The 43,611-nt window shown below is 62.8% G+C and carries 33 protein-coding genes; 21 read left to right on the top strand and 12 right to left on the bottom strand.

Annotated elements, in window-relative coordinates; translation table 11 throughout:
• The first annotated feature begins 149 nt into the window (after positions 1 to 149).
• Together NKI20_RS26915 and gnd are read left to right on the top strand one after the other, a co-directional pair.
• Positions 150 to 1,787, top strand: coding sequence for a copper resistance CopC/CopD family protein (locus NKI20_RS26915; protein ID WP_352836074.1), 1,638 nt, complete (start codon positions 150 to 152; stop codon positions 1,785 to 1,787).
• A 142-nt stretch (positions 1,788 to 1,929) separates the two neighbouring features.
• Entirely contained in the window at positions 1,930 to 3,357 is a 1,428-nt protein-coding gene (gene gnd / locus NKI20_RS26910; RefSeq protein WP_352836071.1) for an NADP-dependent phosphogluconate dehydrogenase, read from the top strand.
• A gap of 9 nt (positions 3,358 to 3,366) precedes the next feature.
• On the opposite strand, the gene NKI20_RS26905 is transcribed toward gnd, so the two are convergent.
• Positions 3,367 to 4,425, bottom strand: a complete 1,059-nt coding sequence (locus tag NKI20_RS26905) for a LacI family transcriptional regulator (RefSeq protein ID WP_352836068.1) — start codon at positions 4,423 to 4,425, stop codon at positions 3,367 to 3,369.
• Between the two features lie 394 nt (positions 4,426 to 4,819).
• Here NKI20_RS26905 and NKI20_RS26900 point away from each other — a divergent pair, with 394 nt between their 5' ends.
• The 7 genes from NKI20_RS26900 (at position 4,820) to mgrA (ending at position 12,172) form a co-directional block, all read left to right on the top strand.
• The gene (locus NKI20_RS26900) at positions 4,820 to 6,058 is read left to right on the top strand and encodes an ABC transporter substrate-binding protein (protein ID WP_352836065.1); all 1,239 of its coding nucleotides are present in this window, start codon (positions 4,820 to 4,822) and stop codon (positions 6,056 to 6,058) included.
• A gap of 76 nt (positions 6,059 to 6,134) precedes the next feature.
• Positions 6,135 to 7,022, top strand: a complete 888-nt coding sequence (locus NKI20_RS26895; RefSeq protein ID WP_023760791.1) for a carbohydrate ABC transporter permease — start codon at positions 6,135 to 6,137, stop codon at positions 7,020 to 7,022.
• Positions 7,019 to 7,957, top strand: a complete 939-nt coding sequence (locus NKI20_RS26890; RefSeq protein WP_031260681.1) for a carbohydrate ABC transporter permease — start codon at positions 7,019 to 7,021, stop codon at positions 7,955 to 7,957. Before NKI20_RS26895 ends, NKI20_RS26890 begins: the two co-directional genes overlap by 4 nt.
• 5 nt (positions 7,958 to 7,962) lie before the next feature.
• Entirely contained in the window at positions 7,963 to 9,060 is a 1,098-nt protein-coding gene (locus tag NKI20_RS26885) for an ABC transporter ATP-binding protein (protein ID WP_352836062.1), read from the top strand.
• Positions 9,061 to 9,111: 51 nt separating this feature from the next.
• On the top strand, positions 9,112 to 9,858 hold the full coding sequence (locus NKI20_RS26880; protein WP_352836059.1) for a sugar phosphate isomerase/epimerase family protein: 747 nt from the start codon (positions 9,112 to 9,114) through the stop codon (positions 9,856 to 9,858).
• An 11-nt stretch (positions 9,859 to 9,869) separates the two neighbouring features.
• On the top strand, positions 9,870 to 11,012 hold the full coding sequence (locus tag NKI20_RS26875; protein ID WP_023760787.1) for a Gfo/Idh/MocA family protein: 1,143 nt from the start codon (positions 9,870 to 9,872) through the stop codon (positions 11,010 to 11,012).
• A gap of 113 nt (positions 11,013 to 11,125) precedes the next feature.
• Positions 11,126 to 12,172, top strand: coding sequence for an L-glyceraldehyde 3-phosphate reductase (mgrA, locus tag NKI20_RS26870; RefSeq protein WP_352836055.1), 1,047 nt, complete (start codon positions 11,126 to 11,128; stop codon positions 12,170 to 12,172).
• Positions 12,173 to 12,244: 72 nt separating this feature from the next.
• Here the strand turns inward: mgrA and NKI20_RS26865 are convergent, their stop codons facing one another.
• Positions 12,245 to 13,342: a S1 family serine peptidase gene (locus NKI20_RS26865; RefSeq protein ID WP_352836052.1), complete on the bottom strand. Its 1,098-nt coding sequence runs from the start codon at positions 13,340 to 13,342 to the stop codon at positions 12,245 to 12,247.
• Between the two features lie 349 nt (positions 13,343 to 13,691).
• Between NKI20_RS26865 and NKI20_RS26860 the strand changes: the two genes are divergently transcribed.
• Complete coding sequence (locus tag NKI20_RS26860) at positions 13,692 to 14,786, top strand: trypsin-like serine peptidase (protein WP_023760785.1); 1,095 nt, start codon at positions 13,692 to 13,694, stop codon at positions 14,784 to 14,786.
• Positions 14,787 to 14,940: 154 nt separating this feature from the next.
• Positions 14,941 to 16,764: an MORN repeat-containing protein gene (locus tag NKI20_RS26855; protein WP_502898166.1), complete on the top strand. Its 1,824-nt coding sequence runs from the start codon at positions 14,941 to 14,943 to the stop codon at positions 16,762 to 16,764.
• Between the two features lie 150 nt (positions 16,765 to 16,914).
• Here NKI20_RS26855 and amrB read toward each other — a convergent pair whose 3' ends face one another.
• From amrB to NKI20_RS26830, 5 genes are all read right to left on the bottom strand, one after another.
• Entirely contained in the window at positions 16,915 to 18,627 is a 1,713-nt protein-coding gene (gene amrB, locus NKI20_RS26850) for an AmmeMemoRadiSam system protein B (protein ID WP_352836046.1), read from the bottom strand.
• Positions 18,628 to 18,782: 155 nt separating this feature from the next.
• Positions 18,783 to 21,809, bottom strand: coding sequence for a hypothetical protein (locus NKI20_RS26845; RefSeq protein ID WP_352836043.1), 3,027 nt, complete (start codon positions 21,807 to 21,809; stop codon positions 18,783 to 18,785).
• Positions 21,810 to 21,811: 2 nt separating this feature from the next.
• Positions 21,812 to 22,513 (bottom strand): DUF4760 domain-containing protein, encoded by a 702-nt coding sequence (locus NKI20_RS26840; protein ID WP_352836040.1) that lies wholly within the window; start codon positions 22,511 to 22,513, stop codon positions 21,812 to 21,814.
• Entirely contained in the window at positions 22,510 to 22,890 is a 381-nt protein-coding gene (locus tag NKI20_RS26835; RefSeq protein ID WP_352836037.1) for a hypothetical protein, read from the bottom strand. The genes NKI20_RS26840 and NKI20_RS26835 overlap by 4 nt, the downstream gene beginning before the upstream one ends.
• Positions 22,891 to 22,997: 107 nt before the next feature.
• Positions 22,998 to 25,202, bottom strand: coding sequence for a caspase family protein (locus tag NKI20_RS26830; protein WP_352836034.1), 2,205 nt, complete (start codon positions 25,200 to 25,202; stop codon positions 22,998 to 23,000).
• A 264-nt stretch (positions 25,203 to 25,466) separates the two neighbouring features.
• On the opposite strand from NKI20_RS26830, the gene NKI20_RS26825 reads away from it, so the two are divergent.
• Positions 25,467 to 25,871: a Fur family transcriptional regulator gene (locus NKI20_RS26825; protein ID WP_023760778.1), complete on the top strand. Its 405-nt coding sequence runs from the start codon at positions 25,467 to 25,469 to the stop codon at positions 25,869 to 25,871.
• Between the two features lie 122 nt (positions 25,872 to 25,993).
• On the opposite strand, the gene polA is transcribed toward NKI20_RS26825, so the two are convergent.
• Positions 25,994 to 28,951 carry a DNA polymerase I gene (polA, locus tag NKI20_RS26820; RefSeq protein ID WP_352836077.1) on the bottom strand — a complete coding sequence of 986 codons (2,958 nt, stop codon included), beginning with the start codon at positions 28,949 to 28,951 and terminating at the stop codon, positions 25,994 to 25,996.
• A gap of 416 nt (positions 28,952 to 29,367) precedes the next feature.
• Between polA and NKI20_RS26815 the strand changes: the two genes are divergently transcribed.
• The 3 genes from NKI20_RS26815 to NKI20_RS26805 all read left to right on the top strand — a co-directional run bounded on the left by NKI20_RS26815 (position 29,368) and on the right by NKI20_RS26805 (position 31,818).
• A complete protein-coding gene (locus tag NKI20_RS26815) occupies positions 29,368 to 30,753 on the top strand; it encodes a M20/M25/M40 family metallo-hydrolase (protein ID WP_352836031.1) in 1,386 nt (461 codons plus the stop codon).
• A gap of 147 nt (positions 30,754 to 30,900) precedes the next feature.
• Positions 30,901 to 31,521 carry a ribonuclease D gene (locus tag NKI20_RS26810; protein WP_352599398.1) on the top strand — a complete coding sequence of 207 codons (621 nt, stop codon included), beginning with the start codon at positions 30,901 to 30,903 and terminating at the stop codon, positions 31,519 to 31,521.
• A 96-nt stretch (positions 31,522 to 31,617) separates the two neighbouring features.
• Positions 31,618 to 31,818: a hypothetical protein gene (locus NKI20_RS26805; protein ID WP_023760775.1), complete on the top strand. Its 201-nt coding sequence runs from the start codon at positions 31,618 to 31,620 to the stop codon at positions 31,816 to 31,818.
• Positions 31,819 to 31,879: 61 nt separating this feature from the next.
• Here NKI20_RS26805 and NKI20_RS26800 read toward each other — a convergent pair whose 3' ends face one another.
• Positions 31,880 to 32,083, bottom strand: a complete 204-nt coding sequence (locus NKI20_RS26800; RefSeq protein WP_352836027.1) for a hypothetical protein — start codon at positions 32,081 to 32,083, stop codon at positions 31,880 to 31,882.
• A gap of 106 nt (positions 32,084 to 32,189) precedes the next feature.
• On the opposite strand from NKI20_RS26800, the gene NKI20_RS26795 reads away from it, so the two are divergent.
• Together NKI20_RS26795 and NKI20_RS26790 are read left to right on the top strand one after the other, a co-directional pair.
• Positions 32,190 to 34,466, top strand: a complete 2,277-nt coding sequence (locus NKI20_RS26795; protein ID WP_352836024.1) for a transglycosylase domain-containing protein — start codon at positions 32,190 to 32,192, stop codon at positions 34,464 to 34,466.
• Positions 34,467 to 34,517: 51 nt separating this feature from the next.
• Positions 34,518 to 35,270, top strand: coding sequence for an SDR family NAD(P)-dependent oxidoreductase (locus NKI20_RS26790; RefSeq protein ID WP_352725066.1), 753 nt, complete (start codon positions 34,518 to 34,520; stop codon positions 35,268 to 35,270).
• A 13-nt stretch (positions 35,271 to 35,283) separates the two neighbouring features.
• Here NKI20_RS26790 and NKI20_RS26785 read toward each other — a convergent pair whose 3' ends face one another.
• On the bottom strand, positions 35,284 to 36,204 hold the full coding sequence (locus NKI20_RS26785) for a zinc-binding dehydrogenase (RefSeq protein WP_352836020.1): 921 nt from the start codon (positions 36,202 to 36,204) through the stop codon (positions 35,284 to 35,286).
• A gap of 117 nt (positions 36,205 to 36,321) precedes the next feature.
• On the opposite strand from NKI20_RS26785, the gene NKI20_RS26780 reads away from it, so the two are divergent.
• Positions 36,322 to 37,122: an AraC family transcriptional regulator gene (locus tag NKI20_RS26780; RefSeq protein WP_352836017.1), complete on the top strand. Its 801-nt coding sequence runs from the start codon at positions 36,322 to 36,324 to the stop codon at positions 37,120 to 37,122.
• Here NKI20_RS26780 and NKI20_RS26775 read toward each other — a convergent pair.
• Both NKI20_RS26775 and NKI20_RS26770 read right to left on the bottom strand, forming a co-directional pair.
• Positions 37,119 to 38,903, bottom strand: a complete 1,785-nt coding sequence (locus tag NKI20_RS26775) for a cation:proton antiporter domain-containing protein (RefSeq protein ID WP_352836014.1) — start codon at positions 38,901 to 38,903, stop codon at positions 37,119 to 37,121. The two genes, NKI20_RS26780 and NKI20_RS26775, sit on opposite strands and share 4 nt — an antisense overlap.
• 224 nt (positions 38,904 to 39,127) lie before the next feature.
• Entirely contained in the window at positions 39,128 to 39,577 is a 450-nt protein-coding gene (locus NKI20_RS26770) for a baeRF12 domain-containing protein (RefSeq protein WP_023760768.1), read from the bottom strand.
• A gap of 415 nt (positions 39,578 to 39,992) precedes the next feature.
• Between NKI20_RS26770 and cysG the strand changes: the two genes are divergently transcribed.
• Genes cysG through NKI20_RS26755 form a run of 3 tightly spaced genes read left to right on the top strand, consistent with a single transcriptional unit; the run spans position 39,993 to position 43,459 of the window.
• Positions 39,993 to 41,444: a siroheme synthase CysG gene (gene cysG, locus NKI20_RS26765; RefSeq protein WP_352836011.1), complete on the top strand. Its 1,452-nt coding sequence runs from the start codon at positions 39,993 to 39,995 to the stop codon at positions 41,442 to 41,444.
• Positions 41,441 to 41,746: a DUF2849 domain-containing protein gene (locus tag NKI20_RS26760; RefSeq protein WP_352836008.1), complete on the top strand. Its 306-nt coding sequence runs from the start codon at positions 41,441 to 41,443 to the stop codon at positions 41,744 to 41,746. The genes cysG and NKI20_RS26760 overlap by 4 nt, the downstream gene beginning before the upstream one ends.
• 42 nt (positions 41,747 to 41,788) lie before the next feature.
• Positions 41,789 to 43,459 (top strand): nitrite/sulfite reductase, encoded by a 1,671-nt coding sequence (locus NKI20_RS26755; RefSeq protein ID WP_352836005.1) that lies wholly within the window; start codon positions 41,789 to 41,791, stop codon positions 43,457 to 43,459.
• The last annotated feature ends 152 nt before the right edge of the window (positions 43,460 to 43,611 follow it).

The following is a 43,611-nucleotide window of genomic DNA, read 5'->3' as shown; positions in this document are numbered from 1 at the left end:
CGGTGGGTGGGGGGGGGGCCTTCGTTACCCTCCCATGGTTCTCCCCCCCCCACCCACCCCCCGCGGCGCTCCTCCCCGCGCGCCCCAATTATCGCCCCCCCGGGGGGCGCCCCCCCCCCCCCCCCGCCGCTATCTCTTGTGGCGGTGACATGAGCACGACATCCATTCTGCAGACGGCTTCCATGGCCGGCCACCGCGCCGGCCGGCTTGTCGTCGGCTTGTTGTCGCTGATCGTGTTTCTTGCCGTCATGGCAGGGCCGGATCAGGCCCTCGCCCATGCCGCGCTGATCAAGACCGATCCGGCCGACGGCGCAGTGCTGGAACAGGGGCCGGCACAGTTCTCGCTCACCTTCAGCGAGCCCGTCTCGCCCCTGGTGCTGACCCTTGTGCGGCCCGATGGCACGCCAGTTCCGCTGACTGCCTTCCGTCTCAACGACCAGACGGTCGAAATCGACAACCCGCAGGGGCTCGCACCCGGCACGCATGTCTTGAGCTGGCGCGTCATTTCCGCCGACGGCCATCCGGTCGGCGGCTCCCTGCTGTTTTCCATCGGCGCGCCAAGTGCGCCGCCGGCGGTGTCCGAAGCTGTTGACTGGTCGCTGCGATCGGCGATCTGGGTCGGCAAGGTCTTTCTCTACATCGGGCTCTTGCTCGGCGTCGGCGGCGCCTTTGCCCTCGCCTGGCTGGCCCGGGATGCCCACGCGGGACAGCGCTTCATCGCGGCTGCAATCTTGGGCGGGTTGATCGCGGCACCGCTGTCGCTCGGCTTGCAGGGGCTTGATGCGCTTGGGGCACCACTCTCCCGCCTGGCGCAACCGCTCATCTGGCGGATCGGGCTGGGCACCAGCTTCGGCTGGACAGTGCTGGTCGCACTGATCGCCCTGGGGCTTGGCCTGCTGTCGCTGGCCGGACCGCGCGTGGCATCCAGGCCATTTGCCATGGCCGGGTTGGCCGGGGTGGGTGTCGCGCTTGCTGCCAGCGGCCATGCCAGTGCCGCCGAGCCGCAATGGCTGACGCGGCCAATGGTGTTCCTGCACGGCGTTGGCATTGCCTTCTGGGCCGGCGCGCTGGTGCCACTCGGATTGGCGCTAAACGGGCAATCGGCGGAGGCCGCGCCATTCCTGCGCCGGTTTTCTAGGCTGATCGTGCCGGTAGTGGCCGTGCTAGCCGCTGCCGGTGTCGTACTTGCCGTCATCCAGGTGCAAACGCCCTCGGCGCTGGTCAACACCGCCTATGGCTGGCTGCTGTTGGTCAAGCTCGGGCTGCTGGTCTTTCTCTTCACGCTCGCCGCCCTCAATCGCTGGAAACTCACTGCGGCGGCCGAGGCCGGATCGACGCAGGTGCAACGCAGGCTCTCTCACTCGATCGGCGTCGAACTGCTGATCGTGCTGGCTATCTTCGGCGTGGCCGCGGGCTGGCGTTTCACGCCGCCGCCACGGGCACTGGCGATCGCCGCGGCGCAACCGGCCTCGGTTCACATCCATGCGCTGCAAGCGATGGCCGATCTCAGCATCACGCCCGGCCATGCCGGACCAGTTGTCGCGTCGATGATCATCATGACCGGCGATTTCGGACCGCTCGACGCCAAGGAGGTGACGCTGGTGCTGTCGAAGCCCGATTCCGGCATCGAACCGCTCAAACGCGCGGCGACCAAGCCCGGCGACGGCAGCTGGCGCGTCGACAATCTCGTCATCCCGGTGCCCGGCCGATGGACGGTGCGCGTCGACATCCTGGTCTCGGACTTCGAGGTGGTGAAGATCGAGGCGCCAATCGACATCAGGCCCTGAACGCCAGACGCTCTCAAGGCCAAACTCATCATGGTCTGCTGCAACACAATTCTGCAAGGCGGTTGACGCGACCCAAAAGGCCCGTCAATCATCCCGACAAAATTGCGGGCTGCAATCAACAAACCCGAAGGGTAGGAAAACGATGGAAAAAGCCGAAATCGGCCTGATCGGCCTTGGCACGATGGGCTCCAACCTGGCGCTCAACATCGCCGAGCACGGGCATCGCATCGCCGTCTTCAACCGCACCAGGGCGCGCACCGACGCTTTCGTCGAGAATGCCGGCGCGCTCAGGAGTAGGGTGGTGCCCTGCTACAGCCTGGAAGAGCTTGCCGCCGCCATCCGTCCACCGCGCCCGATCATCATCATGGTGCTGGCCGGCAAGCCGGTCGACGAACAGATCGCCGCCTTGCGCGGCGTGCTGTCGGCCAACGACATCGTCATTGATGCCGGCAATGCCAATTTCCGCGATACGATGCGGCGCTTCGCCGAGCTTTCCGGCTCGGACCTCACCTTTATCGGCATGGGCGTGTCCGGCGGCGAGGAGGGCGCGCGCCACGGACCGTCGATCATGGTTGGCGGCACGGAGGACTCCTGGAAGCGTGTCGAGAAGGTGCTGACCGCGATCTCAGCCAAGTTCAAGGACGAACCGTGCGCGGCATGGCTTGGTACGGACGGCGCCGGACATTTCGTAAAAACCATCCACAATGGCATCGAATATGCGGACATGCAGATGATCGCCGAGATCTACGGCATTCTGCGCGACGGGCTTGGCATGGGACCGAAGGACATCGGCACGGTGTTTTCCAACTGGAACAAGGGCCGGCTCAATTCCTACCTGATCGAGATCACCGCCAAGGTGCTGGCCGCCGACGATCCGAAGACCGGCAGGCCGGTGGTCGACATCATCCTCGACCGAGCCGGCCAGAAGGGCACCGGCAAATGGTCCGTCATCGAGGCACAGCAGCTCGGAATTCCGGCGACCGCGATCGAGGCGGCGGTGGCAGCACGCGTGCTGTCGTCGATCAAGGATGAGCGGCTGGCGGCGGAAAGGGCCTATGGCAATATCGGCGTGACCAAGATTTCCGGTGACAGGGATGCCTTGTTGAAAGACCTCGAGCTGGCGTTGTTCGCCGGCAAGATATCAGCCTATGCGCAAGGTTTCGCGGTGATGAGCGGCGCCTCCAAGGAATTCAACTGGAACCTGCCGATGCCGACCATCGCCAAGATCTGGCGCGCCGGCTGCATCATCCGCTCGCAGATGCTCGACACCATGGCGGAAGCCTTCAGCAAGGACGGTGCCTCGACCAATCTTCTGATGGCGCCGGCCTTTATCTCATTGATGCGGGAGGCGCATCCCTCGCTGCGTCGGGTCGTGGCGAGGGCATCGGAGGCCGGTTCGCCGGTGCCGGCGCTGTCTTCGGCACTTGCCTATTTCGACAGTTACCGACAGGGCCGCGGCACCTCCAACCTGATCCAGGCTCAGCGCGACTTCTTCGGCGCGCATGGTTTTGAACGCATCGACGATGCGGGCGCGTTCCACGGGCCGTGGGGCAGCGGAGCGGCTGGCTAGCATCGCGGATTAAGCGGGCACTGGCGAGGAGCTGAACGCCTGGACGTCGCCGGCGACGACAAGGCTCTGCAAAGAGCCTGGTGCGGCGCCGCCAATCAAGCCGAGCACCGAGCGGGCAAGGTCGGAGCCAGCCAACCGGAAATTCTCGTTGACGACCAGCAATTCCCTTCGGAACAGGTGCAGCAGGTCCGACGACTGCTTCGATACGACATCGACATCGCGGCCGAGCTTGAGACCGGCATCCTCGATGCCGGCGACGATGGCCAGCGTCGCCGCGGCGGCGCTGCTGACGAAGCCGTCCGGCCTGACATCACGGCGCATTACCTGAGCCGTCCTCATCCTGATCTGCTCGATCGTGTGATCGATGGAAACGGTGTTGAACGGAATTTCGCTGGCGCCGACCTCGCTCAGCGCATCGGCAAAGCCGTTCAACGTATGGCCATAGTAGGTCAGTCCGGGCGGTGGCGACAGAAGTGCCAGCCTGCGCCGACCAATGCTCGCCAACCGGCGCACGGCCGCACTCGCGAACGCATGGTTGTCGAAGTCATGATAGGGGTGGACGAGGCCCATGTCGGTGCGGCCATGCGTGGCAAAGGGCATGCCGTGCTCCAGCATGTAGCGGGCGCGTGGATCGTTCGGTTGGGTGCGCGAGATGATAACGCCGTCGGCCGAGCCGGTCTCGACAAGATAGCGGATCGGCTCCATCGGATCCTGCGAGCGCGAATAGGGCGTGACGATCAGGTGGTAGGGCGTTTCAGCGAGCACTTCCGATACGCCATAGATGATATCCGAGACGAAGCTCATGATCTCGCGATCGGTGTTGAGCACCAGGCTGATGACATTGGTCCGGCCGGTGCGCAGGCGCACGCCAGCGCGGTTCGGCCGATAGCCGATCTGCTTGGCGACGAGTTGGACGCGGCGCCTGGTTTCGGCGCCGATTTCCGGGGCATCCTTCAGGGCGCGCGACACGGTGGTGACGCCGAGCCCGGTCATGAACGCAAGCGTTTTCAGCGTCGGTCGCCCCTGCGCCGACGCTTCCTCGTTCTTTTCCGTACGCCGTCTGTCCATTCGTCCCGCCCGTCAGGCGCATAGCAGCCGTAGGCCGGGCCGGCAATCGTCGTCATTGCGATGCGGTATGCGTTCCAGCCCGGCGGGGCTTCAATATACTGAAACGTTACAGATTGCCAATGTCGAGATGCCGGCCACTCGTGGCGAGGTAGACGCTCGCTTTGCGAAACTCTTGGGAATCCAGAAGAAATCGCCCTCGCCATCGTTTTTTGCCGGCTCTTACGCACCATTTTGGCATTTTGCACCGCAGCAAGCCATGTTGCAGCGCACAAACTCATGCGAATTTGTTCGCCACTCGAAAAAATGTGGAACTCGCTTGGCTCATGGGGTTGCGCAGACCGCGCAATTCCCGTATCGAAAATCTGTAACGTTTCAGATTCTGGGAGGAACCGAAATGCGCTATAAACTTTTGACCGCTGCACTGGCGGCGACAGCCGCACTGCAGTTCGCTGGTCCGGCCGTCGCAACCGATCTGGAGGTCACTCATTGGTGGACTTCAGGCGGTGAGGCCGCGGCTGTCGCCGAGCTCGCCAAGGCTTTCGACGCCACCGGCAATCACTGGGTCGACGGCGCCATCGCCGGCTCCGGCGGCACGGCGCGGCCGATCATGATCAGCCGCATCACCGGTGGCGATCCGATGGGGGCCACCCAGTTCAATCATGGCCGGCAGGCTGAAGAGCTGGTTCAGGCCGGCCTGATGCGCGACCTCACCGATGTGGCAACCAAGGGCAAGTGGACGGAAGTCGTGCGGCCGAAGAGCCTGCTCGACAGCTGCACCATCGACGGCAAGATTTATTGCGTGCCGGTCAACATCCATTCCTGGCAGTGGCTGTGGCTGTCGAACGAGGCCTTCGAGAAGGCCGGCGTGCCATTGCCGAAGGACTGGAATGAATTCGTTGCTGCGGCGCCCGCGCTGGAGAAGGCGGGCATCATCCCGCTCGCCGTCGGCGGACAGGCCTGGCAATCCTCTGGCGCCTTCGACGTGCTTCTGGCAGCGGTCGGTGGCACAGACACCTTCCTCAAGGTCTACAAGGACAAGGACGCGACTTTTGCCGCCGGGCCAGAAGTAGCCAAGGTCTTCAAGGCTGCGGACGATGCCCGCAAGATGGCGAAGAACACCAATGTGCAGGACTGGAACCAGGCGACCAACCTCGTCATCACCGGCAAGGCCGGCGGCCAGATCATGGGCGACTGGGCACAGGGTGAGTTCCAGGTTGCCGGCAAGACCGCAGGCAAGGACTATACGTGTCTGCCAGGACTGGGGCTGAATGAAGTCATCGCCACAGGCGGCGACGCGTTCTACTTCCCGCTGCTGAAGGATGCCGACAAGTCCAAGGCGCAGGAGGTGCTGGCCGAAACGCTGCTCGATCCCAAGACGCAGGTTGCCTTCAATCTCAAGAAGGGTTCGCTGCCGGTACGCGGCGACGTCGATCTCAACGCCGCGAACGACTGCATGAAGAAAGGTCTTGCGATCCTCGCCAAGGGCGCCGTTATACCATGGACTGACCAGCTGCTTTCACAAGACACCCAGAAGCAGAAGGAAGATCTCTTCGCCGAATTTTTTGCCAAGCCGGACTTGACCGTGGAAGAGGCGCAGAAGCGCTTCGCCGCCCTCATCGCTTCGGCGGACTGACGTTGAAGTCTACTCACCTTGCTCCCGGCCGTAACAGGGCCGGGAGCAGACCGTCCTTACCCAGCCGGCTGACGACATGAGCAAGAGCGAACGCCCCAACCCGCTGTTCCGCAACCTCAATGCGAAGGTCGCCTCGATCCCGATGATCCTAACCGCGATGGCGGTTTTCGTCGGCGGTACCGTTTGGACGGTGCTCTACTCCTTCACCAATTCGAAGCTCTTGCCGCGGCTGAATTTTGTCGGGCTTGACCAATATTACCGGCTGTGGGCGACGCCACGCTGGCTGATCTCGATCGAGAACCTGCTAATCTACGGCGCGATCTCACTGGTGTTCTCACTGGTCGTCGGCTTCCTCCTTGCCGCGCTGCTCGACCAGAAGATACGCTTCGAGGACACGTTCCGGACCATCTTCCTCTATCCCTTTGCGCTCTCGTTCATCGTCACCGGCCTTGTCTGGCAGTGGCTGCTCAACCCGGACTTCGGCATTCAGCATGTGGTGCGGGGGTTGGGCTGGGAGAGCTTCAGCTTCGACCCGCTCTACAATTCCAGCATCGTCATCTACGGCATATCAATCGCGGCACTCTGGCAAGGCACCGGGCTCATCATGTGCCTGATGCTGGCGGGATTGCGTGGCATTGATGAGGACATCTGGAAAGCCGCGCGGGTGGATGGGATACCGATGTGGAAAACCTATCTGTTCATCGTCATCCCGATGATGCGGCCGGTCTTCATCACCACGCTCGTCATCATCGCGTCCGGCATAGTGAAGGTCTATGACCTCGTCGTGGCCCAGACCAGCGGCGGCCCGGGCATCGCCTCCGAAGTGCCCGCCAAATACGTCTATGACTATATGTTCTTCGCCCAGAACCTCGGCCAGGGTTTTGCCGCATCGACCATGATGCTGCTTTCGGTGGTGATCGTCATCGTGCCTTGGGCCTATCTCGAATTCGGGCGGCGCAAATGAACATTGCAAACACCACCGCTGAGACAAGCGTTGCCGCCGGCGCGCGCCAGGACATCATCGGCCCCTACGGCCCGAAGCCGCGCCGCATGATTTCGCGCCGCAACATCTTTCTCTACGGCACATTGTTTGTCATGGCGGCCTACTACCTGTTGCCGCTCTATGTGATGGTCGTCACCTCGCTCAAGGGCATGCCGGAGATCCGGCTCGGCAACATCTTTTCGCCGCCACTCGAGATCACCTTCGAGCCCTGGGTCAAGGCGTGGTCGACCGCCTGCACCGGCCTCAACTGCGACGGGCTTTCGCGAGGCTTCTGGAATTCGGTGCGCATAACCGTGCCGTCGGTGCTGCTGTCGATCGCTATAGCCTCGGTGAACGGTTACGCGCTGGCCAACTGGCGCTTCAAGGGCGCCGACACATTTTTCGTCATCCTGATTGTCGGCGCCTTCATCCCTTATCAGGTGATGATCTATCCGATCGTCATCATCCTGCGCGAGATCGGCCTCTATGGGAGTCTCAGCGGGCTGGTGATCGTCCATTCCATTTTCGGCATGCCGATCCTGACGCTGCTTTTCCGCAATTATTTTGCCTCGATGCCGGAAGAGCTGTTCAGGGCGGCGCGCGTCGATGGCGCAGGCTTCTGGGGCATCTTCCTGCGGATCATGCTGCCGATGTCGCTGCCGATCTTCGTCGTGGCCATCATCCTGCAGGTGACCGGCATCTGGAACGACTTCCTGTTCGGCGTCGTCTACACCCGCCCCGATACCTATCCGATGACGGTGCAGCTCAACAACATCGTCAACTCGGTACAAGGCGTGAAGGAGTACAATGTCAACATGGCCGCCACCATCCTCACTGGGCTCGTGCCACTCGTCGTCTACTTCATTTCCGGCAAGCTTTTCGTGCGGGGCATCGCCGCCGGCGCGGTGAAGGGATGACGGCGATGACGGCAGCCAACGGCACCAGCGTTTCTATCCAGGACCTGTCGCTGAATTTCGGTGTGGTGACTGTCCTGGAGACGCTCAATCTCGACGTCGCCGAGGGCGAGTTCATCGTGCTGCTCGGGCCTTCCGGCTGCGGCAAGTCGACCTTGCTCAACTGCATAGCCGGCCTGCTCGACGTTTCCGAAGGCCGCATCTTCATCAAGGGCAAGAATGTCACCTGGGAAGAGCCCAAGGACCGCGGCATCGGCATGGTCTTCCAGTCCTACGCGCTCTACCCGCAAATGACGGTAGAGAAGAACCTGTCCTTCGGCCTGCGTGTCGCCGGCACGCCGAAAGACGAGATCGCCAAGCGCATCGCACGGGCCGCCGAAATCCTGCAGATCGAGCCGCTGCTGCAGCGCAAACCGGCGGCGCTCTCCGGCGGCCAGCGCCAGCGCGTGGCGATCGGACGGGCGCTGGTGCGCGATGTCGATGTTTTCCTGTTCGACGAGCCGCTCTCCAATCTCGATGCCAAGCTGCGCGCCGAGTTGCGCGTCGAGATCAAGCTGCTGCATCGCAAGTTGCAGAACACCATGATCTATGTCACCCACGACCAGATCGAGGCGATGACGCTGGCCGACCGTATCGCGGTGATGAAGGGCGGCGTCATCCAGCAGCTTGATGCGCCGCAGACCATCTATAACAGGCCGGTCAACCGCTTCGTCGCCGGCTTCCTCGGCTCGCCGGCGATGAACTTCATCAACGGCCGTCTTGAAGACGCCGACGGCGGTTGGCGGTTCGTGGCCGACTCTCTCGAGATACCACTCCGCACTTATGACTTTGCCGGTCCTCCAGCCGCCGGCCCCGCCGTATTCGGTATCAGGCCCGAGCATGTCAGCCTGAACAGCGGCACGGGCTGGCCGTTCTCGACCGCCGCCAATGTCGAGGTGGTCGAACCGATGGGCTCCGACACGCTGGTCTGGCTGAAGCTTGCCCAGCAGAATTTCAGCGTCCGGGTGACGTCGGAACGCACGCCCAACAATGATGAGGCGGTGACGGTCGGCTTCGATCCGATGCGGGCCTCGCTTTTCGACGCCGCAACCGGCAACCGCATCTAGCTCTCGACAACCATCCTCCACCGACAATCCCAAGCAAAACGGACAGAGACGATGAACTGGTCATTCCAACTCTACAGCGCCCGCAATTTCCAGCCCTGGGAAGGTGTGCTCGCCACGCTCGGCAAGCTCGGCTACACCCAGGTCGAAGGCTTTGGCGGCGTCTATGATGATCCCAGGGCCTTTCGCGCTGAACTCGACAAGAACGGGCTCGCCATGCCGACGGGACATTTCTCGATCGACGCGCTCGAGAACGATTTCGACGGCGTGCGCAAGATTGCAGACGCGCTTGGCATCACGCTGCTCATCTGCCCTTTCCTGATGCCCGACCAACGACCATCCGGTGCGGCCGGCTGGCGCGGCTTCGGTGGGCGGCTGGCCAAGGTCGGCGACGCTGCGAAGAGGGCCGGCTACGGCTTTGCCTGGCACAACCATGATTTCGAGTTCAAGAAGCTCGCCGACGGGTCGGTGCCGCAGGATCTAATCCTCACGGCGGCGCCCGACATAAGCTGGGAGATGGACGTCGCCTGGGTGGTCCGCGGCGGCGATGATCCGTTGCCCTGGATCGAGAAGTACGGCAAGCGCATCAGCGCCGTCCATGTCAAGGACATGGCCAAGCCGGGCGAGGGGCTGGATGAGGATGGCTGGTCGGATGTCGGCCATGGCACCATCGACTGGGCCGGCCTGATAAAGGTGCTGCGCGCCAAAAGTGCTGCCCAATACTACGTCATGGAACAGGACAACCCCAACGACATCGAGCGCTTCGCCCGCCGCTCCATCGCAGCCGTCAAGACCTATTAGGAGCAATCAGCATGGCAAAGAAACTTGGGATCGGCGTCATCGGCTGCGGCAACATCTCGAAGGCATATTTTTCACTGGCGCCGCTGTTTCGCGGCATTGAGATGCGCGCTTGCGCCGACATCAACATGGATGCGGCGAAGGCGCGGGCGAAGGAGTTCAAGCTGCGCGCCGAGACCGTCGACGGGCTGCTGAAGGCCGATGACATCGACATCATCGTCAACCTGACCATCCCGGCGGTGCACTACGAGGTGTCGAAGCAGATCCTCGACGCCGGTAAGCACGTCTATTCGGAAAAGCCGTTCGTGCTGTCGGTCGAGGAAGGACTCGACCTGAAGAAACGCGCCGAGGCGAAAGGCCTTCGCATCGGCTCGGCTCCCGACACATTCCTGGGCGGCGCGCATCAACTGGTCCGCGACTTGATCGACACCGGCAAGCTCGGCAAGATTACCAGCGGCACCTGTCACGTCATGGGCCACGGCATGGAGCACTGGCACCCCAATCCCGATTTCTTCTTCCAGCCCGGCGCAGGTCCGGTGCTCGACATCGGACCGTACTACATCACCAATCTGATCCAGCTGATCGGACCGGTGAAGCAGGTCGCTGCCTTCGCAACGACGCCGGCCAAGGAACGCACGATCAGTTCAAAGCCGCGCGCGGGTGAAAGGATTCCGGTCAACACGCCGACGACCATCCATGGCCTGCTGGAGTTCGAAAACGGTGCCGTGGTGACGCTCAACACCAGCTGGGACGTTTGGGCTCACGGCCATGCGCCGATGGAACTCTACGGTGAAGGGGGTACGGTGTTCGTGCCTGATCCAAACTTCTTCGGTGGCGACGTGCGCTTCACTAACTCGGCCAAGCCGGTCAAGAAGGCGCCGAAATGGTCGCATCCGTTCGGCGTTCCCAACGAAATGCATTCGCAAGGCATGATGGCCAATTACCGCACATCAGGCCTCGCCGACATGGCGGTGGCGATCGCGGAAGGCCGGCCGCACCGCTGCTCGATGGAACTGGCGCTGCATGCCGTCGACGTGATGACCGGCCTGTTGCGCTCCGGCGAAACCGGCAAGTTCGTCGCCATGCAGACCACCTGCGAACGGCCGGCCGCACTTGGCGTCAAGGAAGCGAAAGAGCTCTTGGCAAAGAAGAAGTAGGCAGCGCACCTCAACCCTCTCCCCGTTCCGACGGGGAGAGGGTAAGGGTGAGAGCGAAGCCTGCTCGCTGCGTTGTCGCGATGCCTGGCTTCCTTCCATTTGAGGATTTTCCGATGCCCTACATGCCCGCCGACACCCGCTACGAGAAAATGATCTACAATCGCTGCGGCCGCTCCGGCCTGAAGCTGCCGGCGATCTCGCTGGGGTTGTGGCACAATTTCGGCAACGATACGCCGCACAAGACGAAGCAGGCGATCGCGCGCAAGGCCTTCGATCTCGGCATCACGCATTTCGACCTCGCCAACAATTACGGTCCGCCGCCCGGCTCGGCGGAGACCGCTTTCGGCGAGATACTGCGCACCGACTTCGCCGGCTACCGCGACGAGCTGATCATCTCGACCAAGGCCGGCTACGAGATGTGGGCCGGGCCTTACGGCGAATGGGGCGGGCGCAAATACATGCTGGCCAGCCTCGACCAGAGCCTCAAGCGGATGGGGCTCGACTATGTCGATATCTTCTATTCGCATCGCTTCGATCCCGACACGCCGCTGGAAGAAACGATGGGCGCGCTCGACCATGCCGTGCGCTCGGGCAAGGCACTCTATGCCGGCATCTCGTCCTACAATTCGCAGCGCACGCGCGAGGCCGCCGATATTTTGAAGCAGCTTGGCACGCCTTGCATCATCCACCAGCCGAGCTATTCCATGCTGAACCGCTGGGTGGAGGACGACGGCCTGCTCGATACGCTCGAAGGGCTCGGCGTCGGCTCCATCGTGTTCTCGCCGCTGGCGCAAGGCATGCTCACCAACAAATATCTTGGCGGTATTCCTGATGGCAGCCGCGCCTCTCAGGGAAAGTCGCTGAAGACAGCTTTCATCAACGACAAGACCATCGCCAGCATCAAGGCGCTCGACGCCATCGCCGGCAAGCGCGGGCAGACGCTGGCGCAGATGGCGCTGGCCTGGGTGCTGCGAAAGGGCAAGGTGACCTCGGCGCTGATCGGCGCCAGCCGGCCGGAGCAGGTCGAGGACTGTGTAGGCGCGCTCAAGGTGCTCGACTTCAGCGACGCCGAACTCGCCGAGATCGATACCTATGCGCGCGAATCCGACATCAATCTGTGGGCGGCTTCGGCCGAGCGCAAAGGTCCGCCGAGGAAATAGGCGCGCTCGATAAGCCGGCAAAAAAACGGCGGAACTCCCGCCGTTCTCTGGTGTGAAGGCAAGTGCCCTGGTTCAGGGCGTCTTCGGCTTCTGCGCCGTGCCAAGCCCCGCCTTGGGTTTTGCAGGCGCCGGAGCAGAAGTTTTCATTTTGGCCTCGATCCAGCCGGTGTAATTGGCCAGCCGGGTGTAGATGCCATAAGCGTCCTTGTGGCCGCAAGCAGCACTACCGTCCGCAGGGCCTTCGCCCCAGCTGACGACGCCGACCTGGACCGGGCCGCCGGTGCCGGTCATGAACAGCGGGCCGCCGCTGTCGCCGTTGCAGGCATCGCGCACGCCGCTGGTGGTGCCGGCGCAGATCATGTTGCCGGTCAGTGGGTCGGTCATGTCGGCGGCGATCGCATTGGCGGCCGCATCGATGCCTTTTTCCGAATAGCGCATACGGTGGGACAGATCGCCAAGTGCTGCCTTCAGGTCATGCGCATAGATGGCCTTGATGCCGCTGTTGCAGGCGGTGTTGGGCTCCAGATCGAGGTCGGCAACCATCAGTGTCGTCGGGAAGGTGCCATCCTGCATCTTGCCCCAGCCGGTGACCGTCGTCTTGCCGGTATCGGGCGTTGCGTCATGGGTGACCTTGATGGTCGGCGCATCGGCCGGTTCAGCAAGCCGGAGCAGGCCGAGGTCGTTGTCGAGAGTCTGCTCGCTGTAGCCTTCGTTGACGATAACCTCCACCACCTTGTGGCGTTTACCCTCGCTTAGATCGGTGGCGCCGGTCAGCACGGTGACGCTCTCCGGCGAAATCGGCCGGCCCTCGTCGTTGAGACAGTGTGCCGCCGTCAGCACCCATTGCGGTGCGATCAGGCTTCCGCCGCAGAACTGGGCATTGGCCTGCGAGACCGGGTTCTCGTCCAGCCTGTCGGTGGTGAGCAGCGCCACCTGAAATGGATAGGCGCCCTTTTCTGCCTGGTTGCCGCCATAGACGCGGTCGGCGCCGTCGGGGTTCTCCGCCGCGGCCTTCGCTCTTGCATCGGTCACCCTCTTCATTGGCGAAACCGCCGCTTCGGGCTTGGCGGCAGCTTCGTCCGCCTGCGTGGAGTTGGCGCCCGCAAGGGCGGCAGCGATGCCGAGCAACGACGCGGCGGCGATCGGCTTGAACCGATGGATAATGTGCACCTGAAATCCTCCTGAGACACGTTCCCGAACGAGCCAGCCCCGGTGCATGATCAACGAAACAGTCGCCGGCAAGCAGGCGTTGCTTCGCGGACCGCGTTCCCGTGCGGAACCCACTCAAAACCCTATAGCCCCCCACGGGCTACGTGGAAGCGATTTGTCATTCCAATGTTGTATTAATTTAGGCAATATATCTGTGCGGGGTGTCTTTGGCGGGGCCTTCGATAGACCGTATGGGGTGATGATCAGGTTCAGGCGCCGGTAATCAGGCCCGTTTTTCGGCTTCACCACGATCTCGACAATATTTCTATATCTTGATCCAGTCCTTGCTGACTTTTGGGAGAGTCTCACCATGACAAAACTGACAAACGTACTTATTGCGTCCGCATTGCTTTCCACCGCAATGTGGGCGGTACCGGTTTTCGCCGCCGATCCTGGCTCGGCCAGTGCCGGCAATGGCGAAAGCATGCGAGACGTGACTTCAGGCAACTACAAGCCAGGGCGGGCAAAGCCAATCGCGCCGCCGAAGCTGACTGACGAGGACAGCCGCGCCGCGCCGCTTGCTGACGAAGCAACGGCTGTCAAATCCTATGGCATCGTCGGACGGTCCGCCGATGGCAAGGAGATCAAGATCGAGCCGAGCGAAGCGCTGAGGGATCTTATCATCAAGGAACTGAATGCTCCGGCCAATGGAAAAGACGGGGCTGAGCGGAAGACCGAGGATCCGGATCTCGGCGAAGGCGAAGCCGGCCGCCAGGTTTTCGGCACCGACGATCGCGAGCAGGTCAAGAACACCAAGACCTATCCGTTCTCGGCGATAGGCTATCTCGAAGCCAAGTCGGCGAAGACGGGCAGTTATGGCAGCTGTTCGGCAACGCTGATCGGCCCGCGCACGGTGCTCACGGCGGCGCACTGCCTCTATAGCCATGAGGATAAGGACTGGCTCTCCGAGTATCTGTTCGTGCCAGGTCTCAATGGCAGCACCGCCGATGACGCACCGTTCGGCGCCTTCGCCTTTGAAAGCGCCTATGTGCTGCAAGGCTTCATCGACAACTACCAGGGCTATTATGGCTCCGTGATCCCGTGGGATCTTGGCATCATCACGCTGAAGGAGGATGTCGGCACCAACCTCGGCTGGCTGGGCTACGCCAACTATGACGATCTCGGCGACTTCACCGCCAACCTCGTCGGCTATCCCGGCGACAAGCCAATGGGTACGATGTGGAAGGCAAACTGCGAAGTGCAGGCCGAGAACATCGCCCCGGAATATTTCCAGTATGACTGCGATACGTTCCCGGGATCGAGCGGCAGCTCGGTTTATGCCTATGACAACAACTCCAAGCAGCGCATCATCACCGGCGTCAACGTGGCGGAAAGCCCCGACGCGAACACCGCCGTTCGCTTAAACGCTGCCAACATCCAGTGGATCAACAGCCTGTATAAATAATCGCTGCGCATTCGCAGGGGAAAGGCGGCGGAGCAATCCCGCCGTCTTTTGCTTGGCAGCACTTCCGCTGCGGTTCTCTTGCACGAGGCTGGTTCGCCGACTACGCTTGAACGGCCAAGAGGTTGGCATCCAAAGGGGTTTTGGGATGGCGCGGGTGAAGGTAGTGTTGGCGATCGCGGCCGCATCGATGCTGGTCGCATTGATGCTTTCGCCGGCCTTCGCCGATCCGGCCGCCGCACCAGCCGCTGGCGTCTGGGCGGAACGGGTGCAGATCCTCTACCAGGCAGACACGCGCTCCGTGCTGCGCAGGACGGTCCGGGTGTGGGATTTCCATCCGGAAAAGGGCCTCGACTTCGTCTGGGAGCCGGCGGCGGGCCAGTCGCCTGACCGGACGATTGCCGAAGACGGCACCATCAACGGCAGGGGTAGGCTGGTGTGGCGGGTGCGTGGCTCGGCCAGCTATGATCCCAAAACCATCTATTCCAGCTATTTCGGTGACATCAGGCAAGGCCGCTTCGACGGGCAGGGCCGGCTCGAGCTGCGTTCGGGCGAGGTTTTCGATGGACATTGGCTCGCCGGAGAACTCAACGGCAATGGCGTCCATCTCGATGTGGAGGGCAACCGCTACGAAGGTCAGTTCGTTGCCGGCGTGCCGAATGGCGAGGGGCGGCTCCTGTCAAAGACGGGGGAGATTTTTGCCGGCTCATTTGTCGACGGGTTGAAGGATGGCAAGGGCCGCACCCGGCTGGCCGGAGGCACTGCCTACGATTCGCAATGGGCAAGGGGCAAGGAGGTCGGCGGCTCGCGCCCCGACGTGCTGGCCGACGCCAAGGTGGGCGGACTCCTCAAGGCGCAGACCGGCGGCGGCGATGCCGGCAAGGTCGAGATCGGCGTGGCCGTCGACCAGCGCATGACCCAGCAATCCGACATGCAATACCAGCATCTGGTGCGCGACGAGGACATCGCGATCTATCCGCAATCCGATCAGTACAATGACAGCTGGAGCGGCACCGGCCAGGTCGCCACCGGCAATGTCTATCAAGGCATGGATTGGGAGGACTCGCCGGCCTTTGCCGAAGTTGATCTCAAGACGTCCGATCAGTCCAAGGTCAAGCTCGACAGCCTGGAGATGAGGGTTGCCGCCAGCGATGCCTATCGCAAGCCGATGCTGTCGATATCGGAGCATTTCGGCTGCGTCGGCTTCAGGCCGGATTTCTCGATCGTCAACAATGGCTGGGGCGACGCTAAGGACATGAAGATGTCGATCCAGTTCACCGCGGTCGATGACGAGGGCAATCCGACCGGTGATCCCAGCCGCATGTTTACAAAGGACGTCGGCAGTTTCGGCGACGGGGTCGACGTGTCGGTAAAGAGCGTGCTCACGGTGGCCGGCGTCGATACGGCCAGCCTGGAGACAGGGCGTTTTCCCTGTCCTTCGGTAGACAATCTCAATGTCTGCCGCAGCCAGCTGACCAACAAGATCAAATTCGGCGAGGTCGCTGACTATCTCGACAATGTCGAACAGGCGATGACGCTGAATGCGATCGGCAAGTTCGACTATTCCTGGGCGGACGACGAAGGTCATGTCTACCAGCAGAGCGAGCCGTTCCGCACCTCCATCACCATGGCGGTCTTTGAGACACCGGAATCAATGGCCGAATGCGGTGATGGCGGTGGCGGTACGCCGGAAGCCATGCGCTACCAGAACATCGAGTTTCCGATCGGCAAGTATGACTACACAATCGCCATGCCGGTGCGCGGCAACAAGAAGATCAGCGCCTATACGGCGCGGCTGAAGATGTGGTCGTCAATGTCGTCGATCCACAGGTTCAGCATCGCCGCGCATTTCGCCGACGGCAGCGTGCGCGAGAGCAAGCCCGTAACCTTCTTCTATTTCCGCCCGAAGCAGTCGCTGTTCGAGACCAAGACCGAGCCGGCGGCCTGCTACTTGCCGCGCGATATGGTCGGCTGCGGCTAGGGTGCCTTGATATTCAGATGATGCCGGCCTGCAAACGGCAGCTTCCTGCGCTTCCGGTGCTCGCGTACAAAAAGTACGCTCCGCTCCGGTTCTCGGAACCTACCGTTTTCGACTCGGCCTGACCTGAATCTCAACACACCCTGGAAGCGTTCATTTTCTGCCCATCTCGAAATAGTTGGGCAGCGGGATGAGCCTGGTGAAGATCGTGCCCTGGGCAAAGACGCGCAGTTCCAGCATCGATCCCGATGACCGTTCGGCGCGCTGGTCGAACAGGAAATTGCCGAGCGAATAGACCTCCGCCACATCGCCGCCGGCAAGCGGGACGATCGCCTCACTCGACACATGTGGATGGCCGCCGACTATGACTGAAGCGCCGCGCAGGCGCATCTGGTCGGCAAGTATATCTTCCCGCTTCGACGGTGCGGTCTTGTATTCGCGGCCCCAGTGGACGAAGGCGACCACTGGCCGCTCGGCATCCTCGTGCAGCAGCCGGTCGAGCAGGGCAGGGATGAGCAGGTCAGTGTTCTTCGAACCGTTGGTGTCGATGTCGGTCAGGCCAACCAGGTCGATATCGGCAAGCGCCAGCGTCTCGCCCTGCCCGAAATGCGGAATGCCGGCTTCATCCAGGGCGCGCAGCGTCTCGGCGTAGCCTGACGGGCCGAGATCGTAGGCGTGGTTGTTGGCGAGACCGACGCCGGCGACATGCAGCCTCTTCAGCATGTCCACAGCCAGGCCCTCCGGCATTGCCAGCGTCATGTCGTCGATCGCTTCCGGAACGTTTGGCAGGATGACACCTTCGAGATTGATGATCAACGGCCGCGATCCGGTCAGCGCCAGAACGTTGCCGACGATGCGGTCGGCTACACCGTCACGAACCAGGATCTTCTTCATGGCGCGGCCGAAATTCACGTCGCCTGCGAGATAGTAGATCCTGTCCTTTGGCCGTGTCGGATTGTTGAAGCCCGGACCGAAGGCGCCGAACAGCGCAACGACATAGCTGGTGGTCCGCTCGACATAGTTCGACGTGTGTTCCTGCGAATTCTCATTGGCGACGACCAGAGGTTGGGCGCCGAACAGCTCGCGCTGCAGCCTCGTCTGGATATAGAGCGCGCCGACGGAATCGGCATGATCGGGCTGGCGAAGTGCTGACAAGCCGTCGAGCGACCCGGCGGCCAGCAGGTTCAGCGACTGCTGGTCGAAGGGCCTGGAGTCATGCTGCGGCAGATAGTGCGAGAAGTCGGTGGACTCGACGATGAGCGTGTCCTGGTCGACGATCGGCTTCAGCGCCTCGGCCAGTCTGTCCCAGTCGCCTCGTCGTGCCTTGACCGACATCGCCACGGGAACGATTTTCGCCTCTGGGAAATAGTGATGCAGGAACGGCAGCATGGCGCGTATGCCATGCTCCTTGTCGAACAGGCACGACTCCTCGACCATGTCGCTGTTCGTCTCAAGCCGCCGCACGGCGTCGGTGTCGGCCGCGACCGGGCCAAGCACGGTGTCGAAGCCGCGCAGCGTGGTGGCGTAGAGCTTGTGCGTCTTGTGGAAATGGTCCGGCGACAGGATGATGATCCGTTTGTAGCGGAAACCGGACGCCGCCCGGAACCCCAGCGCCACCAGGTCGGCGGCCAGCAGATGGTGCGGCACCGTGATGCCGGTCAGCCGCTGGTTGGACGGCTCGACATCGGCAACGTTGGCGATGGCGTCCTTGAACAGCGAGGCGTCGTCGTAGAAGGGCGGAAAGTTCTCGATGCCGGGTGGACAGACGACAGGTGCGGCGAAGCCGGGGAGGGGCAGGAGAGTGATGGCGAAGATCAGCAGGATGCTGGCCGGCGCGCAGGCACCCCCCTCTGTCCTGCCGGACATCTCCCCCGCAAGGGGGGAGATTGGCAGCTTCCGCCTCGCGAGTTTTCTTGCAGCGCTGCAGATCAGCGTAAGCAGCCCTGACAGCCGATCTCCCCCCTTGCGGGGGAGATGTCCGGCAGGACAGAGGGGGGTGCGTGCGCGCAGACCTCGCCTCCTCATGGCTCGGCGAGCACAATATTCTCCACGCCGCCGACATAGTAGAACGGCTTCTGCTTCGACGACGTCAGCCGCACCACTTCGCGCGAAATATAGTCGGCAAGGCCGAACAGTGTCACGCCGCCGTCCGACGTCCTGGCCTTTCCGCGCAGGCCTTCGAGGATCGAATAGGTGAAGACGCCGTGGCCGAGTTCCGGCAGTTCGGCTGCGGTGTTGTTGGCGGCGGTGGCCGAGAACACGACAATGCGCGCATCCTGCGCGTCCTTTTCCAGGCGCGGGTTGAAGGCGTTGGCGGCATGGCAGGTGTCGAGCAGCATGAAGCGCATGCCCTTGGCGCGCTCTACCGATTTCTGGATGTCCGACCAGTCGACAAGCGAGGAACGTTTCCAGCGCTCGGCATCCTGTTTGCGGCCGTTAGTCGGGATGAAATAGTAATCCTCATCGATGTTGATGCCGTGGCCGGCGACGAAGATGATGGTGGTGTCGTGCTCGCGGGGCCTATCGAGGAAGTCGGCGAGCTGGTCGTCGATCGTGTCGGAGTCGGGCTCCATGATGCCGTCGGCACTGGCGACTGCATAAGTCTGTCTGGCCTTGTCGGAGTTCTCGTCGAGTGCGTCGCGGTTGACCAGAACCAGCGTTTCCATGGATGAAAACAGCGGCGCTGATTTCTGGGAGATCACCTTGAGAAACTCGGTGGCATCATCGACGGGGTAGCGCAGGTCGCAGGCATGGCCCGAACAGGCGTCGGTCAGGAACGGATATTTGTCGACCCCAATGACCGCTACATAGAGCTTGCCTTTGGCCTCGGTCTTCTCGGTCTTCCTCGCCAGTGCCGTCACGCTGCGTTCGGTCAGATAGCCATATTCGTTGGTGCCGGTGATGCGGATGGTGTTCTTGCCGTTATCGACCGGTATCTCGACAGTGGTGCTGTTGCCGTCCACCGAGCGCGCGGTGACATCGCCGACATTGCGACTGTTCGACAGGATCGAGAAGCCGGCGACATCGGTTCCAGCTTCCTTGGCGCCTGATATCTCGACGGCGACGTAGCCGTCGCGGACCTTGCTCTGGTCTTCCGCCAGACGGATGCCGAACTCCGGCGGCTTGCGCTGCAAAAGCTTCTGCAACTCGTTGTCGACGCCGGGCCGCATCTCCTCGACCGCCTGTTTGGCGCTGCGCAGGATAATTGCCCGGCGCACCATCTCGGGGCTCCAAAGATATTTCTTCAACTGCCCGGCGCGGATGAAGCGGCCTTCATGATCGCGGCCCTGGTTGACCTGCCAGCCGATCAGCTTGTCGCCCTCGTCGGAGGAATAATAGTAGCCCTGCGGCATCCAGACGATCCATTGCGAACCGGCGAAGAACATCGAGACGATCAGTTCGTGCGTCTTCAGGTTCCAAAGCCTCAGCGTCTGGTCGGCGCTGCCGGTCACCAGCAGGCCGGCCTTCTCCGAGGCGACCATGGCATTGATATCGGCCGTATGGCCGGTGTACTCGCCCGACACTTTCGCGGTCGCGGTTCTGTACTCGATCAGCGTGCCGTCATTGCCGCCGGTGATCAGGCCAAGACCTTTGCCGATCAGCGTGTAGGCGGAATGGACAAAGCCGTTGGTGGCGTCGTTTTCGATGCTGCGCACCAGCTTGCCGCCATTGGCAATCTCCAGCACAGCGTTTTCCAGTGCGTCCTTGCCGCCCGTCGCGGCGCGCAGCGACCACTGGCCGTCGACAAGGGCGGCGCGGTCGAACGAGCTTGGCTCCGTCAGCGGCTGCGGGTCCTCGAAGAAGCGTTCGGTGGTCGGCAGCACCAATTTGTTGTCCAGCGCGCCCTGCTGTTCGGGACAGGCCACGCGCTCGGGGCAAGGGTTGGCGTTGCCCCAGGCGACGACGTCGTTCGCCGCGTCGATGCCGACGGCGGTTACAGGTTCGCCCACTCCCTGCAGCAGTGCCTTGCGTTCGCCGTTCGCGGGATCCCAGACCTGGATGGCGTGGCGCGTGCCGCCGGCGGTTGCGACCAGCGAACCATCGGCGTTGGCGCCGCTGGCATAGACAGTGCCGTCATGGCCGGTATAGTCGAGCACCTTTTCGCCGGTGTCGGTGTTCCAGACGATGGAGCGGTGTGTGTCGGCGCAGCGGTAGCCGCAGGAGGCGATCAGCCGCGCATCCTTGGCGAAAGTCAGCGAACCGATGAAGAAATCCTGCGTCGGCATGGCGCGTGCCAGCGTGCCATCGGTCGCCCGCCAGAGCTGGACCTGCCCGTCCTTGCTGCCGGTGGCGAACAAGGCCCCGTCGGGCGAAACGGCCAGCGCCATCACGCTGATGTCCCGCAGCGGCTCGGCTACGTCGGGCAATGCGATCTCCTCGCCGTTCACGACGTCCCACAGCCGGATACCATTGTCGGTGGTCGTCGCGGCCAGTCGGGTTCCACCGGCGGCGAAGGCAAGCTTGTCGATGTGCCAGGAATCGGCGTCGAGCTTCTTGTCCAGTGACCAGCCGGTCACGGATTTGTCGTCAAAGCGCCAGAGATAGACGACGCCGTCGGCGCCACCGGCAGCCAGCGTCTTGCCATCGGGAGAGAAGGCGAGATCGTAGGTCGCGTAATCGGCGGCCTTGAGTACGGCCTTGATCTTGCCGGTGGCAAAGTCGAACAGCCTGATGTCGCCATAGGGCGGCTTGTCGCCAAGGCTGGCGCCAAAATAGCCGCCTGCGGCGATCGTCTTGCCGTCGGGCGAGACCGCGATCGCGAAGATCTTGCCGTCGCTGCCATTGCCGAGATAGCCGCGGATGGTGCGCAGCGTCACGCCACTCCGCCAGTCCCAGATGCGGATGGTTTTGTCATTGGATGCCGAGACGATGTCTTCGCCATCGGGGGTGAAGGTGAGATCGGTGACCTGCGCGCTATGGCCGCCAGTGTCGAGGTCGAGGTGGAAATCCGGTGCGTCCTCGGCGTGGGCAACCGAAGTCCCGATCAATGCTCCGCCCAGAGCCAGCCAGCGGCAGGCGCGCATCAGGCGGAGGTCGATTTTTCCCATCGCTATTTGACTTCGTCCGCAGGCGGCGCATTGCGCACATAGGTCTCGATTGCCGAGGCAAAAGCGGGTGAACCCGCCTTGCGCTGCTTGTCGACATAGCCGGCAAAATAGCTCCAGAACGAGACGGCATAGTCGCGGAAGTACGCATCGGTCACCTTGCGCGAACACAGGTCGCCGTCGACGCAGAAGGATAGGCGGTTGAGGAAATAGACGATGCGGTCGAAATTCTCGCTGAAATCGGCGAGCGGCATGTCGCCGCCGGCTGCGGTCATGGCTTCGATGCCGATCCGCTGCCGGAACACCTGCTCCTCGGTAGGCGAGGGGTTGGCGCTGAGCAAATTGTCATATTTGGCATTGAGGGCCGTTAGACGATCTTTCAGCGCGCGCTGCGCCTGCTGGTAGTCCTTGTTTTCCCAAAGTTCGACCAGCGACATTGTCTGCTCGACGCGCTTCTGCTCCTGGTTGGCCAGAAACTGATAGACCGAGAACATCAAGGTGAAGATGATGGCGAGACGCACCGCCATGCCCGACCAGGCATAGGCCAGCATGCGCCAGTCGCGGTCGGTGAAGGGATTGCTCTCCTTCTTGATCTCATGGCTGCTCGGCCACGGGAAACCTTCCGTGGTTTCCGGCAGTGGCGATTTCGGGGCAAGCGCCTTTGCGGGCGCTGCTGTTTGCCTGGTGTTGCCCGCCGGTTTCTTCATCCGCAGCTGTCCAGTTCGATGGTGGCGGAGGGATCCAGCACGATGCCTGGCGCCTCCAGCTTCTTTTTCAGGCATTCCAGCTGCAGGCGCGAAATCATGAACTGTACGTCGGGCTCCACCGCTCCCTTGTTCGGTGACGGCAAGGCTTCGACGACGCCGCGCGAGGCGCAGTTGCTGAGATCGACGACAATGGCGCCGCTGGCGTTTTTAGCGATCTGGTCATATTGATCGAGAAAACACGTCGCCAGCTCCGAATTGATGACGATCTGCTTGACGCACAGGCCGCAGGCCTCGTCCGCAGAGGCATTGGCGATCAGCAACAGGCCGCCGGCAAAGCCGGCCACTGTTCCACGCCAGGAAAACACAGAATTCTTCACAATCGGTCCTGTCCGTTTCATCCGGCCGTCATGCACCAAGGCTGCGGCCGGGAATGTTCTCGTATCGCGTCGATGGCGCAAGGGTTGGCCGTGGCTCCGCCATCGGCTTAGCCGCGCGGCACCGTCTCCATCGGGAAGATCATCACCGAGCCTTTCGGCCCACCCTTGTCGGCAAGCCGCATCACCGAGCGGGTTGCAGGTGCCATGCCGAGATCGGTCAGCATGTCGGAGAAGCTGGCGGAGCCCATTCCGCGTGTCGCAGAGGCGACGCCGTCCTGTGCCAGGAAACTCAGGTCCTGCTTCTCGCTCTCCGGCGGCGCCTCGGTCAGAACCGCAATCATCCGTTCCATGCCGAAGCTGGTGTCGGTGAAGGCCAGCAGTCCCTCCTCAAGCGTGGCTTGGGGGGCGAGGCGCTCGGCAACGATGTGGGTGATCGAATAATCGCTGCCGACATAGAGCACGTTGATGTCGACCAGAAGGTCCGAGCTGTTCTTGGCCAGCACATGCACTTCGTCGCCCGGTGAGACGCGCGGCACCACCGAAGCTTGCAAGGGTTCGAGGCCGTCCTCGTCGCGGCGTTTGACCTGGAACTGGACGTCGACGTCCTCGGGCTTGTAGTCGGAGGCCGCCGCCAGCCGCGAAAGCCCGGTGGCGCGGAAGATGGTGCGCAGGTTCCTGGTCGCCGCGTCGACCAGCTTCTGGCGGTCGTCCATGTGGATGATGATCAGCGGCGGCTTGCGGCCCTCCGTCAGGGTCACATCGCCCGACGCCGGCAGAAACCACAGCGCCGGCTTGTCGGTCGCATCCTCGGCGGCGCCGGGAAGAGCATTCTCGCGCAGCACCGCAAGGCGGAGCTCGGCGCCTTTGCCGGGCTCGACCAGCTCGATGTTGAAACCCGTCTCCTTGGCTGTGGCCAGTTCGTCGAGAACCGAATTGACAAGCGCGGTCTCCGTCTCAAGTCCCTTGGCCACGGCAGGCCGCGCGACGACGAGCTTGTAGTCGACGGCGATCTCTGCCACCCGCGCATAGGCGTTGGCCGGAATGTCGGCGACCTTGAGCGCCGGCTTCTTGTCGAACTCGACCGGCTTGACGCGGCTTTCCAGGTTCTTTGCCGACAGCACTTCCAAAAATCCGATCGCGTCGGAAAGCGGGGACAGCGCCGAAGGCAGGATGGCGAGCTTGCTGCCGGGGGTGAGTCGGTGCAGCAGCCCGGCGCCGATCGTCGCCTCGCCGTCCTTGATGACGACAGGCCACTGCATGACCGCGTCGGTCCTGTCGGTGCCGAACACACGGGCATCCAGTTCGCCTTCGAACAGCGGCGTTGGCCGGGTGCGGCTGTCGGCCGAATATTGCTGCAGCACGGCCTGGCCGAGTTGGCGGTAGGTGACGTTGGGATTCTCGGCCAGTTTCGACAGGATGGTGAAGGTGAACAGGCCAAAGCGCGGGGCGTCCGTTGCGCCTTTGGGCAGCGGCATTTCCGGGGTCGTCTCCACCGTCTGCGCGGCGTAGAAGGCGACCAGCTTGCCCTTGGCGATTGGTTCGCCGCCGGTCGGGGTCAGGTTGAAGGCAGGCTTGCGCGTGCCTTTGTCGTCGATGCCACGCGAGCCAGCGGCCGATGTCACCTCGTCGTAGGCCTTGATCGCAGCCGCCCGTTCGGCCTCACTGCCGCCGACCAGGTCGGCAAACTCGACCTTGCGTTCCAACTCGTCATCGACCTCGACTGCCCGTGTCGCGGTGCCGGAGTGGCAGCAGTCGAACACGACCCAGACGAAGGCGCCCTTGTTTCGAATGGCGTCGAGTGCGGCGCCGATCTCGTTGTCGACCAGCGCATTCGGCACGCCGGCATCGCGGTTGATCCATTTGTCGATGTCGACCGGCAGGAAGATCTCGTCGAGCCCGTCGGTCTCGTCGCCCTTGACCATCTGCGGCTGCTGGGCGCCGTGACCGGACAGGTGCAGATAGACGAAATCGTCGCGCTGAACCTTGGCGGCAAGGTCGGCCAGAGCGGCCTTGATCGCCGCATGGGTCGGCAGGCCACTGGCGCCGGGGACATCCTTGGCGAGCAGCGTGATATTCTCGGGCGCGAACCGCACTGGGTCGGGCACGTTCTTCAGAAGATATTCGCGGACGAGCCCGGCATCGTTCTTCGGACCGACCAGCCAGTTCCTCTGCGGCAGAGCAGGATATTCGGTGCAGGCGACCAGCAGCGCATGGTATGTGCGCGATGCGGCCATGGTCCGGAACGACACCATGCCGGCCATCGTCAGCGCGGACGTGCCGACCAGCAGCGTCCGCCGCGTCAATTTGATCATGATTGCTTCCCCAAGCCCGATCGAATTCCCAAGTGACGCTATCCTTGCCGAGGATTTTGTCAGTATTTTGAATGTTGCATCGGAGAGCAACCCGCCTGTTATCCTGCTCCGATCGACAAGGCGCGGTTCTCGGCAGCCTTCCGGCGCAGAGATGCTGGAAACAGTAGCAAAAATGCCTGTTCGTCGCTATCTGGGTGGGACAGGGGTCGTTTGCGCGCGGAAATGATGCGCGAGCGACGCAAGACGCGAGTTGGATCAAGGACCATGGCGGCAAGGGATGTGCTGACGAAGAACCAGCTGTGCGTGCTTGAGAAGCTTGAGGCTGCCAGTGGCCCGCTCAGTGCCTACACCTTGCTCGACCAGTTGCGCGAGCGCGGTTTCCGCGCGCCGCTGCAGGTCTATCGGGCGCTCGACACGCTGGTGAAGTCCGGCTTCGTGCATCGGCTCGAAAGCATCAACTCCTTCGTCGCTTGCGTCGAGCCGCATGACCACAGCCACTCGATGACCGCCTTCGCAATCTGCGACACATGCGGGCAAGTGACCGAAATGTCCGACCACGATGTCGGTCACCAACTGGACGAATGGGTGCGCTCGACAGGCTTCGCCGCCAAGAAGGCGGTGATCGAATTCCGCGGGACGTGTGCCAAGTGTCTGGCGGAAGCAGCTTGAAGGCTGATCAGCCGTGAAGCAATTTTCAATGCTGGAGCGACAGCACCACCTCTATCCTGCCGGACTGTCCAGCAGGATAGAGGGGGCGTGAAGGATCGCGGCGCGTCCTGCTTTCGGAGTAGCTAATGCGCCTCGTCCCAGTTGTTGGCGGCGCGCGCATCGACGTGCAGCGGCACCGACATCGAAACCGCCGGCATCGCCGCATTCTCCATGACGTGACGCACCACGGGGATCGTTGCCTCGACTTCCGACTCGACGGTTTCGAAGATCAGTTCGTCATGCACCTGCAACAGCATGCGTGCCGACAGGCCTGCTTTTTCCAACGCATCTTCCATGCGGATCATGGCACGGCGAATGATGTCGGCGGCGGTTCCTTGCAGGCGGGCGTTGATCGAGGCGCGCTCGTTGAAGGCGCGGAGGGAGGGATTGGACGATCTTATGTCCGGGTAATGGATGCGGCGCCCGAAGATCGTTTCGACAAAGCCGTGCTCGCGGGCATAGGCCTTGGTCTCTTCGATATAGTCGCGAATGCCCGGGAAGCGCTCGAAATATTTCTTGATGTAGTTGCCGGCTTCCTCGCGCGGGATCGACAGCTGGTTGGCGAGGCCGAAGGCCGAAATGCCGTAGATGATGCCGAAATTGATCGCCTTGGCGCGGCGGCGGACTTCCGAAGGCATGCCTTCGACTGGCACGTTGAACATTTCCGACGCGGTGATGGCGTGGATATCGGCGCCGTCGGCGAAGGCCTGCCGCAGTTGCGGGATTTCGGCGACATGGGCGAGGACCCGCAGCTCGATCTGGCTGTAGTCGGCCGAGACCAGCCGATGGCTCTTGTCGGTGATGAAGGCGGTCCTGATCTTTCGGCCTTCGGCGGTGCGCACCGGGATGTTCTGCAGGTTCGGATCGGAGGATGACAGGCGTCCCGTCGTCGTCGCAGCCAGCGCGTAGGAGGTGTGGACGCGTTTGGTGTCGGGGTGGATGAAGCCTGGCAGCGCATCGGTATATGTCGATTTCAGCTTGGTCAGCTGGCGCCAGTCGACGATCTTGCGTGGCAGTTCATGGCCTTCGGCAGCGAGGTCTTCGAGAAGCTGCGCCGAGGTCGACCACTGGCCGGTCTTGGTCTTGGAGCCGCCGGCCAGGCCCATGCGGCCGAACAGGATGTCGCCGAGCTGTTTTGGTGAACCGATGTTGATGCGCTCGCCGATGAGCTGATAGATTTCCTCTTCGAGGCGAGCGGCGCCCTGCGCCAGTTCGCCCGACAGTCGCGACAGGATCTGACGGTCGACCGAGATGCCGCGCTGCTCCATGCGTGCCAGCACCGGCACCAATGGCCGTTCCAGCCGCTCGTAGACCGATACAAGCCCCTTGGCGGCAAGCCGCGGCTTAAGCACCAGCCAGAGCCGCAGTGTCACATCGGCGTCTTCTGCGGCGTGAGCGGTCGCCTTGCCGATGTCGACCTGATCGAAACCGACGGAGCCCTTGCCCGAACCGGTCACGTCCTTGAGCTGGAGCGGGGTGTGACCAAGCCATTTCTCGGCCAGCGAGTCCATGCCGTGACCATGCGGGGTGCCGGCGTCGAGCACGTAGGAGATCAGCATGGTGTCATCGAAAGGCGCGACATCGATGCCATAACGGCTCATGACGACGAGGCCGTATTTCAGGTTCTGCGCGATCTTGAGAACCGACTTGTCCTCGAGCAGCGGTTTCAGCACGGCCAGTGCCTCGCGTACGGAGATCTGGTTTTCGATCATCCCGCCGCCGAGCAGGTCACCGTTGCCGCTCTTGTGGGCAAAGGGAATGTATGCTGCGCGGCCGGGCGCCGTGGCGATGGACATGCCGATCAACTCGGCCTGCATCGGATCGGCCGACGTCGCCCTGACGTCGAAAGCGACACGGCCGGTCTCCATTGCCTCCGCGATCCAGGCTTTCAGGGCCGGGACATCGCGGATGCAGTGATACGTTGACGTATCGATCTTGCGGGTGGCCGCGCTCTCCAGCCGCAATGCGGCGAGCAGAGAAGGGGTGTCGCCTTGTTTTGACGTTTCTGTCGTTGCCGCTCCACTGGCCTGGCCAGGCTCGGCGCCGGACTCGGCTCGGGCAACAGCTGGCACTCCGGCCCCGACATCCGGGCCATGGGCATGATCGGCGCGCTCAACTGTCACCGCGACGGCCTGGACATCACCTGCCTCGGTGCCGGTCGCTTCCGCCACGCGGCGGGTGAGCGAGGTGAATTCCATAGTCTTGAGGAAGCCGATCAGTTTTGGGCCGTCCGGCGGGTGCAGCACGAATTCGTCCAGCCCCGCGGCCACCGGTACGTCGTTCATCAACGTCACCAACTGACGCGAAACACGTGCCTTGTCGGCGTTGGCGATGATCGATTCGCGCCTCTTGTCCTGCTTGATCTCGCCCGCGCGGGCAAGCAGCGTGTCGAGGTCGCCGAACTGCTCCAGCAGCTGTGCTGCCGTCTTCGGCCCGATGCCGGGTACACCAGGCACATTGTCGACCGAATCTCCGGTCAACGCCTGCAGGTCGACCATTTTCTCCGGCGGTACGCCCCATTTCTCGATGACCTCGGGAATGCCGATCTGGCGGTCCTTCATCGGGTCGTACATACCGACCGTGTCGCCGACCAGCTGCATCAGGTCTTTGTCGGAGGAGATGATGGTGGTGTCGCCTCCGGCCTCGCAGGCGAGCCTGGCATAGGTGGCGATCAGATCGTCGGCCTCATAGCCTTCGGTTTCTATGCAAGGCAGGTTGAACGCTCTAGTTGCCTGGCGGATCAGGCCGAATTGCGGGATCAGGTCTTCCGGTGGCGCCGAACGGTTGGCCTTATATTCGGGGTAGAGGTCATTGCGAAAGGTTTTCGACGAATAGTCAAAAATGACGGCGAAATGCGTCGGCACAATGCCTACATCGGTGTTACGGGCGTCGAGGACCAGCTTCCACAGCATGTTGCAGAAGCCGGAAACGGCGCCGACCGGCAGGCCGTCGGATTTGCGGGTCAGCGGCGGTAGCGCGTGATAGGCACGAAAGATGTAGCCGGAGCCGTCGACAAGGAAGAGATGATCGCCTTTTTTCATGTCGGCAGGGATAGCGCGGCGCGGCGGCTTGGTCCATGCCAAAGGCGGCTTCAGATACCGGTTCCGGCAACACCCTGACAGACCCGCTCCGGCCCAATCACGGCCATGTTACAAAACTGTAATCTTCGTGCCCTTGAATCGCCATGTTCAAAGACACAGATACAGAGCATCGGCAATTTTCGCCGAGTCCGGAGCAAGGCCCGTCCCCCGCCTATCCCGGACAACTGCGGCAGCCTATCCCCCCTCTCCGGGCTGCCGCAACGTTTCGAGTAGAAGGCCGCCGTGGCTCCCCCTCCACCACGGCGGTCTTTTTTTACCTCGGACAGACATTTGCAGCCCGTGGTCCAATGATCGCGGGCTTTTCGTTTTCCTGTCCTGCCTTTACGGTTCCGGTTCTGAATCGAAAGGCTTCACACATGTCTGCAGTTTCCCCCGTCCTCGACCGTCTCGACATGAATCTCGACCAGAGTCTCGAACGCCTGTTCGGCCTGCTCAGGATCAAGTCGATCTCCACTGATCCGGCCTATGCCGCCGACTGCCGCAAGGCGGCGGAATGGCTGGTGGCGGAGCTCAAGCTGATCGGCTTCGACGCCAGCGTGCGCGACACGCCCGGACACCCGATGGTGGTTGCGCACCACGACGGTCCGGCTGATACACCGCATGTGCTGTTCTATGGCCACTATGACGTGCAGCCGGTCGACCCGATCGAACTGTGGGAAAGCGATCCGTTCGCGCCGGCGATCAAGGAGGTCGGAGCGGATCACAAGGTGATCACCGGACGCGGCTCGGCCGACGACAAGGGCCAATTGATGACCTTTGTCGAGGCTTGCCGCGCCTGGAAGCAGGTGCACGGCAATCTGCCCTGCCGCATCACCATCCTGTTCGAGGGCGAGGAGGAATCCGGCTCGCCGTCGCTGAAGCCGTTCCTCGAAGCCAATGCCGACGAGCTCAAGGCCGATTTCGCGCTGGTCTGCGATACCGGCATGTGGGACCGCGACACGCCGTCGATCTGCGTCGGATTGCGCGGGCTGGTCGGCGAGGAGATCACGGTGAAGGCCGCCGACCGCGACCTGCATTCCGGCCTCTATGGCGGCGCTGCCGCTAATCCTATCCGCATCCTGGCCAGGATACTGGCAGATATCCACGACAAGGACGGCCATATCACCATTCCCGGTTTCTATGACGGCGTCGAGGAAACGCCGTCGCAGATCCTGAAATCATGGGAGACGCTTGGCGAGACGGCCGAGACGTTCCTCGGGCCTGTCGGCCTGTCGATCCCGTCGGGCGAAAAGGGTCGCTCGGTGCTGGAATTGACCTGGGCGCGTCCGACGGCCGAGTTCAACGGCATTATCGGCGGCTACACTGGCAAGGGCTTCAAGACGGTGATCGCGGCAGAAGCCTCGGCGAAGGTATCGTTTCGCCTTGTCCATAAACAAGACCCGAAGAAAATCCGCGCCGCGTTCCAGAAGTTTGTCCAGGAGCGCATCCCCGCCGACTGTTCGGTCGAATTCCACCCGCATGGCGGCTCGCCGGCAATCCAGCTTTCCTATGACTCGCCGTTCCTGGCCAAGGCCAAGAATGCGCTGTCCGACGAATGGCCGAAGCCAGCAGTGACGACGGGCAGCGGTGGCTCGATCCCGGTGGTCGGCGATTTTCAAACCTATCTCGGCATGGAATCGCTGCTGGTCGGGTTCGGCCTCGACGACGACCGCATCCATTCGCCCAACGAGAAATACGAGCTCAGCTCCTTCCATAAGGGCCAGCGCTCGTGGGCGCGGATTCTCGACGCGCTGGCGCGCTGAGTGGCGAGAAAATCACGCTGAAGGGATGAAAATCAACTTTCTGTTGATTTTTCAGCGGATTGCGGCGAGGACGAGCCAACATCATAGCTCTCGGCGTCCTATGCCGTTAAAGGACGCCTGAGACTATAGGTTCGACCGGAGAAGACAATGGCCGACATCCGTTTCCACAAGAACGACCTGTCCGATCTTTCGCACTACAATGTCGGAGCGGTGGCTATCGATACCGAGACGCTCGGGCTCAACCCGCATCGCGATCGGTTGTGCGTGGTGCAAATTTCGCCCGGCGACGGCTCGGCCGACGTCATCCAGATCGCGCCCGGCCAGAAGAAGGCGCCGAACCTCGTCAGCCTGCTGAGGAGCCGCGGCATAACCAAGCTCTTCCACTACGGCCGTTTCGACATCGCGGTGCTCTACAACGCGTTCGGCGTGATGCCCGAGCCGGTTTTCTGCACCAAGATCGCCTCGCGGCTGACCCGCACCTACACCGACAGGCACGGGCTGAAGGATATCTGTTTCGAACTTCTCGGCGTTGGCCTGTCAAAGGCGCAGCAATCATCGGACTGGGCGGCCGAAACGCTGTCGCCCGAACAGCTCGAATATGCGGCATCCGATGTGCTGTATCTGCACCGCTTGCGCGATGTGCTGGCCGGGCGGCTGGCGCGGGATGGGCGGACAAAGGAGGCCGATGCCTGCTTTCGCTTCCTGCCGACGCGCGCCAAACTCGATCTGATGGGCTGGGACGAAGAGGATATCTTCGCCCATAGCTGACGGTAGTCGCGAACATCTGCCGATGGCCGGGTTTGGAACCGGAAGCAAGGCTGCCGCGTTTGTCGGCTCATCGTCGCCGGTTCAAAGGGGATGAGATTGACGGACAGAAAGCCGATAGCGACCGCGCCGACCGACGGCTCCAAGATCTCAATCACGTGGAAGGACAGCGACGGCGTCATCAACGAATCCATCGCGCAATACCGCGATGACGGCTGGTGGGTCTACACAGACAGTCATACGCAAAAGAAGGTCGAGCCGACCAGCTGGCGGCCTGCCGCGAGCGAAGACGACGATTAGAGCAGTTCACCGTTTCATGGAAACCGGCGAGCTGCTTGAACTCTTTGTTTGATGCAATCCCCTAGGGAAAGCGCCGCGCGCTTTCCCGGGAAAACCGCCTGGCGTCTTTTATCGTGAGCAGACCAAACCGAAAGGGGTCGAGCTCAAGATCGACAACAAAGGTATTTCGATCCAGCAGAATTGACGGCATTAGGCCGGCGCCGACCTTCGCCTGCTGCCGCACGCAGCCGGCGCTGATGCGCGATTCAAGACGATCCGCGAGCAATTGAATCCATATTGCCTCGATTTTTCACGACTTAACCCGCCCTTAAATCGCCGCATCTACTCTTCAACCCGAATGCCATAGGCATCGGGGATATCAAGCACAGCTCATGGCGAACCGCAGAGACAGCCGCATCGAACCCAGTTTCGAGGGGCCGCCACAGGCGCGATCCTCGGCGGGTCTTTCGGTGAATGAGGAGGATCGCGTCGTGCCGAGCAATCGCAAAGCCTCCGCAAAGCGCAAGCCGGCCAAAGGAAAATCGTCGCGGGCAAAGCGCGGCGGAAGCCGGCGCGGCCTGTTCGGGGTGCTCGGCCGGCTGTTCTACTGGTGCTTCGTGCTTGCCATCTGGGGCGGCATCGCGGTGGCCGGCACCGTCGTCTACTACGGCGCCAAGATGCCGGCGGCGACGACATGGTCGATCCCCGACCGCGCGCCTAATATCAAGATCGTCTCGGCGGATGGCCAACTGCTCGCCAATCGCGGCATGAGCGGGGGCGAAGCCGTCGGCCTGCACGAAATGTCGCCCTATATCCCCGAGGCCGTCATCGCCATCGAGGACCGCCGCTTCTATTCGCATTTCGGCATCGACCCGATTGGCCTGTCGCGTGCGATGGTGACCAACCTCATTGGCGGGCATTTCTCGCAGGGCGGCTCGACCCTGACCCAACAATTGGCGAAGAACCTGTTCCTGACTCCCGATCGCACGCTGGAACGCAAGGTGCAGGAGGTGCTGCTGGCGCTTTGGCTGGAGCACAAGCATACCAAGGACCAGATCCTCGAAATGTACCTCAACCGGGTTTATTTCGGTTCCGGCGCCTATGGCGTCGAAGCGGCCTCGCGGCGTTATTTCGGCAAGAGCGCGCGCGATGTCACCTTGTCTGAAGCCGCATTGCTTGCCGGCCTGCTGAAGGCGCCGTCGCGGCTGTCGCCGGCACGCGATCCGAAGGCTGCCGAGGAACGCTCGCAACTGGTGCTTGCCGCCATGCGCGACGAGGGCAAGATCAGCGCCAAGGAGCTGACCTCGGCGATGAGCGCGCCGGCAACGCGCGCGCCGTCCTACTGGACCGGGTCGGAGAATTACGTCGCCGACACCATCATGGAAGAACTTCCCGACCTGATCGGCGACGTGCGCGGCGATATCGTCATCGACAGCACCGTCGACCTGAACCTGCAGAAGCTCGCCGAACAATCTATCCGCAGGCTGATCGACGAAGGCGGCAAGAAGCTCAACGTAAGCCAGGGTGCCCTGGTGTCGATCGACGATTCCGGCGCGGTGCGCGCCATGGTCGGCGGCTACGACTATTCGACCAGCCAGTTCGATCGCGCATCCGAGGCGCGCCGCCAGCCGGGATCGGCGTTCAAGCCGTTCGTCTATATGGCCGCCCTTGAAGCCGGCCGAACACCCGACAGCGTGCGCAACGACGCACCGATCAGGATCGGCAACTGGACGCCCGACAATTACCACGGCAAATATTTCGGCAAGGTGACGCTGGCAACCGCATTGGCTAAATCGCTGAATTCGGTCGCCGCCCAACTGACCATGGAGGTCGGGCCGGGCGCAGTTGTCGAGGCAGCGCACCGCATGGGCATCCAGTCCGACCTGCAGTCCAACACCTCGATCGCGCTGGGCACGTCGGAGGTGACCCCTCTGGAACTGACATCGGCCTATGTCCCCTTTGCCAATGGCGGCTACAAGCCGGACATCCATTTCATCCGCCGCGTGACGACCACCGAGGGCAAGGTGCTCTACGACAGCGGTGGCGGCAGCGCGCCGCGCGTGGTCAAGCCCGAGATCGTCGGCATGATGAACTCGATGATGACGGGTACGGTCGAGATCGGTACCGCCCGGAAAGCGGCTTTCGCCTGGCCATCGGCCGGCAAGACCGGCACCAGCCAGAATTCGCGCGATGCCTGGTTCGTCGGCTACACTGCCAACCTCACCACGGGTGTGTGGTTCGGCAATGATGATGGCAGCCCGATGAAGAAAGTCACCGGCGGCGCGCTGCCGGCGCAGGCCTGGCACGAATTCATGGTAGCAGCCCACGAGGGCGTGCCGGTGCGGCCGTTGCCTGGCACCTGGAAATCGACGCCGGCCGACACCATCGTGCCCGATGAGATACCGTCGGCGAACAACACGCCGCCGGCGCCGGTTCCTTCCACGTCGGTCGGCCAGCAGGCGCCGCAGATGCGGCCAGCCGCGCCGGTCGCCCAGCAGCCAGCGCCGGTCCGCGCGGCCCGTCCCGCCCAGACCGTCGATGCCGATGGCTTGTCCATGCCGGAAGACGACGGCGCCACCGCATCGATCAAGCACCCGGTGCCACCGGGCGACGTTGGCGGTCCGCGCAAGAAGCGGCAGACCTCGATCCTCGATCTCCTTGGCGGCTGAGCGGCAACTCGCCGCTCGCCTCCGCGACGCGGTTCGGCTACACCTCCCAAAATGACTGAACTCGACTCCAGAAAGACCATCGTGCTGACCGGCGCCAGCCGCGGCATCGGCCACGCCACAGTTAAGCGTTTTTCGCGCGAAGGCTGGCGCGTCATCACCTGCTCGCGCCAGGCCTTCGCCGAGGACTGCCCGTGGCCGGCCGGGCCTGAGGACCACATCAAGGTCGACCTTGCCGATCAGGAGGATGTCGGCATCGCCGTCTCGGAAATCCGCCACCGGCTGGAAGAGCATGGCGGCCAGTTGCACGCGCTGGTCAACAATGCGGGCATCTCGCCGAAGCTCAAGGACGGCAACAGCCGGATGGACTCGATCGACACGCCGATGCATGTCTGGCGCGACGTGTTCCAGGTCAATTTCTTCGCGCCGATCATGCTGGCTCGCGGCCTGTTCAAGGAATTAGCGGCGGCCAAGGGCTCGATCGTCAATGTCACCTCGATCGCCGGAACCCGCGTGCATCCCTTCGCCGGCACCGCCTATGCGACATCGAAGGCAGCACTGGGCTCGCTAACGCGCGAGATGGCACATGATTTCGGCCCGCACGGCATCCGTGTCAACGCCATCGCGCCGGGCGAGATCGACACCGCGATCCTGTCGCCGGGCACGGAAAGGATCGTCGAGACCATTCCGCTCAGACGTCTTGGCACCACTGCGGAAGTCGCCGACATCATCTTCTTCCTGTGCTCGCAGCAAGCGTCCTACGTCACGGGCTCGGAAATCCACATCAATGGCGGCCAGCACGTGTGACAAAACAGGGTGCTCATCCTGTTATGGTGAGAACGGCCTTGCCGCTGAAGCTGCGCTGTCGCAGTGCGTCCAGGGCGTGAGCAATGTCTGTCCACGGGATGGTAAGGGCCACGCGCGTTTCGAGCCGGCCAACCACGACCAGAGCGAGCAGCGAGGCGATGTCCGCGCCAATGCCTGGACCTGACGTGTAGTACGCAAAGGTTTGAAGGCTCGCGCCCTCATGATCCGGAACGAACTGGCGGAATCCAACGGGCGTCAGTTCGCCGCTGCTCGAACCGAACATGACGATGGTTCCGCCAGGCGCGACACGTTCGATCGCGTGTGCGAGGCTTTGGCCACCGACCGATTCGGTGATCAGCGAAAACGGTCCCTCAACCAACTCGATCGACTCGACAACCTGCATAGCTCCCAGGCCGCGGAGATCGTCGGTATGCCGGGCGGCGGCGATCGCGGTCACCGAGGCGCCTTGCTCGCGGGCGATCTGGATCTGGAAACGACCGACCGCACCGCTTGCGCCGGTGATCAGGACCCGCTGACCGGCCAGGTCGCCGCCATGGCGCAAAGTCCTCAGCGCCGTCGTGCCCGCGACCGGAAGCGTGGCGGCGGAGACGAAGCTGACGTCATCCGGCAGGACCGCGAGGCGGTCGGTTGGCACGGCGACCCGTTCGGCCCATCCGGCCTCGTCGACCAGAGCCGCAACCCGGGCGCCTACGGCTGGCCCGGAGCCATCGGCTGCTGCCCGTTCGACAATCCCGACGATGTCCTGACCCGGGATCCAGCCGTTCGAACGGATGGCAAGCAGGCGCAGTTCGCCACGGTTCAACGAGGTCGCATGGACCGAGATGAGCGCCTCGTTCGGGGTCGGTTGAGGCTCGGCAAGCTCCGCGATCCTCAGTCCGGTCGCGCTGTCGGAAGAGATGACGAGGGCGAGCATAGTTCATACCTCAGTGCTGCGTGATGGACGCACCGCTCATTCGCAAGTGGACCCTATCGATCTTTGCCTTTGAATAATTTAGATATGAAGGCAATTGATCGCTAAAAGCCGTCAACCATGAAGCAGCCTCTCAGCTACCCTTGGCTCGATTTCGATGTGGATGACCCTTCCGCGCCGGCGATTGCCGTGCGCGTCGACGTCCCCAAGACCAGAGCGGAAGTGCCCGCCCATCGGCACCGCAAAGGGCAACTCGTCTTCGCGCTCGGAGGCGGCGTCACATGTCGCGTCCCCAGCGGCCTGTGGATGGTGCCGCCTCATTGCGGGGTGTGGATTCCAAGCGGCATGGAGCACAGCAATGTCGCGACCGCCAATGCCCGGATTTTTTTCGTCTACATAGAGCCGGGAGCCGCCGATCTGCCGGAACGCTGCTGCACGCTTTCGATCTCGCCGCTGCTGCGCGAACTGATCATCGAGCTGTCCGATGGTGCGCAGGCCGATCGGGCGAGGGATGAGCTTTTGATCAGGACTCTGCTTACCGAGCTGCCGCGCATGCCTGTCCAGCAGTTGCATCTGCCGATCTCATCCGAGCCGCGCTTGAAGCGGATCGCCGAAGCGTTGGCGCAAGATCCTGCCGATCGCAGCACACTGGCAGAATGGGCCAATCGCGTTGCGCTCAGCGAGAGCAGTCTCGCCCGTCTCGTGGTGAAGGAGACGGGGCTGAGCTTCGGGCGCTGGCGCCAGCAACTGCACTTGATCGTCGCAATACGGGAACTGGCTTCGGGTGCCAGCGTGCAGCAGGTTTCGGGCGATCTCGGCTACGGGTCGGTCACGGCCTTCATCACCATGTTCAAGAAGGCGCTTGGGAAGCCGCCGGCAAAATATCTAAGCATTGTCTTGCAGCATGGCGGCGCGGCTTAGGCAGTGGACGGTTCAGCCGCCTCCGGCTTGTGGCCAAGCACCTCTTCGACAATGCCCCGCGCGATCTCGCGCTCGCCCATGATCACCGTATCGGCGCCGAGCCCCTTGAGATGCTCGATCTCGGCGTCGGAATGGGCGCGGGCAATGACGTTGATGCCGGGATTGGCAGCGCGTGCCCTGAGCACGATCTGTCCGGCCTCGAAGGCATTGGGGATGGCTAGGATCAGCCGATTCGCCCCTTCGGGATTGGCGGCGGCGAACACTTCGACGTTGGCCGCATTGCCGGAGACGGTTTCTATGCCGTCGGCTTTCAGTCTGGCCAGTGTCTTGTCGGCATCCTCGACGACGAGGAAGGGCAGGGCGGCCTGTTTCAGCGCCGCACCGACGAGGCTGCCGACGCGGCCATAACCGATCAGGATGGCATGGTTGGTGAGACCTGTCCTGGCCGGCGGCCCGTTTCCTCCTTTCGTCGTGGCTGCAACCGAGGCCAATTGGCCCGGTTCCGTCGCCGGACCGACCGGCTTTGCCTCGGCCGGCGGTGCCGTCCTGGCGGCGCGCCGCCCCAGCCATGGCTTCATCCAGTCGATGGCCAGGAACATCAGCGGATTGAGGACGATCGACAGGATGGCGCCGGCGAGGATGAGGTCGCGGCCTTGTTCGGGCAATAATTTCAGCCCGACGCCGAGTTCTGCCAGGATGAAGGAGAATTCGCCGATCTGGGCAAGGCTTGCCGAGATCATCAGGGCGGTGGCCAAGGGATAGCCGAAGGCAACGACGATGATGAACGCCGCTAAAGATTTGCCGATGACGATGATGGCCAGCGTCGCCAGGATTGGCCAGCCATTGCTGGTCAGGCTGAACGGGTCGAACAGCATGCCAACCGAGACGAAGAACAGCACCGAAAAGGCATCGCGCAGCGGCAGCGATTCTTCCGCCGCGCGGTGGCTGAGCTCGGATTCGCTCATGATCATGCCGGCGAAGAAGGCTCCCAAAGCCAGCGAGACCCCGAACAGCTTGGCCGCGCCGAAGGCGACACCGAGCGCTATTGCGAGTACGGCCAGCCGGAACAATTCGCGCGATCCGGTGTGGGCGACGTAGTGCAGGATCCAGGGGATGACCCGACGGCCGACCACCAGCATGACGACGACGAAAGCAGCAACCTTGGCCAGCGTGATGCCGACGACGCCCCAGATGCCGTAGCTGTCCGGTAGCGAAAGCAAGCCGCTTGCATGGGCGTCCGCCTGCTCCTGGCCGCCGAGCACGCCGGCGAGCGCCGGCAGCAGCACCAGCGCCAGCACCATGGCCAAATCCTCGACGATCAGCCAGCCGACGGCGATGCGGCCGCGCTCCGTCTCGATCAGACGGCGTTCCTGCAAGGCGCGTAGCAGCACCACGGTCGAGGCGACCGAGAGCGCCAGGCCGAAAACCAGCCCTGCGCCCATCGACCAGCCGAGCATCCAGGCAAGGCCGGCGCCGAGCGCTGTTGCAAAGCCGATCTGGACGATCGCGCCGGGCACGGCGATGGCGCGCACCGACAACAGATCCTTCAGCGAGAAGTGCAGCCCGACGCCGAACATTAGCAAGATGACGCCGATTTCGGCCAGTTCGTTGGCAAGGCTGGCATCGGCGACGAAACCGGGCGTGTTCGGCCCGACCAGCACGCCGGCTACGAGATAACCGACCAGCGGCGGAATGCGGAAGCGGTTGGCGAGAGCGCCGAAGACGAAAGCCAGCCCCAGACCGGCGACGATGGTGGCGATAAGGGGCGTGTCATGCGGCATTGTCTATGGAGCGCCTTTCAAAAACCAGCGATATCGGATGGACACCGCCCGAAGCCGCCGCCTGTTCGCAATATGGCGGATCGGGTGTTGGCGAGGCAACCCGCAAATCCATGACATCGACGCTGCGGCCGCAAAGGCTTGACCGGCGGCTGAGGAAGCGCCGGCCCCAATTTGAATTTCCTCGATGGTATTCCGCCTCGGTCCGGCGCAATTGCTCACAGCGATCAGGCTGCCTGCAGCAAGGCCTCGATTTCGAATAGGGCGTGGTTGGTCAGTGTCTTGGGAATTTCGGCGGTCACTTTGTCCGCGACCTCCTTGTGCAGCTTCTTGCGCATTGTCCCAAGCACCATCGGTGGTGCGACAAGCACGATCTCCTTGAACTGGCCGCTGTGCGCGAGCTTGTAGAGCCGGTCAGCAATGTCGTCGGCGAAACGCTCCTTGCCGATGCGGTGCCAGTCCGTTTCCTCGACCGCGCTGCGGTGTACGGAGGGACCATCATTGTATCGGCCCGGGCTATCACTGCCTTGCTCGCGGGTGGGCGGGTTGTTCTGTTCGATTTCCTGCACGACTTCGAGGTTCGGATATTTGCTGTCGCCGGCATTCCTCAGGAAAAGCGCTTTTTCGCCATCGGCCACCAAAACCCAGATGCCATGCTTCAGGTTGATCGTGCTCATGACAAGGCTCCTCTTTGGGTCGCCCCGGCATCTTGCGATGTGCCGCGGCCGGGTTTCGCGATCTGACGCGATGGGCCTTTGGGAACGCGTCTCTCAGGGGTAATGTTCCCGCCAGCATCCCTATAAACTTGGACATCCGGGCATCCAGCGCCGGCGGCTTTAATCTACTAAACTGGTAGAATTTAGAAAAACCTGATTTGCGGCACTGCTCGCCGGGTGCTAATACGGCTGGAAATCAAGGCCTGCGACAGGTGCTTGAATCCGCATCACCTGCCGATGAGGAATATTTTTCTCTTGGCCGAGATGCATTCAGAAAAGCGATTGCATCCCGACAGGCGATGCGCCAGTGCGTTCCTTCTGATTGCTCGCGCTCGCGCGTAAAACTGCAAGCCTGTTCAGGATTCCGCTCGCGCCCATGCCGCACATTGCTCCCAAACTCAATGCCTTCCCCGTCTTCATGCGGGTCGAGGGCCAAGCCGTGGCCATCGTCGGCGGCGGCGAGGAGGCATTGGCCAAGGCACGGCTGATCGGACAGTCGAGTGCGGTTTTGCGCGTCATCGCGGAACATGCCGAGCCCGATCTCTTGACCTTCATCGCTCAGACCGGCACCCACCATTTTGCCGCCGCTTACGACGCGTCACAGCTCGAAGGTGCGGTCATGGTATTTGCCGCCAGCGGCAATGAGGAACTCGATCGCCGCGTGGCCACGGACGCGCGCCGGCTCGGCATTCCGGTCAACGCCGTCGACCGGCCTGAGCTTTGTGATTTCTTTACCCCAGCGCTGGTCAACCGCGCGCCGGTCGCCATCGCCATCGGCACGGAAGGTGCGGGCCCGGTGCTTGCCCAAATGCTGCGTAGCCGCATCGACCGCATGCTGTCGCCGGCGCTCGGGCCGCTGGCAACACTCGCGGCGTCGTTTCGCGGAGCTGCCGAAAAGCTGCTGCCGAGAGGCAACGCCCGCCGCCGCTTCTGGAATGATTTCTTTGCTGGTGCTCCTGCCCGTGCGGCTGAGGCGGGCGAGCTTTCGCAGGCGCATGACGCTGCTGTCCATCTTCTGCTGTCGGATGCGCCGGCCTGCGGCCACATCGCCCTGGTCGGCGCCGGTCCGGGCGCCGAGGATCTTCTGACTTTGCGTGCCCATCGCCTGCTGATGGAAGCCGATGTCATCGTCCATGACGCGCTGGTGCCGGAGGCGGTCGTTGCTATGGGCCGCCGCGATGCCGAGCGTCTGCCGGTCGGAAAACGCAAGGGCTGCCACACCAAGAGCCAGGCGCAGATCAATGCACTGCTGGTCGAACTCGGCCGTGAAGGCAAGCGCGTCGTGCGGCTGAAGTCGGGCGATCCGCTCGTGTTCGGCCGGGCCGGCGAGGAGATGGCAGCGCTTCGCGATGCCGGCATCGCCTATGAGGTGGTTCCGGGCGTCACCGCGGCATTCGCCGCCGCCGCCGATTTCGAATTGCCGCTGACGTTGCGCGGTGTTTCCTCGTCAATGGTGTTCACCACCGGCCACGACCTCAAGGGCAATTCGCTACCCGACTGGGCCAAGCTCGCCATTTCGGGCGCCACCGTCGCCGTCTATATGGGCCGCTCGGTGGCGGCCGAAGTTGCCGGCCGGCTGATCGAGGCCGGTCTGTCGCCGGATACGGCGGTAGCAGTGGTCGAGAATGCAAGCCTTACCAACCGGCGCCGGTTCCACGGCACGCTTGCCGACCTGCCGTCGCTGGAAGCGCGCGCCGATCTTTCCGGCCCGGTCATGACCATCATCGGCGACGCGGTCGCCGGCGCCAACTTTGACCGGTCCGAGGCGCTCGCGGCACACAGACATGAAGGTGCGTCCAGTTCGGTCGCCGAAGGAGTTCAGTCATGAAGATTCTGACCGCCAACCGCCTGAGCGACGGCATTGCCGTCTGGTACGCCGATGGCGGCTGGGCCGAGACGGTGGACCATGCCGACATTGCCCATGACAAGCTGGCCGAGGATCGCCTCGAGGTGATCGGCGCCAAGGCCTATGCCGCCAACGAAGTGGTCGATGTCAATCTGATCGATGTCGATGTCGTCAACGGCGTCGTCGAGCCGGTGCGGCTGCGCGAAAAGATTCGCGCCGCGGGCCCGACCATCCGCAACGATCTCGGCAAGCAGGCTGCCAGGCAGGCGACGTGGGCAGCTTAACAAGACACCAGGCATGGGCGGACGCGCCCTGAAAGACGAAGCATGTACCGTTACGATGAGTTCGACCACGATTTTGTCCAGGCCCGCGTCGCCGAGTTCAGCGACCAGGTTCAGCGCCGCCTTGCCGGCGAGATCACCGAGGACCAGTTCCGGCCGCTCAGGCTGATGAACGGCGTCTATCTTCAGCTGCACGCCTATATGCTGCGCATCGCGGTGCCCTATGGCACGCTGAACGGCAAGCAGTTGCGTATGCTCGGCCACATCGCTCGCAAATACGACAAGGGCTACGGCCATTTCACCACGCGCCAGAACATCCAGTTCAACTGGCCGGCGCTGTCGGACATTCCGGCCATCCTGGCCGATCTTGCAAGCGTCGAGATGCATGCCATCCAGACCAGCGGCAATTGCATCCGCAATGTCACCGCCGATCATTTCGCCGGCGCCGCCGCCGACGAGGTCGCCGATCCGCGCCCCTATGCGGAAATCCTGCGCCAGTGGTCGTCGGTGCATCCGGAATTTTCGTTCCTGCCGCGCAAATTCAAGATCGCGGTGACGGGGGCCGAGCGCGACCGCGCTGCCATCCAGACGCACGATATCGGCCTGCACCTGAAGAAGAACGCCGCCGGCGAACTCGGCTTCGCCGTCTATATCGGCGGCGGTCAGGGCCGCACGCCGATGGTCGCCCGCAAGATCCGCGACTTCCTGCCGGAAGCCGACCTTCTGTCCTACTGCACGGCGATCCTGCGCGTTTACAACCTCTATGGCCGCCGCGACAACAAGTACAAGGCGCGCATCAAGATCCTCGTCCACGAGACCGGCGTCGAGGAAATCACCCGCCAGGTCGAGGCCGAGTGGCGGGAGTTGAGGGATGCCGACCTGAAGCTGCCGGAAGCCGATATCCGCGCCATCCAAGCATATTTCGCGCCGCCGGCGCTCACCGACCGGCCGGAAGGCGACCAGGCGGTCAAGCTGGCGCGACTGGATTCCAAGGGGTTCTCGGAGTGGCTCGACCAGAATGTCGTGACGCACCGCCATCCCGACTACGCCGCGGTGACGATCTCGCTCAAGGGAATCGGCGAGGTGCCCGGCGACGCTTCGGACAGCCAGATGGAAGCGGTCGCCGACATCGCCGAAAAATATGCTTTCGACGAACTGCGTGTCAGCCATGAGCAGAATCTGATCCTGCCGCATGTGGCACGCGCCGACCTCAAGGCGGTCTATGATACGCTGGTCGGCATTGGCCTGGCGACGGCCAATTCCAATCTGATATCGGACATCATCGCTTGCCCTGGCCTCGACTATTGCGCGCTGGCCACGGCGCGCTCGATCCCGATCGCACAGGAAATCTCGCGCCGCTTCGCTTCGTTGGAGCGGCAGCGCGAGATCGGCGAACTGAAACTGAAGATATCCGGCTGCATCAATGCCTGCGGTCATCACCATGTCGGCCACATCGGCATCCTCGGCGTCGAGAAGAAGGGGTCCGAGCTCTACCAGGTTACGCTGGGCGGCTCTGCCGATGAGAACACCTCGGTCGGCGAGATCATCGGCCGCGGCTTCTCGTCGGAAGAAATCACCGACGCCATCGAGCAGATCGTCGAGACGTATCTCGGCCTGCGGCTAGACCCACAAGAGAAATTCATCGACGCCTACCGCCGTGTCGGTCCCGTGCCGTTCAAGGAGGCGCTTTATGCTGGCGAAGCCAAGGCCGCTTGACCGCATAGTCGACGTCGACGATGGCGCCGCCGCCAACGCGGCGGGGCTCGCAGCGGGGTACGGGGACCGCGACCCCCGCGGGCTAAACGAACCCTCGGCCCGCGCCCATGTTGACCACGCCCGGGGGGTTATACACCACTCCGACCCCCCCC

The sequence above is a fragment of the Mesorhizobium sp. M0830 genome (assembly GCF_040319965.1).
Lineage (GTDB): Bacteria > Pseudomonadota > Alphaproteobacteria > Rhizobiales > Rhizobiaceae > Mesorhizobium.
This window is presented reverse-complemented; position numbering and strand designations above follow the sequence as displayed.

Bases quoted from the DNA above. Each gene is read 5' to 3' on its own strand.
- NKI20_RS26830 (WP_352836034.1), bottom strand. From the start codon at position 25,202: ATGATCAAATTGACGCGGCGGACGCTGCTGGTCGGCACGTCCGCGCTG.
- NKI20_RS26755 (WP_352836005.1), top strand. From the start codon at position 41,789: ATGTACCGTTACGATGAGTTCGACCACGATTTTGTCCAGGCCCGCGTC.
- NKI20_RS26860 (WP_023760785.1), top strand. From the start codon at position 13,692: ATGACAAAACTGACAAACGTACTTATTGCGTCCGCATTGCTTTCCACC.
- gnd (WP_352836071.1), top strand. From the start codon at position 1,930: ATGGAAAAAGCCGAAATCGGCCTGATCGGCCTTGGCACGATGGGCTCC.
- NKI20_RS26880 (WP_352836059.1), top strand. From the start codon at position 9,112: ATGAACTGGTCATTCCAACTCTACAGCGCCCGCAATTTCCAGCCCTGG.
- mgrA (WP_352836055.1), top strand. From the start codon at position 11,126: ATGCCCTACATGCCCGCCGACACCCGCTACGAGAAAATGATCTACAAT.
- NKI20_RS26890 (WP_031260681.1), top strand. From the start codon at position 7,019: ATGAACATTGCAAACACCACCGCTGAGACAAGCGTTGCCGCCGGCGCG.
- NKI20_RS26815 (WP_352836031.1), top strand. From the start codon at position 29,368: ATGTCTGCAGTTTCCCCCGTCCTCGACCGTCTCGACATGAATCTCGAC.
- NKI20_RS26770 (WP_023760768.1), bottom strand. From the start codon at position 39,577: ATGAGCACGATCAACCTGAAGCATGGCATCTGGGTTTTGGTGGCCGAT.
- NKI20_RS26875 (WP_023760787.1), top strand. From the start codon at position 9,870: ATGGCAAAGAAACTTGGGATCGGCGTCATCGGCTGCGGCAACATCTCG.
- amrB (WP_352836046.1), bottom strand. From the start codon at position 18,627: ATGTCCGGCAGGACAGAGGGGGGTGCCTGCGCGCCGGCCAGCATCCTG.
- NKI20_RS26775 (WP_352836014.1), bottom strand. From the start codon at position 38,903: ATGCCGCATGACACGCCCCTTATCGCCACCATCGTCGCCGGTCTGGGG.
- NKI20_RS26795 (WP_352836024.1), top strand. From the start codon at position 32,190: ATGGCGAACCGCAGAGACAGCCGCATCGAACCCAGTTTCGAGGGGCCG.
- NKI20_RS26785 (WP_352836020.1), bottom strand. From the start codon at position 36,204: ATGCTCGCCCTCGTCATCTCTTCCGACAGCGCGACCGGACTGAGGATC.
- NKI20_RS26780 (WP_352836017.1), top strand. From the start codon at position 36,322: ATGAAGCAGCCTCTCAGCTACCCTTGGCTCGATTTCGATGTGGATGAC.
- NKI20_RS26840 (WP_352836040.1), bottom strand. From the start codon at position 22,513: ATGAAGAAACCGGCGGGCAACACCAGGCAAACAGCAGCGCCCGCAAAG.
- cysG (WP_352836011.1), top strand. From the start codon at position 39,993: ATGCCGCACATTGCTCCCAAACTCAATGCCTTCCCCGTCTTCATGCGG.
- NKI20_RS26790 (WP_352725066.1), top strand. From the start codon at position 34,518: ATGACTGAACTCGACTCCAGAAAGACCATCGTGCTGACCGGCGCCAGC.
- NKI20_RS26885 (WP_352836062.1), top strand. From the start codon at position 7,963: ATGACGGCAGCCAACGGCACCAGCGTTTCTATCCAGGACCTGTCGCTG.
- polA (WP_352836077.1), bottom strand. From the start codon at position 28,951: ATGAAAAAAGGCGATCATCTCTTCCTTGTCGACGGCTCCGGCTACATC.
- NKI20_RS26845 (WP_352836043.1), bottom strand. From the start codon at position 21,809: ATGGGAAAAATCGACCTCCGCCTGATGCGCGCCTGCCGCTGGCTGGCT.
- NKI20_RS26895 (WP_023760791.1), top strand. From the start codon at position 6,135: ATGAGCAAGAGCGAACGCCCCAACCCGCTGTTCCGCAACCTCAATGCG.
- NKI20_RS26810 (WP_352599398.1), top strand. From the start codon at position 30,901: ATGGCCGACATCCGTTTCCACAAGAACGACCTGTCCGATCTTTCGCAC.
- NKI20_RS26760 (WP_352836008.1), top strand. From the start codon at position 41,441: ATGAAGATTCTGACCGCCAACCGCCTGAGCGACGGCATTGCCGTCTGG.
- NKI20_RS26825 (WP_023760778.1), top strand. From the start codon at position 25,467: ATGGCGGCAAGGGATGTGCTGACGAAGAACCAGCTGTGCGTGCTTGAG.
- NKI20_RS26900 (WP_352836065.1), top strand. From the start codon at position 4,820: ATGCGCTATAAACTTTTGACCGCTGCACTGGCGGCGACAGCCGCACTG.
- NKI20_RS26915 (WP_352836074.1), top strand. From the start codon at position 150: ATGAGCACGACATCCATTCTGCAGACGGCTTCCATGGCCGGCCACCGC.
- NKI20_RS26905 (WP_352836068.1), bottom strand. From the start codon at position 4,425: ATGGACAGACGGCGTACGGAAAAGAACGAGGAAGCGTCGGCGCAGGGG.